This window comes from Halobellus clavatus (genome assembly GCF_900107195.1).
Lineage (GTDB): Archaea > Halobacteriota > Halobacteria > Halobacteriales > Haloferacaceae > Haloquadratum > Haloquadratum clavatum.
The window spans coordinates 222053-276708 of sequence record NZ_FNPB01000003.1 but is presented as its reverse complement, the minus strand read 5'-3'; the positions used below and the strand labels follow the sequence as shown (position 1 = coordinate 276708).

Annotated in this window: 56 protein-coding genes and 2 tRNA genes (1 of these 58 cut by a window edge); 25 read left to right on the top strand and 33 right to left on the bottom strand. The window is 64.9% G+C overall.

The window, feature by feature from the left end:
* The 4 genes from BLU74_RS06930 to BLU74_RS06915 all read right to left on the bottom strand — a co-directional run.
* Window positions 1-741 carry the 5' portion of a mechanosensitive ion channel family protein gene (locus tag BLU74_RS06930; protein WP_089766538.1) on the bottom strand. The gene continues 108 nt to the left of window position 1, outside the view, so 741 of the gene's 849 nt are visible here — the first part of the coding sequence; the start codon lies at window positions 739-741; the stop codon falls past the left edge of the window.
* On the bottom strand, window positions 741-1556 hold the full coding sequence (dacZ, locus tag BLU74_RS06925) for a diadenylate cyclase (RefSeq protein ID WP_089766537.1): 816 nt from the start codon (window positions 1554-1556) through the stop codon (window positions 741-743). Before dacZ ends, BLU74_RS06930 begins: the two co-directional genes overlap by 1 nt.
* 111 nt (window positions 1557-1667) lie before the next feature.
* Complete coding sequence (gene proS, locus BLU74_RS06920) at window positions 1668-3134, bottom strand: proline--tRNA ligase (RefSeq protein WP_089766536.1); 1467 nt, start codon at window positions 3132-3134, stop codon at window positions 1668-1670.
* Window positions 3135-3201: 67 nt separating this feature from the next.
* Window positions 3202-3693 carry a DUF7984 family protein gene (locus BLU74_RS06915; protein ID WP_089766535.1) on the bottom strand — a complete coding sequence of 164 codons (492 nt, stop codon included), beginning with the start codon at window positions 3691-3693 and terminating at the stop codon, window positions 3202-3204.
* A gap of 261 nt (window positions 3694-3954) precedes the next feature.
* Here BLU74_RS06915 and BLU74_RS06910 point away from each other — a divergent pair, with 261 nt between their 5' ends.
* The 3 genes from BLU74_RS06910 to BLU74_RS06900 all read left to right on the top strand — a co-directional run bounded on the left by BLU74_RS06910 (window position 3955) and on the right by BLU74_RS06900 (window position 6866).
* Window positions 3955-5871, top strand: coding sequence for a beta-CASP ribonuclease aCPSF1 (locus BLU74_RS06910; RefSeq protein WP_089766534.1), 1917 nt, complete (start codon window positions 3955-3957; stop codon window positions 5869-5871).
* A 64-nt stretch (window positions 5872-5935) separates the two neighbouring features.
* Window positions 5936-6325, top strand: a complete 390-nt coding sequence (locus tag BLU74_RS06905) for a methylglyoxal synthase (protein WP_089766533.1) — start codon at window positions 5936-5938, stop codon at window positions 6323-6325.
* 46 nt (window positions 6326-6371) lie between these two features.
* Window positions 6372-6866, top strand: a complete 495-nt coding sequence (locus BLU74_RS06900; RefSeq protein WP_089766532.1) for a DUF7332 family protein — start codon at window positions 6372-6374, stop codon at window positions 6864-6866.
* A 25-nt stretch (window positions 6867-6891) separates the two neighbouring features.
* Here the strand turns inward: BLU74_RS06900 and BLU74_RS06895 are convergent, their stop codons facing one another.
* Window positions 6892-7710, bottom strand: a complete 819-nt coding sequence (locus tag BLU74_RS06895; RefSeq protein ID WP_089766531.1) for an endonuclease III domain-containing protein — start codon at window positions 7708-7710, stop codon at window positions 6892-6894.
* 67 nt (window positions 7711-7777) lie between these two features.
* Window positions 7778-8215 (bottom strand): DUF371 domain-containing protein, encoded by a 438-nt coding sequence (locus tag BLU74_RS06890; protein WP_089766530.1) that lies wholly within the window; start codon window positions 8213-8215, stop codon window positions 7778-7780.
* Window positions 8216-8536: 321 nt separating this feature from the next.
* Between BLU74_RS06890 and BLU74_RS06885 the strand changes: the two genes are divergently transcribed.
* Window positions 8537-9460, top strand: a complete 924-nt coding sequence (locus tag BLU74_RS06885) for a coiled-coil protein (RefSeq protein WP_089766529.1) — start codon at window positions 8537-8539, stop codon at window positions 9458-9460.
* Between the two features lie 143 nt (window positions 9461-9603).
* On the top strand, window positions 9604-10710 hold the full coding sequence (locus BLU74_RS06880; RefSeq protein WP_089766528.1) for a DUF373 family protein: 1107 nt from the start codon (window positions 9604-9606) through the stop codon (window positions 10708-10710).
* 48 nt (window positions 10711-10758) lie between these two features.
* Here BLU74_RS06880 and BLU74_RS06875 read toward each other — a convergent pair whose 3' ends face one another.
* The 3 genes from BLU74_RS06875 to BLU74_RS06865 form a co-directional block, all read right to left on the bottom strand.
* Window positions 10759-10953 carry a DUF7333 family protein gene (locus BLU74_RS06875; protein ID WP_089766527.1) on the bottom strand — a complete coding sequence of 65 codons (195 nt, stop codon included), beginning with the start codon at window positions 10951-10953 and terminating at the stop codon, window positions 10759-10761.
* Window positions 10954-11028: 75 nt separating this feature from the next.
* Entirely contained in the window at window positions 11029-11853 is an 825-nt protein-coding gene (locus tag BLU74_RS06870; protein ID WP_394327866.1) for an aldo/keto reductase, read from the bottom strand.
* 53 nt (window positions 11854-11906) lie between these two features.
* A complete protein-coding gene (locus BLU74_RS06865) occupies window positions 11907-13142 on the bottom strand; it encodes a digeranylgeranylglycerophospholipid reductase (RefSeq protein WP_089766526.1) in 1236 nt (411 codons plus the stop codon).
* Between the two features lie 277 nt (window positions 13143-13419).
* Here BLU74_RS06865 and BLU74_RS06860 point away from each other — a divergent pair, with 277 nt between their 5' ends.
* On the top strand, window positions 13420-14568 hold the full coding sequence (locus BLU74_RS06860; RefSeq protein WP_089766525.1) for a hypothetical protein: 1149 nt from the start codon (window positions 13420-13422) through the stop codon (window positions 14566-14568).
* A gap of 72 nt (window positions 14569-14640) precedes the next feature.
* Here the strand turns inward: BLU74_RS06860 and BLU74_RS06855 are convergent, their stop codons facing one another.
* From BLU74_RS06855 to BLU74_RS06845, 3 genes are all read right to left on the bottom strand, one after another.
* The gene (locus BLU74_RS06855; RefSeq protein WP_089766524.1) at window positions 14641-15729 is read right to left on the bottom strand and encodes a DoxX family protein; all 1089 of its coding nucleotides are present in this window, start codon (window positions 15727-15729) and stop codon (window positions 14641-14643) included.
* A gap of 111 nt (window positions 15730-15840) precedes the next feature.
* The gene (locus BLU74_RS06850) at window positions 15841-16704 is read right to left on the bottom strand and encodes a 2-oxoacid:ferredoxin oxidoreductase subunit beta (RefSeq protein ID WP_089766523.1); all 864 of its coding nucleotides are present in this window, start codon (window positions 16702-16704) and stop codon (window positions 15841-15843) included.
* A complete protein-coding gene (locus BLU74_RS06845; RefSeq protein WP_089766522.1) occupies window positions 16701-18455 on the bottom strand; it encodes a 2-oxoacid:acceptor oxidoreductase subunit alpha in 1755 nt (584 codons plus the stop codon). The genes BLU74_RS06850 and BLU74_RS06845 overlap by 4 nt, the downstream gene beginning before the upstream one ends.
* Window positions 18456-18742: 287 nt before the next feature.
* Between BLU74_RS06845 and BLU74_RS06840 the strand changes: the two genes are divergently transcribed.
* Window positions 18743-19381, top strand: a complete 639-nt coding sequence (locus BLU74_RS06840; RefSeq protein WP_089766521.1) for an FAD-dependent oxidoreductase — start codon at window positions 18743-18745, stop codon at window positions 19379-19381.
* 50 nt (window positions 19382-19431) lie between these two features.
* Here the strand turns inward: BLU74_RS06840 and BLU74_RS06835 are convergent, their stop codons facing one another.
* Genes BLU74_RS06835 through BLU74_RS06820 form a run of 4 tightly spaced genes read right to left on the bottom strand, consistent with a single transcriptional unit; the run spans window position 19432 to window position 23789 of the window.
* The gene (locus tag BLU74_RS06835) at window positions 19432-20355 is read right to left on the bottom strand and encodes an ABC transporter permease (protein WP_089766520.1); all 924 of its coding nucleotides are present in this window, start codon (window positions 20353-20355) and stop codon (window positions 19432-19434) included.
* Window positions 20348-21127: an ABC transporter ATP-binding protein gene (locus BLU74_RS06830; protein WP_089766519.1), complete on the bottom strand. Its 780-nt coding sequence runs from the start codon at window positions 21125-21127 to the stop codon at window positions 20348-20350. Before BLU74_RS06830 ends, BLU74_RS06835 begins: the two co-directional genes overlap by 8 nt.
* Window positions 21124-23160: a NosD domain-containing protein gene (locus BLU74_RS06825; RefSeq protein WP_089766518.1), complete on the bottom strand. Its 2037-nt coding sequence runs from the start codon at window positions 23158-23160 to the stop codon at window positions 21124-21126. The genes BLU74_RS06830 and BLU74_RS06825 overlap by 4 nt, the downstream gene beginning before the upstream one ends.
* Window positions 23160-23789 carry a nitrous oxide reductase accessory protein NosL gene (locus BLU74_RS06820; protein WP_089766517.1) on the bottom strand — a complete coding sequence of 210 codons (630 nt, stop codon included), beginning with the start codon at window positions 23787-23789 and terminating at the stop codon, window positions 23160-23162. The genes BLU74_RS06825 and BLU74_RS06820 overlap by 1 nt, the downstream gene beginning before the upstream one ends.
* 317 nt (window positions 23790-24106) lie before the next feature.
* On the opposite strand from BLU74_RS06820, the gene acs reads away from it, so the two are divergent.
* Window positions 24107-26089, top strand: coding sequence for an acetate--CoA ligase (gene acs / locus BLU74_RS06815; RefSeq protein ID WP_089766516.1), 1983 nt, complete (start codon window positions 24107-24109; stop codon window positions 26087-26089).
* 167 nt (window positions 26090-26256) lie between these two features.
* Window positions 26257-26409 carry a hypothetical protein gene (locus BLU74_RS18875; protein WP_175454580.1) on the top strand — a complete coding sequence of 51 codons (153 nt, stop codon included), beginning with the start codon at window positions 26257-26259 and terminating at the stop codon, window positions 26407-26409.
* 127 nt (window positions 26410-26536) lie between these two features.
* Here BLU74_RS18875 and BLU74_RS06810 read toward each other — a convergent pair whose 3' ends face one another.
* On the bottom strand, window positions 26537-27295 hold the full coding sequence (locus BLU74_RS06810; protein ID WP_089766515.1) for a GNAT family N-acetyltransferase: 759 nt from the start codon (window positions 27293-27295) through the stop codon (window positions 26537-26539).
* 242 nt (window positions 27296-27537) lie between these two features.
* Here BLU74_RS06810 and BLU74_RS06805 point away from each other — a divergent pair, with 242 nt between their 5' ends.
* Window positions 27538-27987, top strand: a complete 450-nt coding sequence (locus BLU74_RS06805; protein WP_089766514.1) for a DUF7510 family protein — start codon at window positions 27538-27540, stop codon at window positions 27985-27987.
* 56 nt (window positions 27988-28043) lie between these two features.
* Here the strand turns inward: BLU74_RS06805 and BLU74_RS06800 are convergent, their stop codons facing one another.
* Window positions 28044-29069: a glycosyltransferase family 4 protein gene (locus tag BLU74_RS06800; protein WP_089766584.1), complete on the bottom strand. Its 1026-nt coding sequence runs from the start codon at window positions 29067-29069 to the stop codon at window positions 28044-28046.
* A gap of 146 nt (window positions 29070-29215) precedes the next feature.
* Between BLU74_RS06800 and BLU74_RS06795 the strand changes: the two genes are divergently transcribed.
* Window positions 29216-29884: a 2,5-diamino-6-(ribosylamino)-4(3H)-pyrimidinone 5'-phosphate reductase gene (locus BLU74_RS06795; protein ID WP_089766513.1), complete on the top strand. Its 669-nt coding sequence runs from the start codon at window positions 29216-29218 to the stop codon at window positions 29882-29884.
* 66 nt (window positions 29885-29950) lie between these two features.
* Window positions 29951-30289 carry a thioredoxin gene (gene trxA / locus BLU74_RS06790; RefSeq protein WP_089766512.1) on the top strand — a complete coding sequence of 113 codons (339 nt, stop codon included), beginning with the start codon at window positions 29951-29953 and terminating at the stop codon, window positions 30287-30289.
* Between the two features lie 19 nt (window positions 30290-30308).
* On the opposite strand, the gene BLU74_RS06785 is transcribed toward trxA, so the two are convergent.
* Window positions 30309-30488 carry a hypothetical protein gene (locus BLU74_RS06785; RefSeq protein WP_089766511.1) on the bottom strand — a complete coding sequence of 60 codons (180 nt, stop codon included), beginning with the start codon at window positions 30486-30488 and terminating at the stop codon, window positions 30309-30311.
* A gap of 201 nt (window positions 30489-30689) precedes the next feature.
* On the opposite strand from BLU74_RS06785, the gene BLU74_RS06780 reads away from it, so the two are divergent.
* Window positions 30690-31415, top strand: a complete 726-nt coding sequence (locus tag BLU74_RS06780; RefSeq protein ID WP_089766510.1) for a ribosome assembly factor SBDS — start codon at window positions 30690-30692, stop codon at window positions 31413-31415.
* Window positions 31416-31439: 24 nt separating this feature from the next.
* Here the strand turns inward: BLU74_RS06780 and BLU74_RS06775 are convergent, their stop codons facing one another.
* Complete coding sequence (locus BLU74_RS06775; protein WP_089766509.1) at window positions 31440-31772, bottom strand: FUN14 domain-containing protein; 333 nt, start codon at window positions 31770-31772, stop codon at window positions 31440-31442.
* 109 nt (window positions 31773-31881) lie between these two features.
* Here BLU74_RS06775 and BLU74_RS06770 point away from each other — a divergent pair, with 109 nt between their 5' ends.
* Window positions 31882-32367: an Lrp/AsnC family transcriptional regulator gene (locus BLU74_RS06770; protein WP_089766508.1), complete on the top strand. Its 486-nt coding sequence runs from the start codon at window positions 31882-31884 to the stop codon at window positions 32365-32367.
* A 106-nt stretch (window positions 32368-32473) separates the two neighbouring features.
* Here BLU74_RS06770 and BLU74_RS06765 read toward each other — a convergent pair.
* Window positions 32474-32547 (bottom strand) — tRNA-Lys (locus tag BLU74_RS06765).
* 126 nt (window positions 32548-32673) lie between these two features.
* Between BLU74_RS06765 and BLU74_RS06760 the strand changes: the two genes are divergently transcribed.
* The 3 genes from BLU74_RS06760 (at window position 32674) to BLU74_RS06750 (ending at window position 36228) form a co-directional block, all read left to right on the top strand.
* On the top strand, window positions 32674-34128 hold the full coding sequence (locus tag BLU74_RS06760; protein ID WP_089766507.1) for a DHH family phosphoesterase: 1455 nt from the start codon (window positions 32674-32676) through the stop codon (window positions 34126-34128).
* A gap of 111 nt (window positions 34129-34239) precedes the next feature.
* The gene (locus BLU74_RS06755) at window positions 34240-34692 is read left to right on the top strand and encodes an SRPBCC family protein (RefSeq protein WP_089766506.1); all 453 of its coding nucleotides are present in this window, start codon (window positions 34240-34242) and stop codon (window positions 34690-34692) included.
* Window positions 34693-34839: 147 nt separating this feature from the next.
* Window positions 34840-36228, top strand: coding sequence for a hypothetical protein (locus BLU74_RS06750; RefSeq protein ID WP_089766505.1), 1389 nt, complete (start codon window positions 34840-34842; stop codon window positions 36226-36228).
* 155 nt (window positions 36229-36383) lie between these two features.
* On the opposite strand, the gene BLU74_RS06745 is transcribed toward BLU74_RS06750, so the two are convergent.
* Window positions 36384-36466 (bottom strand) — tRNA-Leu (locus tag BLU74_RS06745).
* A gap of 83 nt (window positions 36467-36549) precedes the next feature.
* On the opposite strand from BLU74_RS06745, the gene BLU74_RS06740 reads away from it, so the two are divergent.
* Window positions 36550-36858 carry a cyclin family protein gene (locus BLU74_RS06740; RefSeq protein WP_089766504.1) on the top strand — a complete coding sequence of 103 codons (309 nt, stop codon included), beginning with the start codon at window positions 36550-36552 and terminating at the stop codon, window positions 36856-36858.
* A gap of 30 nt (window positions 36859-36888) precedes the next feature.
* Here the strand turns inward: BLU74_RS06740 and BLU74_RS06735 are convergent, their stop codons facing one another.
* The 7 genes from BLU74_RS06735 to BLU74_RS06705 all read right to left on the bottom strand — a co-directional run bounded on the left by BLU74_RS06735 (window position 36889) and on the right by BLU74_RS06705 (window position 44927).
* Window positions 36889-37407 carry a phosphopantetheine adenylyltransferase gene (locus BLU74_RS06735; protein WP_089766503.1) on the bottom strand — a complete coding sequence of 173 codons (519 nt, stop codon included), beginning with the start codon at window positions 37405-37407 and terminating at the stop codon, window positions 36889-36891.
* A gap of 65 nt (window positions 37408-37472) precedes the next feature.
* The gene (locus BLU74_RS06730) at window positions 37473-38561 is read right to left on the bottom strand and encodes a galactokinase (RefSeq protein ID WP_089766502.1); all 1089 of its coding nucleotides are present in this window, start codon (window positions 38559-38561) and stop codon (window positions 37473-37475) included.
* Between the two features lie 87 nt (window positions 38562-38648).
* Window positions 38649-39260 (bottom strand): class I SAM-dependent methyltransferase, encoded by a 612-nt coding sequence (locus BLU74_RS06725; RefSeq protein WP_089766501.1) that lies wholly within the window; start codon window positions 39258-39260, stop codon window positions 38649-38651.
* Window positions 39261-40214: 954 nt separating this feature from the next.
* Entirely contained in the window at window positions 40215-41282 is a 1068-nt protein-coding gene (locus tag BLU74_RS06720; protein WP_089766500.1) for a tyrosine-type recombinase/integrase, read from the bottom strand.
* The gene (locus tag BLU74_RS06715; protein WP_089766499.1) at window positions 41275-41718 is read right to left on the bottom strand and encodes a DUF5805 domain-containing protein; all 444 of its coding nucleotides are present in this window, start codon (window positions 41716-41718) and stop codon (window positions 41275-41277) included. Before BLU74_RS06715 ends, BLU74_RS06720 begins: the two co-directional genes overlap by 8 nt.
* A 1253-nt stretch (window positions 41719-42971) precedes the next feature.
* The gene (locus BLU74_RS06710) at window positions 42972-44060 is read right to left on the bottom strand and encodes a putative sulfate/molybdate transporter (protein ID WP_089766498.1); all 1089 of its coding nucleotides are present in this window, start codon (window positions 44058-44060) and stop codon (window positions 42972-42974) included.
* Window positions 44061-44240: 180 nt separating this feature from the next.
* The gene (locus tag BLU74_RS06705; protein ID WP_089766497.1) at window positions 44241-44927 is read right to left on the bottom strand and encodes a TOBE domain-containing protein; all 687 of its coding nucleotides are present in this window, start codon (window positions 44925-44927) and stop codon (window positions 44241-44243) included.
* 240 nt (window positions 44928-45167) lie between these two features.
* Here BLU74_RS06705 and BLU74_RS06700 point away from each other — a divergent pair, with 240 nt between their 5' ends.
* Genes BLU74_RS06700 through BLU74_RS06690 form a run of 3 tightly spaced genes read left to right on the top strand, consistent with a single transcriptional unit; the run spans window position 45168 to window position 48121 of the window.
* Window positions 45168-46118 carry an extracellular solute-binding protein gene (locus tag BLU74_RS06700; protein ID WP_245705746.1) on the top strand — a complete coding sequence of 317 codons (951 nt, stop codon included), beginning with the start codon at window positions 45168-45170 and terminating at the stop codon, window positions 46116-46118.
* A 24-nt stretch (window positions 46119-46142) separates the two neighbouring features.
* Entirely contained in the window at window positions 46143-47126 is a 984-nt protein-coding gene (locus BLU74_RS06695) for an ABC transporter permease (RefSeq protein WP_245705745.1), read from the top strand.
* Window positions 47123-48121, top strand: coding sequence for an ABC transporter ATP-binding protein (locus tag BLU74_RS06690; protein ID WP_089766495.1), 999 nt, complete (start codon window positions 47123-47125; stop codon window positions 48119-48121). Before BLU74_RS06695 ends, BLU74_RS06690 begins: the two co-directional genes overlap by 4 nt.
* A gap of 29 nt (window positions 48122-48150) precedes the next feature.
* Here the strand turns inward: BLU74_RS06690 and BLU74_RS06685 are convergent, their stop codons facing one another.
* Entirely contained in the window at window positions 48151-48861 is a 711-nt protein-coding gene (locus tag BLU74_RS06685; RefSeq protein WP_089766494.1) for an SOS response-associated peptidase, read from the bottom strand.
* Window positions 48862-49011: 150 nt separating this feature from the next.
* On the opposite strand from BLU74_RS06685, the gene BLU74_RS06680 reads away from it, so the two are divergent.
* Window positions 49012-49797, top strand: a complete 786-nt coding sequence (locus BLU74_RS06680; RefSeq protein ID WP_089766493.1) for a ribonuclease H-like domain-containing protein — start codon at window positions 49012-49014, stop codon at window positions 49795-49797.
* A 78-nt stretch (window positions 49798-49875) separates the two neighbouring features.
* A complete protein-coding gene (locus BLU74_RS06675) occupies window positions 49876-50559 on the top strand; it encodes a dolichyl-phosphate hexose transferase (RefSeq protein ID WP_089766492.1) in 684 nt (227 codons plus the stop codon).
* A 51-nt stretch (window positions 50560-50610) separates the two neighbouring features.
* Here the strand turns inward: BLU74_RS06675 and BLU74_RS06670 are convergent, their stop codons facing one another.
* Window positions 50611-50808 carry a DUF5800 family protein gene (locus tag BLU74_RS06670; RefSeq protein WP_089766491.1) on the bottom strand — a complete coding sequence of 66 codons (198 nt, stop codon included), beginning with the start codon at window positions 50806-50808 and terminating at the stop codon, window positions 50611-50613.
* A 268-nt stretch (window positions 50809-51076) separates the two neighbouring features.
* On the opposite strand from BLU74_RS06670, the gene BLU74_RS06665 reads away from it, so the two are divergent.
* Together BLU74_RS06665 and BLU74_RS06660 are read left to right on the top strand one after the other, a co-directional pair.
* Window positions 51077-51928 (top strand): polymer-forming cytoskeletal protein, encoded by an 852-nt coding sequence (locus BLU74_RS06665; protein WP_089766582.1) that lies wholly within the window; start codon window positions 51077-51079, stop codon window positions 51926-51928.
* Between the two features lie 213 nt (window positions 51929-52141).
* Window positions 52142-53062 carry a DUF4349 domain-containing protein gene (locus BLU74_RS06660; RefSeq protein WP_089766490.1) on the top strand — a complete coding sequence of 307 codons (921 nt, stop codon included), beginning with the start codon at window positions 52142-52144 and terminating at the stop codon, window positions 53060-53062.
* Window positions 53063-53071: 9 nt separating this feature from the next.
* Here the strand turns inward: BLU74_RS06660 and BLU74_RS06655 are convergent, their stop codons facing one another.
* Entirely contained in the window at window positions 53072-53809 is a 738-nt protein-coding gene (locus BLU74_RS06655) for a nucleotide exchange factor GrpE (RefSeq protein WP_089766489.1), read from the bottom strand.
* 52 nt (window positions 53810-53861) lie between these two features.
* Complete coding sequence (locus tag BLU74_RS06650; protein ID WP_089766488.1) at window positions 53862-54605, bottom strand: proteasome assembly chaperone family protein; 744 nt, start codon at window positions 54603-54605, stop codon at window positions 53862-53864.
* Window positions 54606-54656 lie beyond the last annotated feature (51 nt).

Below are 54656 nucleotides of genomic sequence, written 5' to 3'. Positions count from 1 at the left end.
GACGCCGCGTTTGCCGCCGATCTCGACTTCGTCACCGATGACGTACGGCTGATCGAGCAGTAGATACGACCCGGCCGCTCCCGACTTCAGCATATCGGAGAACGCGAAGGTGAAGAGCAGCACCAGTGCAAACAGGTACGCGCCCAACAGGACGACGAGCGCGAGAGTCGCGACGCCCAGTTGCGAGAGCGCCACGAGCACCGCGACGAAGAAGACGGTGAACTTCGCGATCCGGGGAAAGACACCGATCTGCGGAACCTTGACTCCTGTCAGGCGTTCGTTGATCAGGAGATCGACCTTGTCGCCGACGACGACACCGACGATGAGGATGACGAGTGCGAGAAACAGTTGGGGGAGGAACTGCACGGCTCGGGTCCAAAACGAGAACGCGACAGACACGTTGGCGACAGAAAACACCAGGAGAACGGTGATCGCCAGGACGAACACGCGGACCAGTGAGCCCAGCACTTCGACAGTCGAGGTGTCGAAGTCCCGCGCCGTCCGCTCGAATGCGGTCCCCTCGATCGCATCGGGCACGCCGAGCCGGACGAGCAGACGGGTGGTCAACGTTCCCAGCACGAGGGCGACGACGAGGCCGACGAGCCCCACCACGAGGGCCACCCAGATCGGGCGAGGGATCGCCCCAAGTACGTCCCGCAAGGGGTCTCCCCCGATCTGCAGCATCCCGATTGGATCGACAGCGACGCTCTCGGCGGCCTGAACGCGGAGAGGCGGTGTCATCAGTACTCCTCCGGATCGATCTCCAGGATTATTTGCCCACCTTTGAACGCCCGGACCAGACCGTCCGACTCAGAGAGAACGATCGCCGTCGCGTTTGTGTCGCGGGTGATCGCCGCGCCGGACATATGCCGCGCACCGAGTCCTTTCGGAATGTCGACGCCCTCGGCGGCCGGTTCGAGATAGCGGTAGGCGCTGACGATCTTCCCGGCGTCGGAGATGACGAACGCGCCGTCGAGTCTCGAGAACTCTTTGAGCATCACGTTCACGATCGGATCGCCGACGTGGACGTGCGATTTCTCGAAGGGATTGTAACTGAGCGGTCGGGACTTGTTCATCACCTTCCCCGCGTCGCCGACGACGAAGAGCGCGCCGACGGGCTTGCCTTTCTGTCCCTTCTTGCCCAGTTCGATCGCCACCTCGAAGACGTCGCGGATGACACCCGGCTCGGCCCGCGAGTTCGCGAAGAGGTCGTAGATTCCCGAGCGCATCGACTCTTCGATCCGGACCCGGATCACGCCATCGGCGTCGCCGCCGAAGACACCGACGCTGCAGGCGATGGCGTCACCCTCCTCGACGAGTCCCTGCTCGAACGCGCCCTCGATGCCGAATCGAATCCGGTCGCGGACGTTGGTGAACTCAAGCGGGAGTTCGACGTACGGGTCCGCGCCGACGGCGTTCTCGGGGGCGACGACGACGAGTTCGACATCAAGTTCGGCGTCAGCGAATCGCTCGTAGTGGGAACTGCTCGGCGAGAACAGAAACACGCCTTCGACATCCGACACGACAGCTCCTAGGAGGTCCGATAACGCCGCCATTACTGAGAGTACTCGCCGGGCACTTATAAAGCGTTGTGGGACGATCTCACGACTGCGATCAGTCTGCCAGGCGTCTGACACAGCGAGGGGTGACCGCGTGGCCCGCGCGAGTCAGTACGATTTCGCGAAGTACGCCGTCTCCGCCGCGTCGTCGTCGCAGATGGCGCAGTCTTCGCCGTGGTGGATCTCCGCATCCTCGTCGTTCAGCGGCACCATCACGATCTCGGCGGCGATCTGGTCTTTGATCTCGTCTTCGCAGGCCTCGTCGCCACACCACGGGGCCTTGACGTAGCCGCCGTGTTGCCCGATCGTGCCGAGGATTTCGGCTCTGTCTTCGGCCTCGCGGACGTTGGATTCGAGGTTCTCTTCGGCGGCGGCGTACAGTTTGGCGTACACCTCGTCGAAGTGCGAGGAGACCGTTTCGGCGATGTCCTCGCGACCCTCTTCGGTGGATTCGCCGTCGGGGCGGTGCACGAGCGTGACCGTGCCGTCGTCGGCCTCGTTGGGACCAATCTCCATTCGGACGGGCACGCCCTTCAGTTCCCACTCGTTGAATTTGAAGCCCGGATTCCGCTCGTCGCGGTCGTCGAGTTCGACGCGGATTCCCGCCTCTTCGAGGTCCGCGGCGATGCCCTCCGCGTACGAGAGGACCTCGTCTTTCGTGTCGGCCTGCCAGATCGGGACGATCACGAGCTGCTCGGGCGCGATCGCCGGCGGGAGGACGAGTCCCTGATCGTCCGAGTGCGTCATAATCAGCGCGCCGAGGGCCCGCCAGGAGAGTCCCCATGAGGTCGTATGCGCGATCTGTTCGTCCTCGTCCTCGTCGGTGTAGGTGATGTCGAACGCCTCCGCGAACGACGTCCCGAGGTAGTGCGAGGTCGCGCCCTGGACGGACTTGCCGTCGGGCATTAGCGCTTCGACGGTCGTGGTCGTGTCCGCGCCGGGGAACTTGTCGTGCTCTGGTTTCGCCCCGCGGAGCACCGGCATCGCGAGCAGGTCCTCGTACGTCTCCTCGTACTGATCGAGCCGGCGGGTCGTCTCCTCCCACGCGTCTTCGCGCGTTGCGTGGGCGGTGTGGCCCTCCTGCCAGAGGAACTCCTTCGTCCGGAAGAACGGCTTCGTCTCCGTGGCCTCCCAGCGCACGACCGAGACCCACTGATTCACGCGGAGTGGCAGGTCCCGGTGGCTCCGCACCCACTGGGAGATGTACGGCGTGATGATCGATTCGGAGGTCGGCCGGACCGCGAGCGGCTCTTCGAGTTCTTCCTTGCCGGCGCGCTCGACCCAGGCGACCTCGGGGTCGAATCCCTCGACGATGTCCTTCTCCTGTTCGAGGTAACTCTCGGGGATGAACATCGGGAAGTAGGCGTTCTTGACCCCGGTGTCTTTGAACAGGGAGTCGAGGTGCCCCTGCAGCCGCTCCCACAGTTCGTAGGCGCGGGGGCGGGTGACGATGAACCCGCTCATTCCGTCCGGCGCGTAGTTGGCCAGGTCGGCCTTCTTGACGACCTCGGCGTACCACTCGCCCGTGTTGTACTCTTTCGACTCGGTGATGCCGAGTTCCTGCTCGTCGCTCATTACGTATTTCGAGCCCCAGGTCGGTCTTAAATCCCCTGAAGCGCCCCGCTGCGGTCACGACCGCGGCTCACTCGAACGCCTCGGCGGTCACGTCGAATGGACTCTCGTCCGCCTGCCAGGCCCACCCCGGCAGCCGAGTCTGGAAGCCGGCCGCCAGCGCCGCATCGAGATCATCGACGCCGGCCCCGCCCTCGCTGTGCGTCGTGATATCGGCGTAGTGGAACGTCGCCTGCGCGAGCAGCGACAGCGGTGTCCCACCGGCGATCGTCGCCGCCAGTTCGCGGCCGAGGACCTCGTCGACGACGAACCCGGGATAATCGCCGTCGACGTCGAGGTCGCGAAGGATCGCGACGTAGGCGGCCGCGTTGACGGCGCTGTCGCCGTCGGCGAACACCGCCCTCACCGCTTCGCGATACTGTTCCGTCGTGACCGAACCGACGTCGGTCTCGAAGGCGGCGCCGAGTCGGCGTCGGGTCTCGTTGATCAGTGGGACGATCCGATCGGCGCGGTCGGCGACCCAGACGGCCTCGCGGGCGACCCGGTCGGGACTCAGATTCATATCGACCGGAGAACGGCCCGATATTTCGACTTTGCGAAGGCTTTTATACGACGACGAAGGTACTGCATACCAAGCGGGTTCTCCCTGCCTCTTCGCAGCCGGAATCGCAGAGACTACCGTTCACACGACGTCTATGTGCTCTCAGAAGACACCGTTGCTGTCCATCGTCGACGACGCACTCGCGCTGTCGGTCCTGCGCTGCAGGCGGAGAATCCCAATCGACCGTCGCGACACACACGCCGCGACGGGACGCTCTCAGGTATGAGCTCAGTAGACACGCAACTCGAGGAGTTGAAAGGGGAAGTCAAATCGGAACTGCCAGCCGACATCTCGGTCACGGACGTCACCTACGAGGGGCCCGAACTGGTCATTTACACCCGAGATCCGAAGCGGTTCGCACGGAACGGCGATCTCGTTCGCGACCTCGCGGGCACGCTCCGAAAGCGAATCACCGTCCGCCCGGATCCGCGGGCGCTCTCGACGCCCGAGCGGGCCCGCGAACGGATCCGTGAGGTCGTGCCCGAGGAGGCTGGCGTCACCGATCTCGAGTTCCACAACGACACCGGCGAAGTGGTGATTCAGGCCGAACGCCCGGGAATGGTCATCGGCAGTCACGGAACGACCCTCAGAGAGGTCACCAGAGAGACCGGCTGGACCCCCGAGGTCGTCCGCACGCCACCGATCGAGTCCGCGACGGTCTCGAACGTGCGGAACTTCCTCCGACAGGAACGCGAGGACCGCCGGGAGATCCTCGAACGCGTCGGGCGACAGATCCACCGCGAACCGCTCGGCAGCGAGGAGTGGGTGCGAATCACCACCCTCGGATCCTGCCGAGAGGTCGGCCGCGCTTCGTTCATCCTCTCGACGGGCGAGACGCGCGTCCTCGTCGACTGCGGCGACCGGCCGGGGTCGGGCGACCGGCCGTATCTCGACATCCCAGAAGCCCTCGGCGCGGGCGCGAACTCGATCGACGCCGTCGTCTTGACGCACGCGCATCTGGATCACTCCGCACTCGTCCCGCTCCTCTATGAGTACGGGTACGACGGCCCGGTCTACACCACGGAACCGACGCGGGATCTGATGGGGCTCCTGACGCTCGATTATCTCGACGTCGCCGAGAGCGAGGGCCGCTCGCCGCCGTACGACTCGGAGATGGTTCGCGAAGCGATCAAGCACACGATCACCTTGGAGTACGGGGACGTCACGGACATCGCGCCCGACGTCAAACTCACGCTCCACAACGCCGGGCACGTGCTCGGCTCCTCGATCGCGCACTTCCACATCGGTGACGGCCTCTACAACGTCGCCTTCTCCGGCGACATCCACTACGGGGACACCCGGCTGTTCGACGGGGCCGTCAACGACTTCCCGCGCGTGGAAACGCTGGTCCTCGAATCCACCTACGGCGGCCGTAACGACTACCAGACCGACCGGGAGGACGCCGAGCGGAAACTGCTCGACACGATCACCGAGACCGCCGAGCGCGGCGGCTCGGTCGTCGTCCCCACCGCCGCCGCGGGCCAGGCCCAGGAACTGATGCTCGTTTTCGAGGAGGCGATGCGCGAGGGTGACCTTCCCGAGATGCCGATCCACCTGGATGGGATGATCTGGGAGGCGACCGCCATCCACACCACGTATCCCGAATTCCTCCGCGACCGACTCCGCACCCGGATCTTCGACGAGGGCGACAATCCCTTCCTGGCTGACGTGTTCAACCGTATCGACGGTGGCGAGGACGAACGGGAAGACATCGCCGACGGCGATCCGGCGATCGTCCTCTCGACGTCGGAGATGGTCTCTCGTGGGCCGATCCAGTCGTGGCTCCGGCACTTCAGCGACGACAGCGACTCGTCGCTCCTGTTCGTCGGCTATCAGGCACCGGGGACGCTCGGCCACCGGATTCAGAACGGCCACCGAGAGGTCGCACTCACGCGAGGTGGCGGTGGTCGTAGCGAGACGACGCTAGCGATGCACGTCGAAACCGTCGACGGCTTCTCCGGTCACGCCGACCGACAGGGACTGGAGAACTTCGTGAAGACGATGAACCCCCGCCCGGAGAAGATCCTCTGCGTGCACGGCGAGGAGCGCGCCGTCCAGGACCTCTCCTCCGGACTGTATCACGATCACCACCTCCGGACGTTCGCCCCGAAGAATCTCGAGACGTTCCGGTTCCGATGAGTGGCGGGAGCCAACCACCCGGGCGGTGACGAACCTTCTTGATGGAGCCCCGATACACGACAGTATGCGAATCGCGCTGATCGCTCACGACGAGAAGAAACCGGATATGATCGACTTCGTCCGGGGCCGGCTGGGCGACCTCGAGGCGATGGAGATCACGACGACTGGCACGACCGGGAAGCGGATCCAGGAGGCCACGGGACTGGACGTCGACCGCAAGGAGTCCGGGCCGATCGGCGGCGATATGCAGATCGGCGCGGAAATCGTCGACGGGGACTGTGACGGGGTCGTGTTCCTCCGCGACCCGCTCACTGCCCAGCCCCACGAACCGGACATCACCGCGCTCCTGCGGATCTGTGACGTCCACGACGTCCCGCTGGCGACTAACCTCGCCAGCGCCGACGCCGTCCTCGACGAACTGGTCCGTCAGTCGGAACCGGATTCTCAACGCTGAGAACCGAACCGCGGGACTTAATCGCAGACCGGCGAAATGGACCAGTATGTCTCCGTCGAATGCGTCCGACGCGGCTGGTCGGACCCTTGCGGTTCTCACGGTCCTCACGTTGGTGACTGCGCTTGCGCTCGCCGGAACGCCTGTCGCCGCGGCCCAGTCCGGCGACGGCGGCTCGAACGCGGGGGCCGGTGACGACACCCGTCGCTGCTTCCCGCCGGGCGGGTACGACCTCACGGTCGGTGACGGCAACCCACACATCAACGTCACCATCCACACGTCGCTCTTCACCTCGCCCGCGCCGCCGAGCGCTCTCGGCCTGTCGGCGCGCGGCGTCGCGCTCGAAGCCGACATCGTCGAACTGCGGACCGGCGTCCTCTTCGAGGCCGACCAGGAGAACGTCGCAGCGAGCGCGGTCTGGGACTCGTTCGTGGTGCTCTTCGACTACCAGCTTTCGCTGCCGATGTTCGCCGATTCCTTCGACGACTCGACGTACGAACCGACGGACGGGCCCGTCTCCGGGGTCGAAACGCGCGGCTGTTAGCCGATCCGAGAGTGGTCCCCCTCGATCAGTCGCCCGCAGCCGCTTCGGGGTCGACGACTGACTCGGCGACTTCGTCGACGCCGACGCGATCGCACAGGTCATAGAGCGGACAGGCTTCGGGGCCGTCCAGACACGCGGGCTTCCGGGCCGAGCAGTACTCCCGACCGAACTGGATCATCGCTGTGTGACCGAAGCCGCACTTCTCGCCCGGAATGTCGGCTTCGAGCTGTTCTCGCACGGCTTCGTGGTCGGCGTCTGGCGGGGCCAGTCCCATCCGGCGCGCGATTCGGTGGACGTGGGTATCGACGGGAAAGACGCCGTCGCGGCCCCCCGCGAACAACAGCACGCAATCGGCGGTCTTCGGCCCGACGCCGTGGATGTCGAGTAACGCCTCGCGAACCGCCGTCGCGGGTTCCTCCGTGACGAACGCGTCGAAGCCGTCCGCGCCGCCGTAAGCTTCGCAGATCCGCTCGGCCGCGCCGATGATCATCGCTGATTTCTGGTTGTAGAGGCCGGCAGACGCGATCGTTTCCGAGAGCGTCGACTGGTCGGCATCGGCGAGTGCGGCCGCCAGATCGTGATCGTCGTCGGAACCGCCGTCCCCGTACCGTTCCATCAGCGCGTCGTGGGCCGGTTGGCTGGCCACGTCGCTGGTGTTCTGTGAGAGGATCGTCCGCACCAGCGACTCGAAGGCGTCCGTACCGCCGTAGGTCTTCTGCCAGTAGCGCTCGCCCAGCTCGTCGACGACCGCCTCGGCGCGGGTCTCGGCCTCGCCGGTACTGAACATCGCGGCGGTGGACGCCGCCTCCCCGCTGGCGATGTTCTCCTCCGGTTCCTCGGGCATAGTCGGCAGTAGTCCCCACCGATAAAAAAGACGTCTGGCCGGAGATCCACTGCGTCCGACGCGCTGGTCAGTCCGCCGCTTCGACCTCGAGTTCCAGGCGCAGGTCCGCTCCGTCGGCGAGGGCCGCGACGAGTTCCCGATCGAAGTCGGCCGCGGCGGCGTCGGCGCCGACGAGGACCGTCCGGTCGTCGACGTACGCCGAGGTCCGACCCACGTGGCTTCGATCGTTCTCGAACGAGAGGTCCGGATCGCCGCGGCCAGTAACCGTCTCGACGTACGTGTCGCCGTCGGCCGTGGTGACCGTAATCGAGGCGGTAATCGTGGCCTCGGGGTCGCGGCAGGCCGCGACGAACGCCGGGTCGAAGTCCGCGGGCACTCGATCCGCCTCGACTGCGAGGATGCAGTCGCCGGCAGGGGTCAGCCAGTCGTCGCTGGTCACCTCGAACGTGCTGGCGTGTTCCGCCGAGACGTGCTCGTGCCCGCACGCGTGAACAACTTCCTCCATCGTTCGCACTGGTGGGTGCCGCGATAAGTCAGGCACGGTTCCGGACATCGTGTGGGAACAGTTCTCACTTTCATTTATATATCACCCACGAATGCTGATAACTCCTCACAAGGCGCTGTATGGCTGTGAGAGCGGATCTCAGGCGCTCGTGGCACCGGCAGATTTATATGCGGTAGACGGAAATATGTAGGTACCAGAACGCCTCCGGCGTTCCGGCGGCACAGCACGCAGAATGATCGGGAATTCTTATCCACGGTCGGCAGCGCTCGACGAGCAGCCGCCACGGTCCGGAGCGGTGATGGTATCGAGGATTGATTACGTATGGTGACGCAGCAAGACGTTCTTCAGGAATACGACGTACAGGAACTCAAAGAATCGGATAACATCGAGCTTACCGACGAGAAGCTCGAAAACGGCTCGAAAGGCCAGCTGATCAAGGTGGCCGGCCAGCTCCGAGACCGACGAAACGAACTCAACCAGATGGCCTCCGAACGCGCCTCCGAGCGCGACGACCTGAACGCGAAGACGCGTGAGAAGGTCGACGAGGCCCAAGAGCACCGCGAGAAGCGCGACGAGCTCAACGAGCAGGTCCAAGAGCACAAAGAGAGCCGAAACGAGCTCAACGCGAAGGCCAACGAGCTGTTCGACAAAGTCGAGCAGATGAAAGAGGACCTCGAGCTCGACGACGGCAAAGACATCGAGGAGCTCGAAGAGGAGATCGAGCAGCTCGAGTTCCGTCAGCAGACGGAAGTGCTCTCGACAGAAGACGAGCGCGAACTCATCGAGAAGATCGAGGACAAGCGCGAGGAACTCCGCCAGAAGAAGGAGAAGGTCGAAGACAGCGGTGAACTCGAGGAACTCATTGAGGAGGCCGAAGAGGTCCGCTCGGAGGCGTCCCAGCACCACCAGAAGGTGACCGAGCTCGCCGACGAGGCACAGGAACACCACAACCAGATGATCGAGGCCTACCGAGAGGCCGACGACATCCGCGACGAGGCCGACGCGATGCACGAGCTGTTCGTCGAGGCCCAGGAAGCCGCTGACCGCCACCACGAGGACTTCGTCCGCGTCCAAAAGCGCCTGCGCGAACTCGACAAGCAGGAAGAGCAGGAGCGCGAGGACGAGCGCGAAGAGGAGCGCGAGGCCGCCAAGGAGGAGGCCGAAGAGATCTACCAGAAGTTCAAGGAAGGCGAGACCCTCGACACCGAGGATCTGATGAAGCTCCAGAAGACGGGGCTGCTCTAAACGCTGGAGAGGCTGGAATCCGGGCTTCGACTCCGGTTCCGACACACGTTCTGACGGTTCTTTTTCGCGGATGGGCGCGAGGAGCGGTCGCGCTGTCTGCGGCGACCGGGAGGACTTTAACCGAGTGAACCGTTCGCACGACCGTGACCACGCTCGTCCTCTGTGTGGACCGCTCGAACGACATCGGGCGCGCGACTGGGTTAGCGCTGCCGGTGGTCGGCTGGGAAGCCGTCCAGTCGCTCGTCACCGACGTCGGCCTCGCGGACCCCGAGGATTCGAGTGTGAACTGCCTGTTGGAGGCACTCCGCGTCGCCCGCGACCTCCGGGACGATCACGAGGAGACGGTCGTCGCTGTCGTCGCCGGGGGCGGCGACTCGCTGGTCGGTGCCGATCGGTCCCTGTCGTCACAGCTCGATGAACTCATCGAGGACTACGACCCCGACTCGGCGGTCGTGGTCCTCGATTCCGCCAGCGACGAGCGAGTCGTCCCGGTAGTCGAAAGCCGACTCCGCGTCGACTCAGTCGACCGCGTGGTCGTCCGGCAGGCCCACGACATCGAATCGACGTACTACCTGCTCAAGCAGTTTCTCGCCGACGAGGAGTTGCGGACGACAGTCCTCGTCCCACTGGGCGCGACGCTGCTCCTGTTGCCGATCCTGCTGACGTTCTTTTCGACGGGCTTCGCGCTCGCAGGCCTCGCCGGTGTCCTGGGGGCGGCGCTGCTGTACAAGGGACTCGCGATCGACGAGTCCCTCTCAGAAGTCCCCGAACGGGTGCGCGACGCGCTGTACTCCGGGCGGGTCTCGGTCGTCACCTACGCGGTCAGTCTGGGGCTCGGACTGGTCGGGATCTTCCTCGGGGCGCTCTCGGTCTCGCCGCAGGTCGGTCCCGAATCAGTCATCATCCGCACGATGCAGTTCACTTACAGCGCCGTCCCGTGGCTGGCCCTCGCGGCCTTGACCGGGAGCGCCGGGCGACTGCTCGACGAACTCATCGGCTCCGACGGCGTGAGTACGCCCTACCTGAATCTTCCCTTCGGTGTCGTCTCGCTCGGACTGGTCGTCCGCGGGTTCGCCGGATGGTTCCTCCAGCGTGAGAGCGCGTTGCCGAGTCCGCAACTGTTCGGCTACCTCGTGACGCCTCGTCAACGGCTCGCGGCGTTCATCATCGCGGGGATCGTCGTGAGCGTCGTCGGCGTTCGCGTCGCGGCCAGCGTGAGCGGCGAGTCGATCGACGACGTCGTGCAGTGAGCCCGGTGCTCGTCTCGGTTCGTGCCCGTAGAATCCGCGTTCGGCCTGTCAGGCGGCGTTCGAGCGGTGCTCGCCGTGTTTGACCCCCAGCGCGACACAGATCACTCCGAAGACCAACATCGACGGCGTCACCATCATCAGTACCGTCCCCATCGCCATCACGCCGGATCCGATCAACGCCGCGGTGCCGGCGGCGATGAGTGCAACGAGGATACCGAGCGTCGTCCCGAATGTGAATTCCATACGGTCTCCCGTTGGGTCCGAGGCGGCAAATCGGTTACCCTCCGTGCTCGACCCCTGCTGTTTGCGATCGGCCGGTCACCACGGCGAGAAACCGGGATCGACCGTCCTGTCGGTCCGGTCGATGGCGTCGATCGCCTCCACGTCAGCGGCGTCGAGTTCGAGGTCGACCGAGGCGAGGTTGTCGAGGAGGTGGCTCTCGCCGGTCGCTTTCGGGATCGCGGTCAAGCCCTTCTCACGGAGCCAGGCCAGTGACACCTGAGCCGCACTGACGTCGTGCTTGTCGGCGATTTCGACGATCTCGGGAACGTCGAAGACCTCGCCACGAGCAAGAGGTGAGTACGCGACGACTTCGACGTCGCGCTCCGCACAGTACTCCCGAAGGTCCGCCTGCGGCAACAGCGGGTGGAGTTCGACCTGATTGGCGAAGATCGGCGCGTCGGCGTGTTCGATCGCCTCCTCGACGTGTTCCGGCAGGAAATTACTGATGCCGATCCGTCGTATCGCGCCCCTGTCGACGAGTTCGTCGAACGCTCGGAACGTCTCTACGGGGTCGTACGCCCGTGACGGCCAGTGAATGTACAGGAGGTCGAGATAGTCGACGCCCAGTTTCTTGAGGCTCGCCTGGGTTGACTCCAGCACGTCGTCGTACCCGAGGTTATCGATCCAGACTTTCGTCGCCAGAAAGACGTCCTCGCGGTCGACATCGGCGGCGGCGAGCCCTTGGCCCACCGCCTGCTCGTTGCCGTAGGCCTGCGCAGTGTCGACGTGACGGTAGCCCGCTTCGAGCGCAGTCTGGACCGTGTTCGCACAGGTGGTCGCATCGTCGTTCTGCCACGTGCCGAGTCCGAGAATCGGCATCCCGTCGGTGAGTTCCACGCGTCGCTGCTCGTGAGCGTTCATACCAGCTACAAGTCACGTTGGCCCGTTATGGGTTTGGAAAGCGGCGTGATACGTCACTCGGCGAGCCGCTGTTTCGCGAATCTTGCGAGCAGCGGCACGTCGTCGAGGTGGACGAGTTTCGAGAGCCCGCGGATGCTGCCATCGTTCGCGTCGCTGAGCGTGTCGATGTCCATCTCGTTCAGGTCGCTCATCAGACGGTCGTAGCGGTCGTTCGGTGCGAGATACAGCAACTGCGTCATCGTCAATCGCGTGCGCATATCCGGTGCGACGCGGGCGTGCCAGAGATCGTCGTAAATCGCCATCGCGTCCGCGGAGGTGTCCCGCTCTGAACCCATCAGACACCGGTCCGCGGTGATGGCGGCGGCACGCGCAGATTCCATACATTTGTGGATGCCTTCGCCCCACAGCGGATCGATGGTCGGCACGGTATCGCCGATGGCCATAAACCCGTCCGTGCTGAGGTCGTCCGGCATCTGGATGTGGGCGCTCCCCCGGTGCTGTTGTTTGTCCGTGAGCCGCTGGGCGCTGGCGAACCGCGGATCTGTCTCCAGCCAGTGGTTGAGGTGGTCGTCGATGCTCTTGGACGTGTCGCCGTACTCCTGATAGCTCTCGTTCTGGATGTAACACAGGCCGACTTTCGCGGTGTCACCGCCCGTGTGGAAGATCCACGAGTAGCCGCCGGGCGCGTACTCGTGATCGAGGCGCAGCATCATCGCGTCGGTCAGATCCGCGAACTCGGGGTGGTCCACGTCGATGCCTTCCATCTCCCACTCGATGCCGACCGCCTGGTTCTTCCGTTCGAGGTCGCAGACGCCGAGTTTCTTCGCGAGCGGTGCCGCCGGCCCCGTGGCGTCCACGACGATGTCGGCGGACACCTCCTCGTCGCCCGCGTACTGGACGCCGACGACTTCGCCGTCCTCGACGACGGGGGCGTTCACTCGCGCGTCGAAGCGATAGTCCGCGCCGTGTCTCCGCCCCTCCGCGACCAGCCACCGCTTGAAGTCGGCGAATTCGAGCACGGCACCGGGTTGGTGCTGGACGAAGTGGCGGTTGGGCGACTCGAGGACGACCTCGTCGGTGTAGTTCATCACGACGTCGTCGGGGATCCCGAACGCGCCTGTCATCGACGCGAACGTCCCCGCCGTCGACTTGTTCGACTGTCTCGGGAACTGGTCTTCGGGTTCGGCCTCCAGCACGAGCACGTCGTACTCGCGCTGTGCGAGGTCTCGCGCGCACTGTGCTCCAGCCGGGCCTGCTCCGGCGATGACGACATCGTAGTTCTCAGACATATGGTATTTCCGTAGTGTACGGTGGCCGCAGGCACCGGCGTGGCGGTGCCGTGGTCGCAGGGACGCCGTGCTGGGAGTAGTGGTTCGCCCGCCCGCGTCCTCGACCGGCCGTCGCGGCGTCCGCAATCACTGTTGTTATACTACATCGACGCGCGGGTAAAAAACGCGCCGGAACATTCCTGACGCCCGCGAGAGGGCGGAATTCCGCAGCGGGTCGATCACCCCGTGTGACCGGATGACGTAACCTCTTTAGTTACATACTCTCACCGTCGGATAGATGGCTGAGATCGCAGTCCGCGACCTCTGGATCGAGCGCGGGTCCGCATCCTTCGGATTCGACAGGCTCTCGGCGCGACTGTTCGACTCGACGCGGGCGGGCCCGTATCTCCTCATCGGTGCGGTGGTGCTCGTTCACCTTCCGCTGCTCTCGGTCGTCGGCTGGCTACAGACGGGGGTCCTCTCCATTGCGGTCAACCCGGGGGAGGTGTTCCAGGTGATCGCCTGGCCCGCCGTCGTCTGGATCACTCTCCGAACGAAGGCCACCTACGAGACCGCAATCAACGACCTCCCCGACGCCGACGACCCCGACACCGAGGCGCTCGATCTCGAAGGGTCGATCAGCGAACGGCTCTTGGATCTCATCGGGATTCCGGCTGCTCCGTCGGGCAAGGCCAACGCGGGACTGGAGGTTCTCGCTCACGCCCGCGTCCGGTACGCGGTCCTGTCGATCGGGCTGGCTCTCTACGGCGTCCAACTGTTGACGAACTTCGCCGGACTCGTGGGTCCCGTCGCCGCCCTGACGGGACGACCGGTCGCACTCGTCCGGTTCACCGTCGTCATTCCATTCGTCCTCTATCCGATCGGGGCGGAGTTTCTGACAGTCGTCATCGGCGCGCTGGTGGTGCTTCCGTTCAAAATCGAACGGGCGTCGCTCATCGACTTCTCGGATCCACACGGGTTCGCCGGCCTCTCTCCCGCGGGCACCCTCTTCAAGAACGTCGCCGTCTCGTATTTCATCCTGCTGACGCTCTTCGCACTCTTTCAGACCGTCGCCACCGGGACGAGTCCCACCGACTTGTCTTCGTCGGTGCTCCTGCTGACCGGCGTGGCCCTCGGCGTGGCGCTCTTCGTCGGTCCGATGGCACGGATCAAATCCTACCTCGCGAGCGCCAAAGCCGCGAAGATCGACGCGCTCGCAGAGGCGGTGCGACGGGTCGGGTCGACTGACGAACTGTTCCCGTACGCCGAACCGGAATCAATCGACGACACCAGCCAGTACACCTACAACCACATCCGGATGCAACGGGTGCAATCGACCAGCGAACTCCCGTTGAACTTCGGGATGCTCCGTGAGTTCCTCTTCGCGCTGTTCCTCCCCTACGCCTCTTCAGTGGTGTTCGAGTACTTCCTGGGATACGTCATCTGAAGAGTCGGCTGATTATCCGGAGCGGGATTCGGCCCGGCTGGGTACAGTCGACGGCCGGGTGACTGCCACCGGTCAGGTCGACGGCCGCTCTGTCACATCCCCGCCCACACCCAGCCGATTCCGGAGTGCCGGAACCACGGCCTCGTCGACCGAGAACCCACTGGCCCCAGTCACCATCAACGCCGACGAGAGCCCGAAGAGGGTGACGTGTGCTAACACGGGGTCGTCGGGGAGGCCGAACAGCGTCGTCGTCAGGATGACGAACGCGGCGGCCGCGGCCCCGCGAGTGAGCGTGCCGGTGAGGAGGAGGACGCCCACCGCGGCCTCCGTGAGGCCGGCCCCGAACACCCACAGTTCCGGAGAGACGGGGACGACGGCCGTGAGATCGTACTTCGCGACGACGGCAGCGGCCTGTTCTGGTTGGAACCACTTCTGGACCACCCCGAGGTAGATGAAGTTCGCGCCGAGGAACACCCGGAGGGCGACGGGTGCCGCCGCGGGCGTGAGTCCGAGCGCCGAGAGCACGTCCTCGGGCTTCGGGAGCCCCTGGAACCGACTGAGGATGGTTCCCTCGGTCGCCACCATCCGCCGGAGCATCATATCCGCGCTGGGTTGGCCCGGCCCGATCAGGAAGATCGCGAGGAACCCGGCGACGTACTCGCCGGCCAAGAGGAGCTCGGGAAACTGCCCCGCAAGCGCCCACGCGTACGTCACCAGACCGACGAGGGCGGCAATCCGCGTCGCGAGTCCGAAGAGTAACACGAACCCGATGCCGACCTGTAGCAGTCGCGCGTTCACGGGCACGCTCGGCGAGAAGAGGTATCCCGCGAACCCCGCGCCGACCAGCGGCAGTCCGATCGAGAGTCGCAGCATCCAGGGGAGGTACGGCCGGTACGACGCGAGCGTCCGCCGGGCCACTTCGATGTCCAGCAGGGACCCGGAGAACCGGAGGTACCCGAGGGTGACGGCCGCGACGGCGACGCCACCGCCGCCGAGTAGCGCCAGCGCCACCGGCGAGGAAAACACCGCTGCGAAGAGTTCTCCCACAGTGCCGGGAGCGGTTTCGTCGGTGACGTAATCGACGTGGGCAGCGGCGGGCCCGGCCGCCGCGATCGAGAGCGCGACCGCGCTGGCGACCCAGCGGAGGGTTCGTCGGATCATAGAGACGCTACGGGTCGGACGGCAAAAAGACGGGTGGCGGAATCCGTTCTATCGGTCCGCGTTCGGATCGGCAAACGAGAACCCAGGCAGTCCGTGATCGAACGGTTCCGCTCAGTAGAACTCTCGGACGAGATCCATCGCGCCCTCGGGCGCGCCGTCGTCGATCTGCGACATATCGGTGTCGACGCCGTGCTTTTCGCTGTAGGGGATCGACTTCTCGCTCTGCCAGATGACGCCCTGATACTCCTTGCTGGCGTCGAGGATCTTCTCTTTGGCGGCGTCGTAGTCCGTGCGGTCGTGGCCTTCCTCGGCGACGTCGACGAGGTTGTCTCGGAAGTAGTCGTAGGTGTCGACGTCGTTGAAGGTAACACAGGGGCTGAACACGTTGACGAACCCGAAGCCGTCGTGTTCGATCGCCTCCTGGACGATCTCGGCGTGCCGCTGGGCGTCCGTCGAGAACGACTGTGCGATGAACGTCGCACCCGAGGCGAGCGCGAGTGCGAGCGGATTGACGGGCGGTTGCTGCGGTCCTTCCGGCGTCGTCGACGTCTCGAAGTCCTTGCGCGAGGTCGGCGAGGCCTGCCCCTTCGTCAGGCCGTAAATCCGGTTGTCCATCACCACGTAGGTCATATCGACGTTGCGACGGACGGCGTGGACGAAGTGTCCCGCGCCGATGGAGTACCCGTCGCCGTCGCCGCCGGCGACCATCACTTCGAGGTCGGGGTTCGCGAGTTTGACACCCGTCCCGACGGGGAGTGCGCGTCCGTGAACACCGTGGAGCGCATACGAGTGCATGTACGTCCCGATCTTGCCGGAACACCCGATCCCGGCCACGACGAAGGTGTTGTCGGGGTCGTTGCCGGTGTTCGCGAGCGCTTTCATCATCCCGTTCATCGTCCCGAAGTCGCCGCAGCCGGGACACCACGTCGGTTGCTTGTCGGATTTGAAGTCAGTGAATCGAACGTCTGAGCTCATTGGCTTGCCTCCTGCAGGGCGGCGTCGATCTCATCTGCGAGTTCGTCCGCCTTGAATCGCACGCCGTCGTACTTGTTCACGCGGTCGACGCGCGAGAGCGTGTCGTGTTCGACCACGTCGGCGAACTGGCCGGTGGCGTTACACTCGACGACGATCACGTTCTCCGCGGAGTCCACTGCGTCGCTCAGGTCGGGCCGCGGGTAGAGATACGGGACCGAGAGGAACCGCACGTCGACGCCGTCCTCCTCGAGGAATTCGATCGCTTCCTCCATCGCGCCCTCGTTGGACCCCCACGAGATGACGAGGTTCTCCGAGTCGGGGTCGCCGAACTCTCGGGGCGACCAGTCCTCCTCCTCGCGGGCGGTATCGACCTTCCGCGTGCGCTTGTCGACCTGTTCGACGCGCATCTCGGTGTCTTCGGTCCGTCGCCCGAGTTCGTCGTGTTCGAGTCCGGTCGACATGTGTGCACCGTCGGCCGTCCCGGGGAACGCCCGCGGTGAGACGCCGTCCGCCGTGATCGCGTGCGGCGTGAACTGGCCCTTCTCGTTCTGCCACTCTTCGATGGTCTCCTCGTCGACCACCTTGCCGCGCTCGATCTCGACCTCGTCCATGTCGAACGCCTCGGGCGGGAACGTCTGTTCGGTGACCGCCAACGAGAGGTCCGCGGCGATGTAGACCGGCGTCTGGTATTTCTCGGCGAGATTGAACGCCTCGACGGTCTTCCAGAAACACTCCGAGATCGTCGTCGGCCCGAGGACGAGTCGCGGGATCTCTCCGTGACCGCCGTAGAGCATCATATTCAGATCGCCCTGTTCTTGCTTCGTCGGCATCCCCGTCGAGGGACCCGAGCGCATCACGTCGACCACGACGAGCGGCGTCTCGCTGGTCGCGACCAGACCGAACGTCTCGGCCATCAGGTCGATCCCGGGCCCGGACGTCGCCGTCATCGATCGCGCACCGGCCCGCGCCGCGCCGAGCGCGATGTTGATCGCCGACAACTCGTCCTCGGCCTGGAGGACGTGCCCGCCGAACTGTTCGATGCGTCCCGTCAGATACTCCATCACGTCCGTCGCCGGCGTGATCGGATAGCCGGCGTAGAACTTACAGCCGGCAGCGATGGCTCCCATCCCGATGGCTTGATCACCGTTCAGCAGCACGTAGTCCGAGTCCGTCGTCTCCAGGTCGTACTCGAGGTCGTGGTCGTACTCGGTAGCGACGTGGTCCTGTCCTTTGCGGGCGGCCTCCTTGTTGTTCTCGACGAGCGACTTGCCCTTCGAGCCGAAGCGCTTCTCCAGCGCGCTGTCGAGGTTCTCGATCGGGAAGTTCGCGACCTCACAGGCCGCGCCGAGCGCGACGACGTTGCGCATAATCGCGCCGCCGGCTTCTTCAGCGAGCCGTTTCAGGGGCACGTCCAGTCCGATCATTCCGTCGGGAATCTCGACGTTCTCCATCGTCGTGCGTTCGCCATCGTAAATGATGACGGAACCGTCGTGGAGTTCGTCGAGGTTCTCCTCGATCGTACGGGGGGTCAACGCGATGAGAACGTCGAGCCGGTCGACGACGCTCTGGACCTGATCCACGGCGGTCCGGACTTTGTACGCCGTGTACCCGCCCCGGATGCGAGACGCGAAGTCCTTCGACGTGAACACGTGCCGCCCGGCCCGGGAGAGTGCCTGGGCGAAGATTTTTCCCGTCGAATCGATGCCATCGCCGGCTTCTCCGCCGATGGCCCAGTTGAAGTCCGCAGGCATGTGGCTAAGGGATTGCTGTGGCCCTAAGAAAAGCCTTCTGAAAAACCTTGAAAAAAGAAACGGTTCGATCCCGCCATAATTTTTTAATTGTTCATTTTACTCCCCAGTAAACCCGATTATATCGCTTATTATGGCCAATATAAGCGTAATAAATGAATGATTGTCCACCCGTTGTGGCCGGAACGGGCGAACCGCCGGACCGCTTGTACCGGCCCCTTTTCCGTGTTCAATCGGTGCTGTCAGTCGCGAAGGCAAAGGCCTTCTCGCCGGAACAATAACCGTCTCGTATGGACGCGACAGTCGCTGTCAGCGCAGTCCGCGACGTCGGACCGGACACGATCGCTCTCGAACTGGAGTCCCCCGACGGGTTCACCGCCCAGCCCGGACAGTTCGTGAAACTCCTCGGTACCGTCGACGGCGAGGAATACGCTCGGTTCTACACGCTCTCCTCGCCGTCAGTCGACGACACCTTCGAGGTAACAGTCGGGGTCGACCCCGAGGAAGCGGGTGCGTTCAGTCGATATCTCCTGGCTCTCACCCCCGGCGACACGCTGGACATCTCCGGGCCGTTCGGGCGGAATTTCTACGACGGCGAATCGCGCGCCGTCGTCCTCGCGGGCGGGCCCGGCGTCGGACCCGCAGTGGGGATCGCCGAAGCGGCGCTTGCCGACGGGAGCGAGGCCGCCATTGTGTATCAGACGGACGCGCCGGCGCACCAAGAGCGCCTGGACGCGCTCCGGGAGGCCGGCGTCTCGGTCTCGATCACTGCCGGTGATATCAGCGCGGCCGTCGAGGACGCCGTCACCGGCGACCCCGGCGAACAGCTCTTCGTCTACGGGTTCGCCGAGTTCGTCGACGACGCGACAGCCGCCCTCGAAGCCGCCGCCGTCGACGCCGACGAGGCCAAGTTCGAGAACTTCGGGTGATCCCGACGGGGATCGAACGAGTCGGGATCGGGGGCTGAACCCCGGCCCGCTCACTCGCCGTCTCGGTTGTCCACTGCGGGCCACACCTGCCACACCGCAATCCCGAGGCTGCCCAGCCACCAGAGACCGAGTCCGATCGCGTTCGCGAGCGGGTTGCCCGCCGCGACCTCGGCACCGCCCAGCACTCCGACCGCCGTGGAGAGGACGAGGCTACGGAAGGCGCTGTTCGGGCTCAGCGCAAGCAGCGTCGGCAGTCCGCTCTCCGGGATCACCCCGCCGGCGAGTCCCGCCACGAGCGCCGTGTCGATGCCGAGGACGAGCGCTGCCGCCAGTGCCGCTGCCAGTGCGAACGCCGTTCGAGCGGTCCGAGCAGCCGCGGAGATCGCGACGGTCGCCGCGAGGACCGTGAGCGTGAAGCCGGCGGCGAGGGCGACGAACCGGACGTACCGAACGCCCGAGTCCGCCGCGGCGTTGATCGCCAGGAAGGTCGGGATGTCGGCAGTCAGGAACGGCACCAGCAGGCCGACCGCGAGGAGCGTCCCGAGGATCAGACTCACGAGCGCGAGTGCGCGGCCGAGATAGACGCCACCGACGTAGGCTGTCCGCGACACATCGAAGGTCCGCAGGACGTCGAGTTCTCCGGTCTCGCGGTCGCCGAGTATCGAGCGGTACCCGAAGGCGACGGCGAGGAGAGGCACCAGAACTTCGACGAACGTGAGCAGATCCAGCGTCAGCGGCACGAACCCGCCGCCGCCGCCCGTTCCCGCCCAGGCGACGCCGGCGACGCTGACCACGAACGCTGCCGAGAGCGCGAGCAACGCCGGCGTTCGAGCGATGGTCCGGAGCTCACGGGTCGCGACGACGAGGAGGTCCGACCCCGTCTGATCGACGCTGAGGAAGATGCGCGTCACAACGGTCTCTGTGACTCCTCCCTCCTCGCGAGCAGTCGCCGCGCCGTCGTCGCCCTCATTCATCGTCGGTCACCCCCGAGGCGTCACGACCGACACCGGCGCTGACCGTCGACGCTGTGCCTTCCGGGCGGACGATGCTCCGGAACGCCGCAGACAGCGAGGCCGTCTCGGTCTCTTCGAGGAGGGCCTCCGGGGAACCGCTCCGCACGAAGTCACCCTGGTCGAGGACGTGGACCGTCTCGGCGTGCGCTTCGACGGCCGGCAGTTCGTGAGACGCGACCGCGACGCCAGTGCCGTCGTCCGCGAGTTCGCCGACGACGGCGAACAGCCGTTCGACCATCGCGGGGTCGAGTCCGCTCCCCGGTTCGTCGAGGATCAACGCGGCGGGGTCACCCAGGACCGCCTGACCGAGTCCCAGTAGTCGGGTCATCCCGCCGGAGAGCGACCCGACTGCCCGATCGCCCACGCCGGTGAGGCCGACCCGATCCAGCGTCGCGTCGACGTCGTCGGCGTCGACGCCGTCGAGGAACGACGCGTACCACGCCAGGGTGTCCCGGGCGGTGAACCCACCGCGAAACGCGGGCCGCTGCGGCAGGTATCCGAGGCTGCGCGCGCCGCCCTCGACCGGGACCGCGACCGTGCCGTCGTCGGCGGGACTGACGCCCGCGAGAATCCGTAGCAGCGTCGACTTCCCGGATCCGTTCGGGCCGACGATCGCTGCGACTTCGCCGCGATCGACCGTCAGATCGACGTCCGTGAGCACTTCGACGTCGGCGAAGGCCTGGTCGATACCCCTCGCGCGCAACGCCGTCGGCGACGGGTCAGTGTCGCTCACGGCGCTGTACCCCCGGCAACTGAGCCGTTGACCTGCGCCAGCGTCTCGTTCGCCGGGTCGGTGCCGTTACGAGCCGCTGCGAGCAGAGCGGATTTGCTCGGGCGCGTCCGGGCGTCGGTGTCGACAACGCCGGACTGCCGGAGGCCCGAAACCGCGTCTTGGACCCGTCTGAGCGTCGCTGACGCCGGTGATTGCGCCAGCGTCGTTGCACCCTGGACACGGCCGACCCGGCCGTCGACCGTCCCTGTCGGTCGGTACGGGCGGTCGTAGACGCCGTCCTCGTCGGCGTCAGCGATCGGCAGAGCTCCCCAGTAGTTGCCGACGCCGCGGTGGGACCACGTCCGGAGCGGGCCGATTTCGGACGTGACGGCGCGGTCGTTGCCGACGAAGTCGTTGCGGACGACCCAGTTCGCCGGCAGGATCTCGTTCGCCCGCGCGCCCACGCGGTTGTCAACCACGACGTTCCCGACGAAGGCGTTGCGGTCGCCAGCGACGCCGATTCCGTATTCGTTGTCGACGACGACGTTGCGGGCGTAGTAGGACCCGCCACCGGCCGGGATGACGCCGTACGTACTCCGCCTGACGTCGTTGCCCACGACGATGTTGTCGGTTGGACGCGTCATCACGACGACACCGGTCTGGGCGTTCCTGACGGTGTTGTTCGCGACCAGCGACTCCGAGGTGTACATCTCGTGGACGCCGTACCGCCCGGGGTCGGCGTGGTTGTCGCGGATGACGCTCCCGTCAGCGCGGTGCGTGTACACGCCGTCTCTGCCACCGAGGAACGTCGAGTCCGCGACGACCGACGGCGCGCCGATGAGGACGACGCCCATGAATCCCTCCCGAGCGGTGTCCGCGCCGCGCACGGTGAGTTCCCGCACGACCGAACCCGGGCTGTCGCGGACGATCACGCCGCTCGCGGGGGTGTCGATCGCGACGTCTGCGACCGACGCCCCGGTCGCCCCGTCGAGGACGAGGCCGGCGTCGCCGTAGCCGTAGGCCAACTGGACGGTGGTGTCCCAGTCCACCGACTCGTTGCGACGCTCGCGGCCGCGGCTGCCGACGCTTCCGACGCCGTCGACGCGGAGGTCCGCGACGGACGCACCGCGGGCCTGGACGACGACCACGCTCCCGTTGCCGTCGCCACGGAGCGTCGTCGCCTCACCGTCGGTGCCGGGACCGGCACCGGCGAGCGTGACCGATCGGTTCACCACGACCTGGTCGACGTCGTAGGTTCCCGCCGGGACGAAGACCGTCGTGTTCGGAGGCGCGGCCGCGAGCGCGGCCTCGATCGTGCGCGCAGTCCGCGCGTCGCTCGGTACAGCCGCCGCCCGCCGCGCAGAGTCGTCGCCGACGACGACGCTCACAGGTCGGTCACGCCGTTCCATCGCTGCGTCGACCGTCCGATTCGCCCACGCGTGCCGGTCGTCGATCGACTGCTCGAACTCGCGCAATCGCGCCGGGAGCGGGTCGCCGGCCCGGGAAGTGACGGCGTCCCAGCCGACGACCCGGCCCCCGTGAGACGCGGCGAACCGCTCGGCGTCTCGCTGTTCGGAGAAGGGCAGCACGATCGGACCGGAGGGGATCCGCGCGCCGCTGTCGACGACGAAGTGTGCGCGCTCGGCGGGCGTCCACCCGACTGCCCGCCCGCGCTCGGGAGCGACGTAGCCCTCCTCGGTGACCGTCGGGGAGATCGTCGAGAAGTCAGAGACGTAGACGGCCAGCGGATCGCCGAACTGCCGTCGAGCGCTCTCGTCGCCGAGTTCGCTCGCGGCCGTTTCGATGCCGACGTAGCCGACCACGTAGCGATACCCGGAGTAGAACACCTCCGCTCGCGGCAGCACGAACCCCTCGGCCTCCGCCCGGCGGTCGTCGACACCCGTTCCGCCCATACTCACGGTGTCCTCGAAGGCGACGGGATCGAGCGTTTCGCCGCCGGCGGGCGTGAGCGCGAACGAGCCGCTGACGACGACGAGCACGACCCCGATGCCGACTGTCAGCCACGCCGTCCCGGTCGGCGAGAGCAGTGCCATTACTTCCCCAGCCCCGCGACGACCTCGGGCGTGACGCCGTCGTGGGCCGTGAGTGACCCGCCGTGTTCGGACTGGAACGATTCGGCGTCGGCGCGGTCGGTGAACGCGATCAGGTCACGGCCCATCGTTCCCTTCACGTCGCTGTCGACGACGTAGGTCACCTCGCTCGCCGGCGCGAACGACGACGCCTCGTAGTGTCGGGAGATGAGCGTGTCGCCGCCGTCCTCGAACGTCTCGTACTCGACGGTCGAGTAGTCCGTCACGTAGAATCCGACGTCCTCCCAGCCTTGCTCGTCGCGTTCGAATTCGTACTGGTAAGCCTCCCAGGTGCTGTCGAACCGCGCGGGGTTCTCGTGGCTGCTCGGCTGCTCGTCGGCGTAGAAGATCTCCGTCGTCGGACCCGGGTGTTGTCTGATCGTCATCCCGCAGACGTCGCAGGTCGCGCCTTGCGGGACGGTGATCGCCGCCGGCGCGTCGCCGTCGCTATCACTGTCGCCCGACCCGCCCCCGCCGAGACAGCCACCGAGCGCCAGCGTCGTCGCGCCCGCGCTCGCGACCAGCACCTGACGTCGATGTATGGAGGGCGTCTCGTCGCCCCGGTTGTCACTCGGAGAGTCTGTCTGCCTCATATGAATGGGTACTCACCCGACGGATAAAACAGCGCGGGCGATTCCAGTCAGCTGAGAATAATTTGGATGAAACCCACGTCCGTCCAATACTAGTATCTGGTATGCGTTCGAGCGAAACGGGCTTACCGTCGCCGACGACACGGACAGCCGAACCGAGTAGTCAACAGGCCCACTGGGGTCGTGGAGAGTCGTTGCAACCAGACCGAGTCGACGCCGTCGGAAACGCTGCTGCCGGGCGTCCCCGAACCGACCGCCGGGCGCTGATCGACGGGTGGCGGGAGGATTTATGACGGGTCCTTCGAATGTTGTGAACGTATATGACTGACAACGACGGAGAAGCTGATCTCGAAGCACGGCTCGTCGAACAGGAGCGCTTCGAGCCCCCGGCTGGGTTCGTCGAACAGGCGAACGTCGCCGACGAATCGATCTACGAGGAGTTCGAAGAGAACTGGCCGCACGCGTGGACCCGGGCGGCCGACATGCTCGATTGGGACTCGGAGTACAGCCAGGTTCTCGACGACTCCGAAGGGCCGTTCTACGAGTGGTTCGCCGACGGCACCCTCAACGCCTCGTACAACTGCGTCGACCGACACGTCGAGAACGGCGATAAGAACCGCGCCGCCATCCAGTGGGAGGGCGAGTACGGCGAGACTCGGACCTACACCTATCAGGACCTCTACCGCGAGGTCAACGAATTCGCCGCGGCGCTGCGAGACCTCGGCGTCGAGGAGGACGACGTGGTGACGCTCTATATGCCGATGGTGCCGGAACTCCCGATCGCGATGCTCGCGTGTGCACGCATCGGCGCGCCGCACTCGGTCGTCTTCGCCGGCTTCTCCGCCGACGCGCTGGCGACGCGGATGAACGCCGCGGACTCCCGGTACCTCATCACGTGCGACGGCTACTACCGCCGCGGCGACCCGCTCGACCACCTCCAGAAGGCCAACGACGGGCTCGGAGGCGTCGACCACGGGGTCGACGCGACCGTCGTGGTCGATCGCCTTGGCGAGGACGGCTTCGGGCACGACCTCAAAGGCAACCAACACGACTGGGACGCGCTCTTAGCGGAGCACACGGGCGCTCGGGTGGACCCCGTCGAGCGGAGCGCCGAGGATATGCTCTTCCTGATGTACACCTCGGGGACGACGGGGCAACCGAAAGGTGTCAAGCACACCACCGGCGGCTACCTCGCGTACACGACGTGGACGTCTCACGCCGTGCTCGATCTGGAACCCGAAGACACCTACTGGTGTTCGGCGGACATCGGGTGGATCACCGGGCACTCGTACATCGTCTACGGCCCGCTCTCGCTCGGGACGACCACCGTGATGTACGAGGGAACGCCGGACTTCCCCGAACGGGACCGCCTGTGGGAACTGGTCGAAAAGTACGCTGTGGACGTCTTCTACACCGCTCCGACCGCGATCCGGGCGTTCATGAAGTGGGGTTCGGAGTTCCCCGAGCGACACGACCTCTCCAGTCTCCGGTTGCTGGGCACGGTGGGCGAGCCGATCAACCCCCGCGCCTGGAAGTGGTACTACAAGCACATCGGCGACGAGGCGTGCCCGATCGTGGACACGTGGTGGCAGACCGAGACTGGGGGGATGATGGTCACGACGCTGCCGGGCATCAACACGATGAAACCGGGCTCGGCGGGGCCGCCGCTCCCGGGAATCGACGCGCGCGTCGTCGACGCTTCGGGTGAGGAGGTCGACGCCGGGCGTGCGGGCTACCTCACCGTGGACAGACCGTGGCCGGGGATGCTCCGGACGCTGTATCAGAACGACGAGCGGTTCGTCAATGAGTACTGGCAGGAGTACTCCGACCCCGACGCCGACGAGTGGGTGTACTTCCCCGAGGACGGCGCGAAGATCGACGAGGACGGGTACATCACTATCCTCGGCCGCGTCGACGACGTGATCAACGTCTCCGGGCACCGCCTGGGGACGATGGAGATCGAATCCGCCATCGTCGGCGTCGAGGGCGTCGCCGAAGCGGCCGTCGTCGGCGGCGATCACGAGGTCACCGGCGAAGCCGTGTACGCGTACGTCATCCTCGAAGACGGCTACGAGGGGACCGACGAGATGCAAGACGCGATCATCGAGGGCGTCAACGAGGCCATCGGGCCGATCGCGAAGCCCGAGAAGGTGATCTTCACGCCCGAACTGCCGAAGACCCGTTCGGGGAAGATTATGCGTCGCCTCCTCGAAGAGATCGCCAACGGCGAGGAACTCGGCGACACGACGACGCTGCGGAACCCCGAGATTGTCGAAGACATCCAGGTGAAGGTCTCGGACTGAGGAGGTCACGGCTCCTCGGTCGAGGCGGTCACCCGCCGTTCGAAGCCCGGAATCCCTCTCCACCGTGAGCAAACGGGGGATCGGGATCATCGCGTCCGATCTCCCCACGCATCGGGCGCAACCGAACGCAACGGCTATGAGAGAACCGCCACACGATTAGTCCCGGAATGGTCGTCCCCGAACTCGAGGCGTGTCCGAACTGCGGGAACCCGGACGTGTACTGTTACTCGAACGACATCGACATCATCGAGCGCGATATCGAGAAGTACTGCAGCGAGTGTGAAACGGGGTTCGACCTCGAAGCGGCGGTATCCGGCTGACGCGCTCCGATCGCTCCGTGCCAGCGGGCGGGGTGGCTACACGCGCCGCGGGCCAGCGACGACGGGATCACGCGAGTACGTGGAAGAAAACGCCGTGGACAACGTCGGGCCGAGAGAAAACGGGACGCTACAGATACGCCGCGTCCCACCGGACGGGCTTCCGACGGTTTCCGCAGCCGTTGCACTCGAGCCGTTCCATCGTATCCATCGCGATATCGAGGCTGTCGTCAGCGCCGCACATCCACCCGTAACGCTCTGAGCGGTCGCCGTCGAGATAGACCGCGAAGAACGGCGCATCGGAACCGCGAACGGACTCGTCGTAGGCGATGTGGACAGACGTCCCGTCCTCGGTCCTCCGCTCGTCCAGCCCCGTCGGGTCGCCCTGGTCGTCGTCGAGGAACGTCGTGTAGACGCGCTCGGTGAAGGTCTCGTCGCGGATCTCGACCGTCCGCTCGCCGACCTCGCTGAAGCCCTGGTCGTCATAGAAGGTGACGCCCTCTTCGTTCTCGGTGAGGACACGCCCCTCCAGTCGGTCGACGTCCGCCTCGATCAGTTCCTGTTCGAGCCTGGCGAGCAGTTGCGAGCCGATCCCCGCTCCCCGGTGTTCCGGCACGACGTGGAGCCAGTCGAGGTACCCCACGGTTTCGCGGCCCTCCGAAATCTCGCTCTGGGCGAACCCGACGACGCCTCCCTCGTCCGCTGCGAGAACGAACACCTCGCTGTCGTCGTTGAGCGAGGCGGTCACCCGCTGGGCGCTGTACCACTTGTCGATGGCGGCGTCGATCGCGTCCTCGCGGATGGCGTGGCCGTACGAGGCGCTTAAGGACTCGGCGGCGACACGGCGAATCTCCGCTACGTCTTCCGTCGTAGCATCGCGAATGTCCATACACGTATATGGTCGTCCCCCCACTTGACATTCGGGGAAATCTCCGCCGAGGTGTGGTCCTTTCGCAATCCGAGCGGCCGTACTGCCGAATCAATGTCTAAATGTCAAATTTTGCCGGCGATCCGCGCCCGACCCGCTCGATATGAACGACCCGCTCCGGCAACCAAGGCTCTGCGTCCCCCGTCAGCGCCAGGAGTCTCACACTGCCAGCGATTAAGTAGGCCGCGGCCGACGGTGCGCCTATGAGTACCGAAGACGACGCGACCGTCGACGGCGATGGCGGCGACGACGAGGGGGGCGTCACGTTCTCTGTCACCATCGAGAACGGGGAGACAGTCGTGACGATGCGCGGCGATCGGGACACCGCAGTGATCGTGCGGTCCGAGATGGGCGAGCGGATCTATCTCCCGCCGGAAGACTTCGAACGCGAGGCGAGCGGCGGCAACGCCGAGGACGGAGCGACTGATTCAAGCCCGTACCGAGGGGCAGAGAGTTCGAGCCCGTATCAGGGGGCAGAACGCTCCAGTCCCTACCAGGGTGCGGAGAGTTCCAGTCCGTATCGAGGCATCGAGAGCGACAGTCCGTATCAGGCGGCCAGACAGGAGTTGCCGAGCGAGGGAATGGTGTCGACCGCCGAAGGGTACCGGATCCGACACCCCGAACCGGCGCACGACGTCCGGCTCCTGCGATAGCGACGGCTGCAGCAGCCCGCCAACTCACCGCGCCGACGTCAGAGACGGAGGGCACCTCAGACGATGTCTTCGTAGAAGGAGACGGTCTGCTCGACGACTTCGTCCCAGGTGATGGGATCGTACTCCGGGGTCCCCTCCAGTTCGAGTCCGCGTTCGATGCCCGCAGCGATGGACTCCGAGTTGGGGTCGACCTCGACGACGCACTCCTCGCTGAGAACCTCGTTGACGCCGCTTCTGGTGGCGACGACGCGGGTCCCCGCCGAGAGTGCCTCGGTGATCGTGATGCCGAACGGTTCCGCCAGCGACGGCGAGACGAACAGGTCCGCCGACGCGTAGTAGTCCCCGAGTTCTTCTTCGGGCACGTAGCCGACCCACTCGATTCTGTCCGCCACACCGAGCAGTTCCGCGAACCGCTTCAGCTGTGCGGTCAGATGACCCGATCCACCCATCACGAGCGTCACGTCGTCGCGACGGAGCTTTTCGAGCGCGTAGACGAGGTGGGAGATTCCCTTCTGGTCGGTGTGTCGACCGACGAAGAACAGCATTTCGCCGTCGATCCCGAGTTCGGTCTTGTAGTCGCGGCCGGTCGTCTCGCACTCGGAGAATCCGTTGTAGATCACCGTGGGGTCGCCGCCGTACTGCTGGTGGACCTCGTTCGCGGTGAGTTCGCTCACGGCGACCAGATGATCGGCCCGTTCGGTGAGTCGGCGTTCGGTCTCCACCTCGCGTTTCGGCGGGTCGACGTTCCGATCGTTCGACAGCGAGTGGAACGTCGTCACCCACTCCACGTCGGCGTTCGACTTCGCCCGCGAACCCGGTCCGTAGCCGAACCAGTCGTGGGTGTGGATCACGTCGGCGGCCTCGGCACGCTCGGCGAACGTCGAGCTCATCCGACCGACCCGGGTGATGATGTCGCCGTCGCCGGTCGGGACGCCGACGATCCCCTCGCGACCCTCAGGCGCGTACTCGGCTGGAAGGACGAGTTCGACATCGACACCGCGGTCTCGCATCCCGTCGAACAACTCCCCCACGTGGGTGTCGAGTCCACCGCTCACGTTTGGCGGAAACCCCCACCCGAGCATCAGCACCTTCGGCGGCATACGCGTATATCTGACCACGGTGGCTCACATAAGTCCTGCCCGTACTGTCGAGAAACTGTAATAGTTCGCGTGCGCCTTCGTGCGCGGGTGACCGAAATCCGCTTGTCCGACCGGGTCGAGAACCCGGTATGCACATCGTCGTCAACGCCGCGACGAGCGTCGACGGGAAGCTGTCGACCCGTCGCCGCGAGCAGGTCCGGATCAGCGGATCGGCAGATTTCGCCCGCGTGGATCGACTCCGCGCCGACAACGACGCGGTCCTCGTCGGCGTCGGAACAGTCCTAGCGGACGATCCCCACCTTACCCTCGACGACGACGACCGCCGCGACCAGCGGCGCGAGCGCGGCGAGGCCCCGAATCCCGCCCGCGTCGTCGTCGATTCGACGGGCCGCACACCGCTGGACTCGCGCATCCTCGACGACGCCGCGGAGACGTATCTGCTCACCTCACAGTCGATCTCGGGTGAGCGTCGCCAAGACCTCGAAGCCGCCGGCGCGACCGTGCTCACCGCGGGGACTGAACGAGTCGATCTCGACTCGGCCCTCTCGGAGCTCGAAGCAGACGGGATCGAGGCGCTGATGGTCGAAGGCGGTGGCGAGGTCATCCACTCGCTGTTCGCGGCAGGGCTCGTCGACGAACTCTCGGTTTACGTGGGCTCGCTGATTATCGGCGGCCGAGACGCACCGACGCTCGTTGACGGTGACGGGTTCGTCGAGTCGTTTCCGTCACTCTCGCTCCGGGCGACGACCCGGATCGACGACGGGGTCCTCCTCGAGTACGACGTCGACGAGCGGTGACTTCGGTCGTGCGATCAGTGGCCCAACCCTCGAAATAGGTAAGGGGCTGCCGCGAAAAGGTGTGGTATGAGCACGCCCGAAGCGACCGGCGCGCCGATCCACGTCGAGAACGCAGACCAGTTCGATGAACTCGTTGCAGACCACGACGTCGTAATGGTCGATTACCACGCTGAGTGGTGCGGTCCGTGTAAGATGCTCGAGCCGACCGTCGAGGAACTCGCCTCGGAGACAGACGCGGCCGTCCTCAAAGTCGACATCGACGAGCTCCAGGACCTCGCCAAAGACGCCGGCGTCCGCTCGGTCCCGACGCTGGAGTTCTACAAGAACGGATCGAAACAGGACAGCGTGGTCGGTGTGCAGGACAAGGACGACCTTCTCGCGGTCATCGAAGAGCTGGCGGCGTAATCAGCCGTCGCTCGCGCGGTCAGCCGTTGTCCGCGAGGAGCGCAACTTCCACGTTGTGACCAGTCTCAGACCGATGTTCAGAGAGCTGCGCTTCCGCTTCGTCCTCTGCGAAGGCGATCGATTCGGTCTGACAGTCGTGACAGACGACGTGGTAGGCGGAGGCGGACACGGAGGATTCACGATCGACGACGCGGGTCATACGATGGCATACAGCCTACCGTCAGTTAATTAATCGTGAGTTATCACGCGATTTTGACGTATAATCAGTCGTTAAACGCCAGATATCGGCGACCCTGCCCCCGACTCACGGGTGCGGACGGTCGGCTTCGCATCCGGGGACAGAGTCCGAACTGAATCCGGTGCAGGGAGGCTTTTTACCCCCGAACTCGAAAGGGGAGGTATGATCTCACTTGACGAGGCCGTAACGGCACGACTCGAATCGCACGGCGAGCGGTTCGAGGTACTCGTCGACCCCGACGCCGCACTGGCGATCAAACGCGGCGAATTCGAGGGCGACCTCGAGGACGTGATCGCCGCCGAAGACGTCTTCGAGGACGCTTCCCGTGGCGATCGCCCGGCCGAGGAGGACCTCAAGACCGTCTTCGAGACGACAGATCCCCTCGAAATCATCCCCGAGGTGATCCGTGAGGGAGAGATCCAGATCACGGCCGATCAACGCCGAGAAATGCAGGAACAGAAACGCAAGAACCTCATCAACCGCATCGCGCGGAATGCGGTGAACCCACAGATGGACAACGCGCCGCACCCGCCCGAGCGGATCGAGCGCGCGCTCGAAGAAGCGGGCTTTCGCGTCGATCCGATGGAACCCGTCGAGGCGCAGGTCGACGAAGCGCTGGACGCGCTCCGACCCGTGATCCCGATCCGCTTCGACGAGGTGACCGTCGCGGTGCAGGTGCCTCCCGAATACGCCGGTAAAACGCAGGCGCAGGTCAGAGAGTACGGGGATCTCGAGCGTGAAGAGTGGCAGCCGGACGGCTCGTGGGTGGGTGTCGTCACGTTCCCCGCGGGAATGCAAAACGAATTCTACGATCTGGTGAACGAACACACGTCCGGTGAGGCCGAGACCCGGATCATCAAGGAGAAAGACGAACTCAGCACCCGCTGAGGCCGCGCTGGGAGTACCGGAGAATTATCCCTTCTTGAACCCGGCCAGGAAGCCGCCGGTGAACCCCGCAGAGATCGATAGCGTCGAGAGGATCGTCGAGATCCAGTCCGGGGGCGTCCCGTCGGCGGCCGTCTGGGTGGTCTTTACGAGCCCCGACGTGAGACGTTCCCAGTCGACGCTCAGGATGCCGCGGGATTCGAGAAACTTGAACAGCGCGAGCTCCAATCCGATGATGACGGCGATCACCTTCGCGACCTTCTTGGCCGCGAACCCGATGATTCCGCCGATCAACGCGCCGCTTCCGAACTCCAGACCGAGCTGGGTCGGATCAAGCGAGAGCTGTAACGGTTCGACCATACACCACGTCTCCGGCCGGGGTATAAGTCGTTTGTGGGACTGCGTAGGGACCACCGGCCGTAGCGCAACATACAACCCCTCCGGGCAGAAACGGGTCCGCATCGGAACTATGGACGAACGCGACATCCGCCTCCTGAAGGCCATCTCGGATCTCGGCACCGGGAGCCCAGAGCGGCTTCACGAGGAGACCGACATTCCCGTCTCGACGATCCACTACCGGCTGAACAACCTCCGCGAGGCGGGGATCATCGAGAACGACCTCTACGATATCGACCTCGATGCGGTCGGACTCGGCGTGACCGTCATCATCGAACTCCTGACCGATTACAACGGCTCACACCACGACTTCGAACACAAGATCCTTGACGTCGAGGGGGTGTCTCAGGCGTACTTCACGATGGGCGAGACCGACTTCGTCGTGATCGCGCACCTCCCGGATCAGGAGATGGTCGAGCGCCTCATCACCGACCTCGAAACGATCGAGGAGATCCGCCGGACGAACTCGACTTTTGTCGTCTCGTCTCTCAGACACAGCACCCGGGCGCTGGAGAACTACGAACTGGAGACGCTGCTGGAAGAACTCGCCGACGAGTGACAGGTGCAGGTGGCCCCCCGAAGAGATCTTTGCCCTCCCAACGGACCTTCAGTGGTCGGTGCGAGACCCGCTGCGCTGCGGACGCGAAGATACTCGGAGTATAGAACGGGCCGGACGCGATTTGAACGCGCGACCGTCTGATTAAGAGTCAGACGCTCTGCCGGACTGAGCTACCGGCCCATTGCAATCATTCGTTCCGGTGGCGCGATTAAAGATGTTTCCTTTCCGCCGGGCCAAGGTATGATTGTCAGCGCGTCCGAACGAACGAGTGCTGTTAAGTGGCGGCCGTCCGGAGAATGGTCCAGAATGAGTACCGGGGTCACAATCTCGTCGATGTCTTCGTACGCCATCCTCGGATGTGGGAGCGTGGGCTACGCGGTGGCAGAGGGCCTCGTCGAGGACGGGAAAGACGTCCTCATCCTCGACAAAGACGAGAACCGGGTCGAATCGCTCCGCGATCAGGATCTGAACGCTCAACAGATCGACATCGCGGATCCCGACGTCGTGGACGCCGTAGCGGACAGAGACGTCGTTCTCATCCTGTCGTCGGACGTGGAAGCCAACAAGGCAGCCGTCTCGTCGATCCGCGGACACGGTGGCGACCGATTCGTCGTCGTTCGCGCCTCGGACCCGGTTTCGGAGGACGAACTCGCGGAACTGGGCGCGGACGTCGTGATCAACCCCTCCGAAGTCATCGCGGACTCCACACTGCGATCGCTGGAGTCGGGCGAACTCGAGTACAAGGCCCGCCAACTCGCGGAGGTACTCGAGAATGCGACCGGCGGACTGGCCGTACTTACTCACGACAACCCCGATCCCGACTCGATCGCCTCCGCGGCCGCCCTGCAGGCGATCGCCAGAGAACACGGTATCGACGCCGTGATCAACTACGACGGCGACATCGGTCACCAGGAGAACCGCGCGTTCGTCAATCTCCTCGGGATCGAACTGGTGCCGCTCTCGGAGGGGAAGTCGCTCTCGGAGTACGGCGCGGTCGCGCTCGTGGATCACATGAAGTCGGGCGACCCCGACATCGACACCGAGGTCGACATCTTCATCGACCACTACGAACCGGAGGATGGAATCGAGGCCGCGTTCACGGACGTCCGTCCGAACGTCTCGTCGACCTCGACGATCCTCACGAAGTACCTCCAGGAGTTCGACCTCTCACCGAGCGAGGCCGTCGCGACGGCGCTCCTGTACGGGATCCGTTCGGAAACCCTGGACTTCAAGCGGGAGACGACGCCGGCAGATCTCACCGCCGCGGCGTACCTCCACCCGTTCGCGAACCACGACACGCTCGAACAGGTGGAGTCGCCGTCGATGTCGCCGGAGACCCTCGACGTGCTGGCGGAGGCGATCCAGAACCGCGAGGTGCAGGGCAGTCACCTGGTCTCGAACGCGGGGTTCATCCGTGACCGCGACGCGCTCGGCCAGGCCGCCCAGCACCTCCTCAAACTCGAAGGAATCACGACGACGGCGGTCTTCGGAATCGCCGACGACCGCATCTTCCTCTCGGCGCGCTCGAAAGACATCCGGATGAACATCGGGAAGATCCTCGAAGACGCCTTCACCGGGATCGGCGAGACGGGCGGTCACTCGACGCAGGGCGACGTGGAGATCCCGCTGGGGATCTTCACCGGCATCGAGACCAGCGACGAGAACCGCGATACGCTCTTGCAACTCACCGAGGAAGCCGTTCGAAAGAAACTGTTCCAAGCGATGGGCGTCGAGAGCACCGAAAGCGGGAACGGGAACTGACGGCACCGACTCCCCGCTGGATGGATCGGCAGCCACCCAAAAGCAGCATCCAGCACTCCTCGCGGATCAGCATCCACAGCCCCTTTTTGCGCCGCCCCCGGAACTGAGCGTATGCGAAACGCTGCTGAAGTCGTGATCGACCGTCCGCCCGAAGCCGTCTTCGAGTATATGGACGTCCCGGAGAACCAGGCACGGATCTCGCCGCGCCTGTCAAACGTCGAAACGCTCGGAACCTTCGATAACGGTGGCAAGCGTGCCTCGTACACGTACCAGTTGCTGGGACTGACGTTCGACGGCGAGGTCCACGGCACCGTCCACAAGCCACCCGAACGAATCGTCTTCGAGTTGACCGGCGATATCGAGGGACAGATCGAGTGGGAATTCGAAGCCGTCGACGGAGGGACCTGCGTCAGATACACCGCCGAGTACGACCTCGGCCTCCCACGGGCGGTGGAACTCCTCCTCCGACCGGTCACGAGCCGGTACAACCGTCGGGAACTGAAACAGATCCTCCGGCACCTCGCCGAGCGTGTCACGGAGGAGGCGGACGCGGACCTGGCCTGAGCGGGACTCAAACGCCCGATCGGGGTCGAACGCCCCCTCCGGTGTGTGTGCTGAGCGCGTGGCGATCGCTGCCCCCCCGTCACCTCGCCGGCCGCAAGCGGCAAATGAGTGGCCCCCTGACATCACACACTTCCAGGCTATCCGCTAATGACAGACGTCTCGCCCGTGCCACCAGAGGAGTTCGCAAGCGCACTAGGCCGGCTCGACCGCGACGAGTTCGCCGCGTTCGTCGGCGCACTCTGGGGTTCGGAGGCGGGCGTGGCTGTCGACGTCAACGGCCCCATCGTCACCGTCGGCGAGGGCACCGATCGACAGACCCTCCTCGTTGATCCACCGGGGTCGGCGGCTGACGAGGTCGACACAGAGCCCGATGCGGTGGTTCGATCGGACGACGAACCGTCCGAGGACTCCCCGGAGAGGGGGTCGGAGGTGTCGGTCCTGACGCCGACCGACCTGCGAACGCGGCTGTTGTACGCGCTCCCTCCCGAAGACGCCGAGTCGCTGTGCGAGGATTTTCTCGGGCTGTCGGCTCGGTCATCGGCCTACCCATCAGTCCGGAGTGGGCCTCAAGAACCGTCCGGCAAGACGGCTGGCGAATCACCCGGCAAGACGGCTGAACAAACGCCATCGAGTGCGGTTCCCACGAGTGAGTCCGCCGAACTGCGGCCGACGGGACCGACGGCGAATTCTGTGAGAGAAGGGCCATCGAGTCCGGGAGCCACCGCCACCGGAGACACGTCTACGGGATCATCGGTGCCGGATTCGCCATCTTCCACCGCCGACCAGCGTCGATCGTCGGCACTGGCAACCCCGATAACACCCCGGCGAATCGCTGCCGTCGTGCTCGTCTTCTTCGTCGCCGTCGGCGGTGCGGTCGCTGTCGGGGGGCTCTCGCCCGGTGACCCGATGAGTGCGCTCTCAGGGGCCGGTGACGGTGCTTCGGGAGCCGCCGCACCATCGTCGGGAGCGACCGCCACCGAGGTCGAACCGACGACCGCCGCGCCCGGTACCTCGACGGGTGCCGGTATGGAAGCCGAAGCCGTCGACGGATCAAACACCACAGAGAACGATGGCATCGACCGGCTCAAGCGCGTGGTCATTCGCGGTGACACGACGTCGGAGGACACTCCAGTGTCTGAAACCGTGCGGAACACCCGTCCCGCGCCGTCGTGTAATCGATCGTTCCTGCTCGTCACACAGATTCAGACGAACGCGCTGCGCTACAATGACAACGAATCCGACGAGGGCATCCAGACGATCCGCCGGTTCGCATCGCCAACGAACCGCCGGGCGATCGACAGTTTCTCCGAGTACCGCGAGGTGATCTACGGGCCCACGTACGCGGCGCTGCTCTCGTGGGACACTGTTCGGTACGAACCGGAACGACTCAGCGACGACGCCGCCAGAGTCGGCGTCGTGACGCGGGAGAACGGGACCGTGACGGGGCGATATGACTTCTATTTACAGCGGATCGACGAGGGCGAGTACGACGGCTGCTGGATGACGGACGCCGTCCTCACGCAGTCGCCCGGCTGAGAGGCTCTGTCGTTCGATTCGAGGGCGTATGACCTTTGATGAGCGTCAACGTGTCGGCGGCAACGCACCCTCGAATGGGCATCTATCGAAACAGAACTGAGAACTCGGGGATCAGACACTCGTGGTGCCTGCTCGCTCGTCGCTACGCTCCTCACTGCGCGGGACAGGATTCGAACCTGCGGACCCCTATGGGACAGCGTCCTAAGCGCTGCGCCGTTGACCACTTGGCTACCCGCGCGCACACGTCACTACACGGAAGTCCCCATTCAACTTATCGCTCTCGCACGGAGGATTCTTGTGCGCTGACACCCCAGTCGACGTATGTACAGCGCCCGGGACCGGGTCGAAAACGAGCCCTGGCTGACCCAGATTGAACGCGCCGCGGACCGCCTCGACCTCGGGTCGGAAGCACGGTCGGTTGCGGCGGACCTGTTCCTCTCGGAGGTGCCCGAGACGGACCGCTCCAAGTCGGCTATCGCCGCCGCCAGTCTCTATGCGGGCGCGCTGATCGCCGGGGAGGAACGGTCCCAGTCTCGGGTCGCCGACGCGATGGACGTGAGCCGACTCAGCGTCCAGCAACACTGGAAACCCATCCTCGAAACGGCGGGCTTCCGACCCCCGTCGTGGTGACGTCAGCTCGGAGCCGGTTCCGCATCGCAGCTACTGCGACGTATCAGAACTGTCGGCAGTCGGCCGGGTGGCTCCGCGACCGTTGCGGTCGGGCGTGACGTTGCCGTGGCGATCGATCTCTCCTTCGACGATGCGTGTCGAGGAGATCCGTTCGCCGTCTTCGGCCATCACGTGGTCGACGACCTCGATTTCTAACGGTTCGTGGCCGCGTTCGCGACGAATCTCGTTGATTCGTTCGCCCCCGTTGCGAGTCTCTGGAGAAACGATCAGATAGTCGAATTTGGGCTCGGTTGCGATCCCGGTGGGATCGGAGAGTTCGCGGACTTCGAACGCCCGGTCGTGGCTTTCGGCGAGGGGTTCCAGTTCGGCCACGAGATCGCGCTTTCGGTCCTCGAACGAGCGGACGTAGCGGTCGACGTGACGGGTCTTCGGTGCGAGTTCGTCGCTCGTCAGGCCCACGGTGACGTCGCCCAACTCGAAGGCCCGCTCGAAGAGCGCGAGGTGGCCGTCGTGGACCGGATCGAACGTCCCGCCCAGCGCGACGTGCATACCCGGGCGAGGGTCTCCCGGGACTTAAACTGGGCGGGTCCGGATCGACTCACCGCTCGCACCACTCACGATCGCCGTTGGACACGTACGCCGTCCGACGGTGTGACGAGGTGATACCGCGATTCGTGGTCGGGGAACTGCTCGCAGTAGCGCTCGTGCAGCGAACGGGCAAACGCCTCTGCATCCGCCGCATCGACGAGCGCGACAGCGGCTCCACCCCAGCCCGCTCCCGTGAGCCGCGCTCCGTAGGCACCGCGCTCGACGGCCTGGTCGACGACGAAGTCCAACTCCCGGCAGCTAGCGTCGTAGTTCGCGGCGATGTCAGCGTGGGCGGCCGTGAGGAGCGATCCCACCGTTTCGAGGTCGCCTCCGGAAAGCGCCTCACCGACGCGAAGCACTCGCTCGTTCTCCCTGACGACGTACCCGAGTCGTTGCCGCTGGAGTTCCGAGAGCGACCCCGCGTCTTCTATGTCTGCTTCCGATAGTTGGGTTGAGGCCTCCGCTCCGAGGGCATCCAGCGCCCCTTCGACGGTCTCTCGGCGCTCGTTGTACGCCGTGTCTACGAGGCCGCGTTCGACTCCGGTGTGGTAGACGACGAGGCGGACGTCGTCGGGGATCGGGATCGGATCGTACTCCAGGCTTCCGGTGTCGAGGTGGAGCGCGTGTCCCGACTGTCCGAGCGCCACCGCGAACTGATCCATAATCCCACAGGAGACGCCGACGAAGTCGTTCTCCACACGCTGGCTGAGCCTGGCCATTCGTTCCCGTGAGAGTCCCAGCGAGTACGCGTCGTTCAGAAAGGCGACCACAGCCAGTTCGAGACTAGCCGAGGAGCTCAACCCCGAGCCCAGCGGGAGCGTCCCACTGAGATCACCATCGAATCCCCCCGGAGCGTACCCTTCCTCCCGGAGCACTGCATAGCAGCCTTTCACGTAATCGGTCCAGTCACCGCTCGGCTGTTCGTCGTCGACCGCGAACGAGCGACGGTCGTCGGTCGCCTCGGAGTACACGGTCACCTCGTCCGCGGGCGACGCCGCCAACTGCGTGTGCAGGTCGGTCGCCACCGGGAGCACGTATCCGCCGGTGTAGTCGGTGTGATCGCCGATGAGGTTGACTCGACCCGGGGAAATCACCCGGTGGGTGCGCGTGTCCATCTTTGCCGAAATTCCCGCGCTCGACAAAATAAGCGTTGGGAGACCAGCGAGAAGGATCGGTGACCGCGGTCGAGGACGGCCCCCGTGTCAGCGGGGCGACTGTGCGACCACGGCGACGAAGGGATCGCCCTCGGGCCGGTCCCGGACGACATCCGTCACGGATAATCCGCCGGCCTCGCAGTACGATTCGACGAGGTCGGTCCGCCCGGTCATATCGGCATCCCGCCACGCGCGGACCGCCTTGGTCGGGAACATCCGGTTCGTGAAACTCACCACGAGCACGCCGCCCAGAGTGAGTACGCGGTCGAACTCCGCAAACACTGCTGCGGGATACTGTAGGTACTGGACCGACAGGGCACACAGCACGGCGTCGAAACTCCCGTCGTCGAGCGGAAGCGTCTGTTCGTGGTTGAGATCCTGCAGGAACCACTCGTCGAGCGCATTGTTATCCGCTAGTTCCGCAGCGTTGAGTCCGTGGCCGACGACGCGTTCGTACTCGCGCGGGGGAAGGTGTGACACCCAGCTACTCATCGCGTCGAAGACCCGGTCGCCGTCGGACAACACCGACGCGTACGTGTCGGTGAGTCGATCCAAGAACCCGTCGTCGGCGTGCGTGACGAAGCGCGGGCTGTCGTAGAACGTCTCGTCGGGGTTCGCGTCGAGTTTGGCCCGCTCGGAATCCGAGAGCAACTCGGTCATAGTCGCCTGTACGTGCGGAACCGGTATAGGCGGCGTGGCGTCTCAGAGACACCGCTCGCCACTGCTGCGAATCCAGACGCGGCTCCCGACCTAGATACGGCCGGTGACTCCCGGAACGTCACGCTTCATCCGTCGAGGGTCCGCGGCCGAGGTGGCAAGCGGTTCGTCAATCCCGTCACGAGCGCCCGCATCCCAGTGCAGTCACCGTCGGCGACCCCTGCGATCGATTCCGGTGACTCGGCCATACTACCAGAAATGCCTCACCCGACAAATCGGCACCCACCTCATAGGGATTTGATTGAGGTGGGAAAAAGAGACCCTGTACGTTCGGACGAACGCCCCCTGGCGGTGTCGTAGCGCATCGGGACTGCGTGGCGATTCGAACTCGCGGGCCGACACGGTTTTGCTCGTCGCCACCGTGTTGTGATTCGTGCTCGGACTCCGATTTTTCGTCTGCAGAGGCTGTGAAACTGTCTATGCGGACGTCGAAGTGCCGCCCCAGTGTCGTCGGTGTGACGACGCTCCGTTCGAGGAGATCGGTCCCGAAGCCCAGGCAGCGGCGTACTTCATTGGACGGTGACTCCGGTTTTGGTTTGTGGTACGCTCCAGGGCTGAGCGAGTTTCTGCGTGAGTGAAGAGAGTGATAGACGGACGGACGAGGCTGGACTCGTCTCGGCTACTGGAAAGATCGCTTAGATCCACGATGTAAGGCGTCGTGAACAGTTCTCGTCCCCGCAAGACCAGCAAGCACCGAGGGAGACGAGCGTCGCGGGCGAAAGCCAGCGAGATGCGGTCTCGCACACTTACGAGGAAGGCGGACGGCCGAACACTCCGCGATTCCGCCGACTACATTCGTGCTGTCGTTCACCAGATCGCTCGGATTCCCAATCAGGAAGTAAGAATTCCATATAGCGGTATAGAATTTATACGACGGCTATCGGACAGTCAATCAGTTCAATAGAGCGAGTAAATGTTCGCCTCGTAGGTCTCACGAACCCGATCGCCCCAATTGTGGGTGTAGGTATCGATGATGTCGCCTCCGACATCGCCGCGGAGATACTTGACGATCCCGCGGTCGCCGGTCCGGTCCCGCAGGTGTGTGGTGAAGAAGTGCCTGAAGTAGTGAGGCGTGACGTTTTCGTCGGCCCCACCACCGGATCGGTGCCAGCCCGCATCACTGGCGTGACGCTCGACGATGTGATGGACCATATCCGGTGTCAGGCGCTCGCCCCAACTGCCGGAAGTGCTGACGAACAGCGGTGCTGCGGGGGATCGCGTGGCCGGACGAACGGCCGCCCACCGACAAAGCACGGTTTCGAGTTCCTCGTCCACGGGAACAATGGTCGAGCGCTTTCGTTTGTTCGATGCGCTCCGTTCCTCACCGGCGACGACCTCCCCCGCAGTGGGTTCAGCAGCGACGTAGATCGAGGAGCCGCGACCGTCCAATTGCGTCCGAGGTGATATGTCGCCGTCGGTGAGATTCGAGATTGGCGTTTGATCGGTTAGTACGACGTCTCGAAGATCCAGATTACAGAGTTCGCCGACTCGCATCCCCGTTTTGAGCAGCGTACAGATGACCGCGTGATCCAGTGGATGGTGCACGTCGTGCAGGAACGACTGCATTGCTGACAGCGAAATTTCACGCCGGGACGGGTTCGTATCGATCGCCTCGTCCATCTCCTCCATCACGAGAGTCATAGGATTGGACTCGAACCGTCCAACCTGCGTCAGGTACGCGTAGAACCGGTGCAGGTACGACGCGTATGTCGCGATGGTGCTGTCGGCCATCTCCGAGCGGCGAAGCGTATGGATCCACGCCATACAGTCGCGGTAGGACGCGTCGCCGATGGATATCGAGGCGTTGCTGGGGTTTTGCGCAGGATCCGAGAGGAAGGCCTCAAAGCGGCGTAACACCCGCTCGTAGGCCGCTCGCGTTCGATCCGACTTCCCGTGGTACGTCATATCCTCTAAGAAGTACGACACGGGGTCCTCACGCTGGAGGTCAGTCGCTTCACTATTCATCGGGACGCTCCGAAGAGCCTGCCAGCGTATATCCGCCGTGTCGGCCGCTGTACTGAACTTCGTTCGAGGCCTGGAGGTCCTGTAGCGTCGTATCCAGCCGATCCTCGATGTCGTTCGTCAATGCCGCGAGCAGTTCGTCCCATGATCGGTACTCCGAGTCCGAGAGTGCAGCCCGCACTCGCTCTCGGAACTCTTCTCCCTGCTGTGCGCTCTCTTCGGAGTTCTGCGAGTTGGCCGACTGGGCGGTCTCTTCTTCCTCCCCACTAGGGAGATCAGGAATCTCGAAGTTGCGACGGCCCGCCTGGACCATCGTCCGCAGGAATTCACTCTGACTCATCCCGAGTTGATCGGCGTGTTCTTTCCAGCGTTCTTTCTGATACGCCGGGACGTACGTCATCACGGTTTTTCGTTCCGTGTCGGATCCCTCCGTCGACATACTGGTGTGTGCGAACCCGTCCCACTTGAATATACTGTACGAATCAGGATAACCTCTCTTAGATGTGGTTCTGAAACCCTATTAGCACCGGTTCCAAAGTATTAGTTGTGCAAGTACTATCATAAAATGTGAATTGGTTTTACCGGCACAAATAATATTTTGTCGCCCTGAGAGCCCGGATCCAGGATTAGCGTTGGGCCGCCAACGACTGATTTCGACACCCGGCTCTTCGACCTGCAACCCCTGGGGTAGAGGGCTCCAGAACCGGGGAGGAGCCACCACCTGAATAGCCCGGTATAGACACCGGGTTAGATATTCGGTCTCGATCTGGCAATTGGTTTTCTCGACCCGTCTCGGAAACGAGGCACGCTTCGATCAGGATCTCGGCCGACCAGTCACGATCCGCGTTCTTCGTTTTCCGAAGTTATCCAGCGCTGGATCGACGCGGGATACAGAACAGGGATTCAAGGACCATCCTGATTCTCTCCGCTCTCGACGACGTCCCCTGAGATAACCTCACAGGCGAACCGAGCGCCGGGCGTAGTGGATGAGGATCACCGGGGTGGTCGATCTCTCGGCAAATATTCTTCCCACTGTTCGCCGTGCGACGGACAACCGCTCGACAGGACTCACTGAATCGACCGATGAAACACGATTCTGGCGGATAACCTCAGTGACCGGTTTCGCCCGTGAAATGCAGATGCAACACGCGGTTACTGTCGCGTAGCGACGTTCAGGCGTTCGTACCGATCAGACAGTGATCCCCGAATCAGATGTGCTCGAGGCGTCGCCTGGATACATCCGATGCTGATTCAGCGACGGTCCGCAGTAGTTTGGGCCTCCTCTGCGCTCGGGGTCACTTGGTGGCGTGCGATTGGTACCGTCTCTACGTCTCGACCCGGCCCGAGAACGCGTCTTCATCCGTGATTCCACTCGAGCTGTCAATTCCGTTCCGATCCGAAATTTCACACCGGCTTGAGCCCGTTCCCTGGCTTTGGGTTACCGGCCCGTATGTGGGCGCTACCAATCCGATCGTCCGTTCCTGACGGTGACTGCGTAGGCGCGCTGCTAAAGACCCGCTCCCGTTCGACCACCGACTGGAGTGAAGTGTCGAGTGACTCGCAGTGAATGCCCGCGAATTCTGGTTTCTATTCGGTGTGTCGCGTGGCGGCTTTCGTCTCGATTCGGAGCCGTCTCCTCCGAGACTCGTATACTTCATATCGCTATACGAACTGGCTCCGGTTCCCCGCTGGTCACTGGATCCGGTTTCGAACCTGGGCTGCGGCGATTCCGACGATGAACGCGGCACCGACGTTCACGAGGACGCCGATGAGGCCGACAGCGACAGTGAGGGCCAAATCTTCGGTTTCGAGGCCGCTACGGGCCAGTTCGATGGCAATTACTCCGAGGACCACGCCGAGCATCGACACCGGAAAGGCCGCGATCACGCCGACCGCGAGGATTGCGGCCAGCGCGTAGAGCACCCCCAGAAGCAGATTCGCTCCGGCCGTTCTCGCACCGAACGCGTACTTCCCCGCCACCCCGCCGCTGCCGTGACACATCGGCATCGCACCGAAGGGGATCGCGAGGAGATTCATCGCCCCCATACTCGTCGCCAGTTCGTCAGGCGAGACATCGCTATCGAAGTAATCAGATAACAGCAGTGAGGTCGCGACGGCTGCGTTACCCACGGTCATCGCGAGCTGTCCGATAGTCGCGCCGACGGCATCGGTCGAGAGCCCGGACGGGTCCGGAATCGCCACTGTGAGTGCAGGCAAGTGAGGAGCGGAGAACCCCGTCTCCCAGACAGCGATCGCGACTCCGACGCTGAGGACGGCGAGCGTACTCAGGCGTCTGTGGCCCAGCGCGAGGCTCCCGAGGACGACGGCGATGGCGATGAGCGCGAGGATTGGGCCGCCGAGGCTCAACTCGATCCCAGTCCGGAGAAGAACGAGCCCGACAGCCAGTTGCACGCCGCGGATCACCGGCCGGTCCACGTGGCGTTCGACTCGGGCGAGCGTCCCGGTCGCCCCGACCGCGAGCAGCACCACGCCGGCCAGCAGCCCAGCGACGGCGAGTTCTGAGGGGGCGAGCGAGCCAGCGATCACCAGTGCAGCGAGCGCTTTCATCGGTTCGACCGAGATCGGGAGTCCGTAGTGGATTCCCCAGACGATCTGGAACACGGCAAAGCCCAGCAGGAGACGCGCGAGCGAGAGTTCGGTGAGGGCGGCCACGCTGACCACGATCGGCAGCACCGTAACCGAATCCCCTAACGCCCCGGTCAGTTCGTCCCACGAGAAGGCGATCCCTTCTCGGTGGCTGATCCGGGCGAAGACGTCCATCGATAGAGAGCAGAATCCGGGGGCGTAAAATCTCTTTGTATCCTCTGCGGCGAAGGCTGCGGATCCAATTATCGTCAGGAAACTGCTTTCGATTCCTGCTTGTCGCAGTTCTCGGCTGGGAGGTGGTAACAAAATGTCGTTACGCGCTGGCCGCGTCGTCGCCCGGAGTGAGAACGGAAGTCAGACCGAAACGCCCCGAGTCGCCGTGGCCTTGAACGAGACGACGACGTCGTGGCCTGGCTCCAACCCGAGCTTCTCTCGGCTGTCCTCGGTGACCAGTGCCAGGATGGGCTGGTTACCGCCGATGTCCACCGCGATGCGAGCGATGCGTTCGCCCATCTCGACCTCGCGAACAGTCCCCGAGAACCGGTTGCGAGCGCTGGTGTGTTCCGGCACTGGAGTGTCCTCGGGGTCGGTCAGCGTGACGGCGTCCGCCCTGATCGAGAGCTCGACTGCGCCCGATCCATCGGGGACGAGGGCACGGACGTGACCGGCCCCTGTCTCGACGGTCACCAGTTCGCCGTCGCGGTCCACGATATCGCCCGAAAGGACAGTCTCCGCGATGTCAGCCACGCCCTCGAAGCTGGATTGGGTTCGTGCGAACGCCGCCAGGAGGTCTCTCGCGTTGTCGGTGAGTTCGCTTCCCCCGCCGCCGGCTCCGCCGCGTCGGCGTTCCACGAGCGAGCCGAACGCCTCTTCCAGTTCGACGATGCGCCGTTGTGCGTGTGCGTACGACCGGCTGAGGGTCTCGGCGGCGTTGTTGAGCGATCCCTCGCGGTCGATCGCGCGCAGTAACTCGACGTCCCGAGCGCCGAGGGTGACGTCACCGGCGCTGAGGTAGGCGTCGAACGTGGATTGCGTGTCCATACACCCGTTTCGGAGTCCAGAGCAAAAGCATTATATCCACTCTGGGAAAACGCGGTTGTATCTATGTCGAAACAACGGTCTGATAACGGTACTCAGAAAGGGGCCGAACAATCGATTACATCCCGCCGAAAATTCCTGACGATTGCTGGAGGGACCGGCATCGCCGCACTCGCCGGCTGTTCGGGCGGAGGCGACAGTTCAGGATCGACGGAAACCACAGCGTCCGAGGAAACCGACTCGATGTCGACAGCGACGGAGACAGGCACTCCAACCGCGACGCCGATGTCGGACTCGATGACGATTTTCCACGCGGGGTCGCTCGCGCCGCCGTTCAGCGAGGCCGAGCCACAGTTCGAGGACGAATACGATGTGGACGTGAACCGCGAAGCGAAAGGGTCGGTCGCCTCGACGCAGAAGATCACCCAGCAGGGCCGTTCGGCCGATGTCCTCGGAGTCTCGGACTTCCGGCTCATCCGGAACCGCGTGCTCCCCGAGTACGGCGACTGGTACGCCATCTTCACGACCAACTCGATGTCGATCCAGTATCGCGAGGACTCCCCCGGAGCCGACGAGATTTCGGCGGACAACTGGTGGGAAGTGCTGACCCGCGACGGCGTCACGATCGGTCATTCCGATCCGGCCGTTGATCCTGGTGGGTACCGCGCAGTAATGTCACAGCAACTCGGCGCGATCGAATTCAATGGCGAGCGCCTCTACGACGATGCCACCTACCAGGCGCTTCGAGAGAACTCCACCGTTCCGACGGGCACCGAGACGAACCTCGAAGGCCAACTCGAATCGGGCGAACTGGACTACGTGTTCTACTATCAGTCGATCTCCGCGAACTCCGGTCTCCCGTATATCGACCTCCAGCCCGAAGTCGACCTCTCACAGGCGACCAGTGAGTACGCGAAGCACTACGCCAAAGCCGAGGTCGAGACGGGCTCGGGGACCTTCACCGGCGCGCCGATCGCCTATGGGCTGACGGTCCCGAGCGTCGCCGAGGCGCCCGGCCGTGGAGCCCAGTGGGTCGAGTACTTCGCAACTGAACCCGGTCGGCAGATCCTGGAAGATCTGGGTCTCGTGCCGGTCGATCCGGTCGTCGTCCCAGCCGCCTCCGAAGACGCGATCCCTGAACGCGTGATGAACGTTGCCAGTGCGCAAGAAACGCTCGGGCCACTGGAACTATGAGCCGACCCCGATGAAGAGGTTCTGATGGCAACAGAAACCGGACCCAGTGTCGAGGTCGATTCCGGCGGGATGACGAGCGTCGCGCTCGTCGTCGGGTTCGTGGTCCTCCAGGGAGTCGCCTTCGCCGCCGCCTACACGACCGGACGCCCGACGTGGTACGCGTACTTTATGATCGGGAGCACGGCGGTTACGGCGTACGTTCTGGACGGTTCGTCGTTCACTGTTGCGACCGCGACGCTCGGTAGTGTGCTCGTCGTTGCACTCGGACTGCCGCTGTTTATGTTCGTCGCGCGTCAGACGCCATCACTCGTCGTCGAGAAAGCGCTGAACCCCGACGTCCATCGCGTCTTGTATCTGGGCGTCTACGGACCGCTTCTGGCCGCCCTGCTGAGCCTCGGATTCGGGGTCCCGCTCGCGCACCTCCTCTCGGAGGGGTTCCCCGGACAACCCCTCGTCGAGAGCCTAGTCGACCTTCCGCTCGTCGTCCCGCACTCGGTCGCCGGGATCTTGATTCTGTTCGGCTTCGGGCAGAGCGGGGCGTTCCCGAACGTCTCGGTGCTCGGATCGATGGTCGGAATGGTGCTGGCGATGACCTTCGTCGCCGCGCCGTACGCTGTCAACGCCACACGGGAGTCCTTCGAGGCGATCGAGGACCGCCTCGAGTACGCCTCCCGGATCCACGGGGCGAACCGGTGGGAGACGTTTCGGCGCGTGACGGGCCCGCTGGCCGCTCGCGGGATGATCACCGGGGGCGTGCTGGCGTGGGCGCGGGCCGTCTCTGAATTCGGTGCAGTCGCGGTCGTCGCTTACAGCGTCACGTTCTTTTACCCACCGGCGGGCGAGAAGGTGACGGCCCAGCACGCGCCGGTGTTCGTCTACAACACGTACCTCCAGGGTGGCCTAGAGGAGAGCGGTGCCGTCGCGTTCCTCCTGCTGGCGGTCTCTGCGGTCATCTTCTTGATAGTGCGATACCTGACCAACGACGACGCGACGGGGGGAATGCCGTGACTCACCTCAGCGCCGAACTCACCTCGACGTTCACCGCCGAGGGCGCAGAGCCGTTCACCGTCGACGCCGCGCTCGAAGCCGGCGACGAAGAGACGGTTGTCATCCTCGGCCCCAGTGGGAGCGGCAAAACACTACTCCTGGAGACGCTCGCCGGCTTCCACGGCCACGAGGGAACGGTCACTGCCGACAGCGAGGACATCACCGACCGCAAACCGGAGGATCGCGACTTCGGGTTCGTGTTTCAGGACTACGCGCTCTTCCCACATATGACCGTGCGGGAGAACGTCGAGTACGGCGCGCGCTATCGCGACTCACCACGCGATGCCGACGAGCTGCTCGCAGAACTGGGCGTCGGCCACCTGACCGACCGGAGTCCGCCGACCCTCTCGGGGGGAGAGAAACAGCGCGTCGCACTCGCTCGCGCCCTCGCCGTCCGTCCGGAGGTGTTACTCTTGGACGAACCGCTGGCCGCGCTCGACGTGCCGACACGGCAGTCATTGCGGGATGACCTCGTGGACGTCCTCGCCGACGTCACGTCTGTCTACGTGACCCACAACCGAACGACCGCACGGGCGATCGCCGACCGGATCATCGTGATGGCAGACGGCCGTGTGGTCCAGCGCGGGACGCCCGAGGCGGTCTTCGAGCGCCCGAAGTCGTCGATGGTTGCGAAGTTCACCGGGTCGAACGTCGTCGATCTCTCGTCCGCGCCCGAACTCAAGTCGCTTCTGAACGGCAGCGGGCCCGGCGCCGAGAACCCTGCGCGCCCGAACGGCACGAGCGGACAGGTCGCCATCAGACCCGAGGCGATCCGACTCCAAGACGGCGACGGCGACCTCCGCGCGACAGTTCAGCGGGTCGTCCGCGAGGACGCGACCAACCGCGTGACGCTGGCCTTCGACGATGTGACCGTCGAGGCGTTCGCCGACCATCCGCCGTCAGTCGGGAGCGACGTGTCGGTGACGTTCCCGCGCGACCGATTCCACCCCTGCTGAACGGCCGGCGGTGCACTCCCACTCGTTCCTCACTCGGCCTCGATCGGGTCGACCAGTCCAGGATCGTCGTTTCCGGGGCTGTTCACGCGGGTGGATACCGGGTACGCGTCCCACGCTTCGGCGGGGTACGGATCCAGAAGACGGGCGGCTTCTTCGGTCGATCCCTGGAGCCACGTCGACTCCTCTTCGGGATCAAGGACGACTGCCATCCGGTGGTGTAAGTCGGCGACGACGTCGTTTGGATCGGTCGTGACGACCGCGAAGGACTCCACGACCTCCGGGTCCGCGTCGGCACCGCCGTCACCGCCGAAGTCACCGAGTCCCGTCTGGGCGTGGTCGGACTCCCAGCGTTCCCAAATCCCCGCCATCGCGAACGGGCGATCGTCCTGGAACGCGACCCGGTACGGCTGCTTGGTCTCGTCACGCTGCACCCACTCGTAGAAGCCGTCTGCGGGGACCAGACAGCGACGGCGTTCGTACGCGTCAGCGAAACTGGCCTTCTCGTCGATCGTCTCCGCGCGGGCGTTGATGCGGTCGTTACCGGCGCGTTCGTCGTCGGCCCACGACGGGACTAACCCCCACTGGAGCCGCTGGAAGGTGTCAGGCGCGTCGTTTCTGATGACCGGCAGGGCTTGTCCCGGCGCGCAGTTGTACCGCGGGGTTCTCGAACCGGGGAACTCGGCGTCGAAGCGCGCCTCCAGTTCCTCGGTAGGTGTAAAGAGCGTGTAACGACCGCACATACCCAGAGTCTCGGATCTGGGGCGTGAAAATTGAATCGGCCACGGTTCCCTCACCGACGGGTACATCCGCCGGACGGTACAGCCGCTGGATACCGGCCCCCCGACGCGGCCTCCGACACGCTTAGGCGTGGGGCCCTCTCTCGTTGGGATATGCGAATCGAGAACAGCTTCGTCCCCGCTGAGGGTGTCGGCGAGACCCGCGAGCGCTCGCTGTGGGAGGCGGGCATCCTGACGTGGGAAGACTTCGACCCGGCGCGGGCCCCGGTCGGACCGAAGATGGGCGAACGGGTCGAATCCTTCCTCGCGGAGGCGCTGGAGCGACTCGACGACGACGACGCGCACTACTTCGGCGAGCGCTTCCCGACGAAGGAGAACTGGCGGCTCTACGAGAATTTCAGGGACCGTGCGGTCTTCTTCGACATCGAGACGACCGGCCTCGACGCCGGCCGCAACGACGTTACCACCGTCTCGGTCACACAGGGCGGCGAGACCACGACGCTCGTTCGCGGCGAGAATCTCACCGACGAATCGCTCCGCGAGCAGTTCCGCGACGCCCCACTTGTGGTGTCGTTCAACGGCAAGCAGTTCGACGTCCCGTTCCTCGAGGACAACTTCGACGTGTCGATCGACGCGCCGCACCTCGATCTGATGTACCCCTGCCGCCGCATCGATCTGACCGGCGGCTTGAAAGCCATCGAGCGAGCGGTCGGCATCGACCGCGACCGCCCGGACCTCTCGGGCAAAGATGCCGTACGCCTCTGGCACCAGTACGCCCGCGACGGCGACGACGGCGCGCTCGACACGCTGGTTTCGTACAACCGCGAGGACACGGAGAACCTCCAGAACCTCGCCGACGTGGTCGCCAGACGCCTCCACGACGACTCGCTGGGCGCCGTCGCCGGCGAACCCGCCGGCATTCCCGATCCGCGATCGTAACTGAGCCGTCGCGTCGGTCGCCGCGAATGTTTTTGGCGAACCTAAAAACACAAATACCCCCAGACGAAACGGCGGGTAATGACTACGTACACCTTCGACGACCTGGCGGTCGTTATGGGGACTTACAACGAGGAAGCAGCCATCGAGAGCGTCCTCGGGGACATCGAGTCGGTCACAGACGGGCGCGCGGAGATCGTCTGCGTCGACAGTTCCGACGATCGGACGCCGGAGATCGCCCGCGAGCACGGCGCCACCGTCATCGACCAGCCGCCGATGGGGTACGGCTACGCCGTCCGGGAGGCCCTCGTCGCGCCCGACCGCCCGGTGGTCGTCACCACCGACTGCGACGACACCTATCCGATGGAGAAACTCCCGGCGTTCCTCGAGTTGATCAACGAGGGCTACGACGTCGTCTCGGGCGACCGTCTGTACCACGGGGCCGACGCGATGCCCGCGTTCAACCGCTTCGGCAACGCCGCGTTCGCCCTGTTGGCCTCGGGGTTGATGGGCGAGCGCGTCCACGACACGACGACCGGGATGCGCGCCTACCGGCGGGAGCTACTGCACGATATCGAGTGGACCGAGAACACGGGGCTGTCGGCGGAGCTCCTGATCCGGCCGCTGCTGCGCGGCTACGAGGTCAGAGAGGAGCCGATTCCGTACCGCGAGCGCGCCGGGGAAACGAAACTCGATCCGATCGAGGGCGGTGCCGCCATCGCGAAGTCGATCGTGAAGGTCTGTCTCGAAGAGCAATTCGGGTAGCTTCGGCGACGCAGTGACTCCGGAGGGCTCCGACACGTGGTGCGCGCGTTGTCAGCGGATGATGTCCTGGATCCGCCGCGGCTCGCCGTTCAGCGACGGGCTCTCCTCGACGATCTTCAGGACTTCGTGGTCGGTCACGTCCGGATAGGACTTCTCGATGGCCTCCTCGATGAGGGGTTTCTCCAGTCTGAATTCGGTCCCTTCGTAGACGACGTCGACGCCGTCCTCGTCGAACGAAAGTGTGGTCATACGAGGGCGTAGTCGGCCGCGGAGTAAAAGGCCATCAATCCGCATCGATCGCTTCGCGGTCTCGATCCGATTTCCGGCTGGATTTGAGTCCCGATTCGATCCGATTTCCGGGTTCGGTTTGAGTTCGGGCTCGGTGCGACCGCCAGAGTGGATTCGACCACCGGAGTCGATTCGACCACCGGAGTCGATTCCACTGCCGGGATCGTCTCGAAGCGTCCGACGACCGTCTGACGCGCCGTTTAATATGCCGCGTGTGTTGATCCGGAGTGTGGCACTCGGTCAAGATCCGCTCGACGCGCTCGAGATCCCGGACGGCACGACCGTCGAGGAGCACGATCTCGTGACCGACGGAGACGTGGTCGTCGGCGGACAGAGCACTGTCGAGTTCGGCGTCCGCGGACGGAACGTCCTCGCGGGCGAACGCGTCACCTTCGGCGGTGATATCGAGGCCGAAGGCGACTGTCGTCTGGACGTGTGGTGCGACGTCGCCGGCAACGTCCTGGTTGGCGAGGACGCGTATCTCGGCGAACGCGTCCACATCGCCGGGCGGCTGATGGTCTCCGGCGACTTGGACATCGGCGACGACGTCGACATCGAGGAGGGCTTCGAGGCCAACGGCTGGATCGTCATCCGGAATCCGGTCCCGACCCTGGTCTTCTACTTCGTGGTGCTCTCACAGCTCCTCCGCCTCGGGGAGAACGACGCAGCCGACGAACTCGCCCAGGCGCTCTCGGGCGACAGCGAAGACGACCCGCTCGTGATCCCGCGCGGGTCGACGGTCTCCGACGACGCCTGGCAGGCGTCGACCCCGGCGACGATCGGAGACGGGTGTCGGCTCCACGGGAACGTTCGCGCGGAGCGGCTCACAGTCGGAGAAGACAACAACATCTTCGGGAGCCTCCGCGCCCGCGGTGACATCAGCGTCGGTAGCGGCACCCAGATTCACGGCGACGTGACGACCCGCGACGGGGCCGTGACGATCGCCGACGGGGCTCGGATCCTCGGTGACGTCTCGTGCTCGGAACTCGAACTCCACGACGGCGCGGAGATCGATGGGACGATTCGAGCACAGGGAGACGTCCGACTCGTCCGGCCGAACGACTCGCGCGACGCCGAGTGAGGGCCGCAGACGCTCACGAACTCTTATATACGAAGCCGGGGCCAGACGCCCCGTGACGTAGCCTTCAGTCCGCGTCGGGCAGCGGGTGTCCGGCACCTCGACGCGGAGCCGTCCCGCCGGCTGTTCGCAACTATCGAGAGCCTCGAGAAAACTCAAAGCCGCCTTTGTGCCACCGGCGCGTCTTTCCCGTGGTTCCACGTACGGACGCACGTGATGGCATCGAGACGGACACTTGCGCTCGTCGCGCTGGTCGCACTGGTCGCGCTCGCCGGCTGTGGCGCGACCGGGGGCGGCAGCGGCGGCGCTGATGGGGGGTACGAACAGGCAACCGAGGTCGCCGACGCAGGGGCTGAGGCGACAGGCGACCCACCGGAGACAGCGGTGGCCCGGGACGCCGAAGATGGCACGGGCGGTGACGGCGACGCCGCGGTCACCGTTCAGGAACGACAGGTGATCAGGACCGGCACGGTCGTCGTCGAGGTCGAGGACTTCGAGCGAGCCCGCTCGAATATCACCGAAGCGACCGAGGGGTACGGTGGGTACGTTTCGGACACGTCGCAGGAGCGCCGCGAGATCGACAACCAGACCTGGGTCCGCGGAGCGGTCGTGCTCCGTGTCCCACAGTCCGAGTTCGACGCCCTCGTCGATGACGCGAAAGGACTCGGCGAGGTCGAATCGGTCGATACCGACGCCCAGGACGTGACCGGACAGATCGTCGATATCCAGGCGCGGCTGAAGAACCTCCGCGCCGAGCGCGACCGTCTCCGGGAACTCTATCAGCAGGCGAATACGACCGAGGACGTGCTCGCCGTCCAGCGTGAACTCTCTGACGTCCAGCAGGAGATCGAACGGCTCGACGCGCGGCTGCAGTCGCTCCAGAATCAGGTCGCGTACTCGACGTTGACCGTGCGGCTCGAAGAGCCACGACCCACGCCGAACCGGGTCGCGCCCGATCGCTGGTACGACACGCCAGTCCTCTCGGCGTTCCTCCAGTCTGTCGACGGCGTCGCCGTGGTCGCTCGCGCGCTCGTGGTCGGGACCGCTTACGCGCTCCCGTATCTCATCACGTTCGTGCTGCCGATGGTCCTCGTCGTCGGCGCCGCCTGGCGGTACCGGCGACGATTCATCCCGTGACGAGCGAGGCTATGCCTCGCTGTCGCCGTCGGTACTGGGCTCGTCGTCGCTGCCCTCGCCGGTGCTGACCGTCACCTGGGCCTCGCGCACGACGGCTCCGGCCATCTCGTAGCCGGGCCGATAGACGTCGGCGACGGTGCCTTCGGGCTCTTCGTCGTCGACCCGCATCAGCACCTCGTGCCGCGTCGGGTCGACGTCGCTGCCGGATTCGGGCTCGATAGCCTCGACGTTCTCCTCCTCGAGAATTCGGTCGAACTCCTCCAGCGTCGACTCGACCCCGGGGCGGATGTCCGCGTCTTCGTCCTGATCCAGCGCGCGAACAAGATTGTCACGGACGCTGACGATCCGTCCCACGAAGTCCTCGGTCGCGCGCTCGCGGATCTCCTCTTGGCGCTTCTTCGCGCGCTTCTTGTAGTTCTTGAAATCGGCTTTCGAGCGCTTCAGCGCGGATTCGAGTTCCTCGATTCGGTCGTCGCGCTCCTCGAGGTCTTCTTCGGCTGCCGCGAGCCGCGCCTCCAGCGCCGCGACGTCTTCGGCCAGCGTTTCGTCGAACTCGGCGACGCGGGAGACCAAGGCCGATTCGGGCTCCTCGGCGGTCGGGCTCTCCGGCCCGTTCTCACCTGCAGTCTCCTCTTCGACTGCGTCGGTTTCGTCGGCCCCGTCGGTCCGTTCGGCGGCCGCTGCGGCGCGCGCGTTGTCTCCGTCTTTCTCGGCGGCAGAACGGCTCTCGGGGGACTCTTCGCTCATACCCGGAGAGAGTGGTCCGCGCGTCTTAAACGTGTAGAAACTGGCCTGGCAGCTACTGGTACATCCCGATCGGACGCGCCTGAGTGCTCTCCTCGTTGGCCTCCTGCATCCGCTTTGCCAGCCGCTCTTTCGCCTGTCGGATCTGTTCGGCTCGGTCGACGAGGTCGTCGACGGGAACTTCCAGATCCGCGAGCGGTTCGATTCCCTTCTTGATCAGGACCCGTGCGGCCTCGGGGTCCGGAAAGCGCGGGTCCGACTCGACGACGAGGCCGACAGCGACGCGGTCTGATTCCACCGCGGCGTTCAGGAGGACGCCCGTCGGCCCGGAGACGAGCCCCGTCTCCGACGGCGCTTCGATCCCGGCCTGCGAGATGAGATCGATCCCCTCGCCGACGCCCAGGCCGTACAGCGACGGGACGTGCCCCTGTTCTTTCTCTCTCGGAATCCCCGAGAGATAGAGCGGCATCACGTCGAGGTCGGTGAACCACCCCGAGAGGCACTCGGCGAGCGAGTCAGCAGCAGCCGGTTGGATGGGAACGTCGCTCTGCAGGACGAGGAGGTCCCGCTCCTCGTCTGCGTAGAGGCGGACCGGCGGGTGGAGTTTGGCGTTGTCCTCTTGATACACTGCGACCTTCGGCACGCTGTCGCAGTAGATGTTCCCGTAGTGCGTCATCTCGAACTCCTCGACGATGTGGTCTGCGGCGATCTTGCCGACCAGTCCGACGCCGGGGAATCCCTCGATCAAACACGGCTCTGTGAGTGAGAGGTCGTCTGCGAGGACGGAGATCCGTGCCATATGTGACGCAAGAGCGCACCGGTACAAAAAATCGCTGGGCCAGCGCCGCAC

What these genes read in the sequence shown, in the direction of transcription:
- dacZ (WP_089766537.1), bottom strand. Translation starts at nt 1,556, where the DNA reads ATGGCGGCGTTATCGGACCTCCTAGGAGCTGTCGTGTCGGATGTCGAA.
- proS (WP_089766536.1), bottom strand. Translation starts at nt 3,134, where the DNA reads ATGAGCGACGAGCAGGAACTCGGCATCACCGAGTCGAAAGAGTACAAC.
- BLU74_RS06915 (WP_089766535.1), bottom strand. Translation starts at nt 3,693, where the DNA reads ATGAATCTGAGTCCCGACCGGGTCGCCCGCGAGGCCGTCTGGGTCGCC.
- BLU74_RS06910 (WP_089766534.1), top strand. Translation starts at nt 3,955, where the DNA reads ATGAGCTCAGTAGACACGCAACTCGAGGAGTTGAAAGGGGAAGTCAAA.
- BLU74_RS06905 (WP_089766533.1), top strand. Translation starts at nt 5,936, where the DNA reads ATGCGAATCGCGCTGATCGCTCACGACGAGAAGAAACCGGATATGATC.
- BLU74_RS06900 (WP_089766532.1), top strand. Translation starts at nt 6,372, where the DNA reads ATGTCTCCGTCGAATGCGTCCGACGCGGCTGGTCGGACCCTTGCGGTT.
- BLU74_RS06895 (WP_089766531.1), bottom strand. Translation starts at nt 7,710, where the DNA reads ATGCCCGAGGAACCGGAGGAGAACATCGCCAGCGGGGAGGCGGCGTCC.
- BLU74_RS06890 (WP_089766530.1), bottom strand. Translation starts at nt 8,215, where the DNA reads ATGGAGGAAGTTGTTCACGCGTGCGGGCACGAGCACGTCTCGGCGGAA.
- BLU74_RS06885 (WP_089766529.1), top strand. Translation starts at nt 8,537, where the DNA reads ATGGTGACGCAGCAAGACGTTCTTCAGGAATACGACGTACAGGAACTC.
- BLU74_RS06875 (WP_089766527.1), bottom strand. Translation starts at nt 10,953, where the DNA reads ATGGAATTCACATTCGGGACGACGCTCGGTATCCTCGTTGCACTCATC.
- BLU74_RS06870 (WP_394327866.1), bottom strand. Translation starts at nt 11,853, where the DNA reads ATGAACGCTCACGAGCAGCGACGCGTGGAACTCACCGACGGGATGCCG.
- BLU74_RS06865 (WP_089766526.1), bottom strand. Translation starts at nt 13,142, where the DNA reads ATGTCTGAGAACTACGATGTCGTCATCGCCGGAGCAGGCCCGGCTGGA.
- BLU74_RS06860 (WP_089766525.1), top strand. Translation starts at nt 13,420, where the DNA reads ATGGCTGAGATCGCAGTCCGCGACCTCTGGATCGAGCGCGGGTCCGCA.
- BLU74_RS06855 (WP_089766524.1), bottom strand. Translation starts at nt 15,729, where the DNA reads ATGATCCGACGAACCCTCCGCTGGGTCGCCAGCGCGGTCGCGCTCTCG.
- BLU74_RS06850 (WP_089766523.1), bottom strand. Translation starts at nt 16,704, where the DNA reads ATGAGCTCAGACGTTCGATTCACTGACTTCAAATCCGACAAGCAACCG.
- BLU74_RS06845 (WP_089766522.1), bottom strand. Translation starts at nt 18,455, where the DNA reads ATGCCTGCGGACTTCAACTGGGCCATCGGCGGAGAAGCCGGCGATGGC.
- BLU74_RS06840 (WP_089766521.1), top strand. Translation starts at nt 18,743, where the DNA reads ATGGACGCGACAGTCGCTGTCAGCGCAGTCCGCGACGTCGGACCGGAC.
- BLU74_RS06835 (WP_089766520.1), bottom strand. Translation starts at nt 20,355, where the DNA reads ATGAATGAGGGCGACGACGGCGCGGCGACTGCTCGCGAGGAGGGAGGA.
- BLU74_RS06825 (WP_089766518.1), bottom strand. Translation starts at nt 23,160, where the DNA reads ATGGCACTGCTCTCGCCGACCGGGACGGCGTGGCTGACAGTCGGCATC.
- BLU74_RS06820 (WP_089766517.1), bottom strand. Translation starts at nt 23,789, where the DNA reads ATGAGGCAGACAGACTCTCCGAGTGACAACCGGGGCGACGAGACGCCC.
- acs (WP_089766516.1), top strand. Translation starts at nt 24,107, where the DNA reads ATGACTGACAACGACGGAGAAGCTGATCTCGAAGCACGGCTCGTCGAA.
- BLU74_RS18875 (WP_175454580.1), top strand. Translation starts at nt 26,257, where the DNA reads ATGGTCGTCCCCGAACTCGAGGCGTGTCCGAACTGCGGGAACCCGGAC.
- BLU74_RS06810 (WP_089766515.1), bottom strand. Translation starts at nt 27,295, where the DNA reads ATGGACATTCGCGATGCTACGACGGAAGACGTAGCGGAGATTCGCCGT.
- BLU74_RS06805 (WP_089766514.1), top strand. Translation starts at nt 27,538, where the DNA reads ATGAGTACCGAAGACGACGCGACCGTCGACGGCGATGGCGGCGACGAC.
- BLU74_RS06800 (WP_089766584.1), bottom strand. Translation starts at nt 29,069, where the DNA reads ATGCTCGGGTGGGGGTTTCCGCCAAACGTGAGCGGTGGACTCGACACC.
- BLU74_RS06795 (WP_089766513.1), top strand. Translation starts at nt 29,216, where the DNA reads ATGCACATCGTCGTCAACGCCGCGACGAGCGTCGACGGGAAGCTGTCG.
- trxA (WP_089766512.1), top strand. Translation starts at nt 29,951, where the DNA reads ATGAGCACGCCCGAAGCGACCGGCGCGCCGATCCACGTCGAGAACGCA.
- BLU74_RS06785 (WP_089766511.1), bottom strand. Translation starts at nt 30,488, where the DNA reads ATGACCCGCGTCGTCGATCGTGAATCCTCCGTGTCCGCCTCCGCCTAC.
- BLU74_RS06780 (WP_089766510.1), top strand. Translation starts at nt 30,690, where the DNA reads ATGATCTCACTTGACGAGGCCGTAACGGCACGACTCGAATCGCACGGC.
- BLU74_RS06775 (WP_089766509.1), bottom strand. Translation starts at nt 31,772, where the DNA reads ATGGTCGAACCGTTACAGCTCTCGCTTGATCCGACCCAGCTCGGTCTG.
- BLU74_RS06770 (WP_089766508.1), top strand. Translation starts at nt 31,882, where the DNA reads ATGGACGAACGCGACATCCGCCTCCTGAAGGCCATCTCGGATCTCGGC.
- BLU74_RS06760 (WP_089766507.1), top strand. Translation starts at nt 32,674, where the DNA reads ATGAGTACCGGGGTCACAATCTCGTCGATGTCTTCGTACGCCATCCTC.
- BLU74_RS06755 (WP_089766506.1), top strand. Translation starts at nt 34,240, where the DNA reads ATGCGAAACGCTGCTGAAGTCGTGATCGACCGTCCGCCCGAAGCCGTC.
- BLU74_RS06750 (WP_089766505.1), top strand. Translation starts at nt 34,840, where the DNA reads ATGACAGACGTCTCGCCCGTGCCACCAGAGGAGTTCGCAAGCGCACTA.
- BLU74_RS06740 (WP_089766504.1), top strand. Translation starts at nt 36,550, where the DNA reads ATGTACAGCGCCCGGGACCGGGTCGAAAACGAGCCCTGGCTGACCCAG.
- BLU74_RS06735 (WP_089766503.1), bottom strand. Translation starts at nt 37,407, where the DNA reads ATGCACGTCGCGCTGGGCGGGACGTTCGATCCGGTCCACGACGGCCAC.
- BLU74_RS06730 (WP_089766502.1), bottom strand. Translation starts at nt 38,561, where the DNA reads ATGGACACGCGCACCCACCGGGTGATTTCCCCGGGTCGAGTCAACCTC.
- BLU74_RS06725 (WP_089766501.1), bottom strand. Translation starts at nt 39,260, where the DNA reads ATGACCGAGTTGCTCTCGGATTCCGAGCGGGCCAAACTCGACGCGAAC.
- BLU74_RS06720 (WP_089766500.1), bottom strand. Translation starts at nt 41,282, where the DNA reads ATGAATAGTGAAGCGACTGACCTCCAGCGTGAGGACCCCGTGTCGTAC.
- BLU74_RS06715 (WP_089766499.1), bottom strand. Translation starts at nt 41,718, where the DNA reads ATGTCGACGGAGGGATCCGACACGGAACGAAAAACCGTGATGACGTAC.
- BLU74_RS06710 (WP_089766498.1), bottom strand. Translation starts at nt 44,060, where the DNA reads ATGGACGTCTTCGCCCGGATCAGCCACCGAGAAGGGATCGCCTTCTCG.
- BLU74_RS06705 (WP_089766497.1), bottom strand. Translation starts at nt 44,927, where the DNA reads ATGGACACGCAATCCACGTTCGACGCCTACCTCAGCGCCGGTGACGTC.
- BLU74_RS06700 (WP_245705746.1), top strand. Translation starts at nt 45,168, where the DNA reads ATGTCGACAGCGACGGAGACAGGCACTCCAACCGCGACGCCGATGTCG.
- BLU74_RS06695 (WP_245705745.1), top strand. Translation starts at nt 46,143, where the DNA reads ATGGCAACAGAAACCGGACCCAGTGTCGAGGTCGATTCCGGCGGGATG.
- BLU74_RS06685 (WP_089766494.1), bottom strand. Translation starts at nt 48,861, where the DNA reads ATGTGCGGTCGTTACACGCTCTTTACACCTACCGAGGAACTGGAGGCG.
- BLU74_RS06680 (WP_089766493.1), top strand. Translation starts at nt 49,012, where the DNA reads ATGCGAATCGAGAACAGCTTCGTCCCCGCTGAGGGTGTCGGCGAGACC.
- BLU74_RS06675 (WP_089766492.1), top strand. Translation starts at nt 49,876, where the DNA reads ATGACTACGTACACCTTCGACGACCTGGCGGTCGTTATGGGGACTTAC.
- BLU74_RS06670 (WP_089766491.1), bottom strand. Translation starts at nt 50,808, where the DNA reads ATGACCACACTTTCGTTCGACGAGGACGGCGTCGACGTCGTCTACGAA.
- BLU74_RS06660 (WP_089766490.1), top strand. Translation starts at nt 52,142, where the DNA reads ATGGCATCGAGACGGACACTTGCGCTCGTCGCGCTGGTCGCACTGGTC.
- BLU74_RS06655 (WP_089766489.1), bottom strand. Translation starts at nt 53,809, where the DNA reads ATGAGCGAAGAGTCCCCCGAGAGCCGTTCTGCCGCCGAGAAAGACGGA.
- BLU74_RS06650 (WP_089766488.1), bottom strand. Translation starts at nt 54,605, where the DNA reads ATGGCACGGATCTCCGTCCTCGCAGACGACCTCTCACTCACAGAGCCG.